This window comes from Paracoccus sediminicola (assembly GCF_027912835.1).
Lineage (GTDB): Bacteria > Pseudomonadota > Alphaproteobacteria > Rhodobacterales > Rhodobacteraceae > Paracoccus > Paracoccus sediminicola.
This window is the reverse complement of the sequence record NZ_CP115770.1, coordinates 1-56740: the sequence shown is the minus strand read 5'-3', so window position 1 is coordinate 56740 and position 56740 is coordinate 1. Positions and strand designations below refer to the sequence as shown.

54 protein-coding genes and 1 pseudogene (1 of these 55 cut by a window edge) are annotated in these 56740 nt (G+C 60.3%); 19 read left to right on the top strand and 36 right to left on the bottom strand.

Going from position 1 to position 56740, the window contains the following annotated elements:
* From PAF18_RS16675 to mcrC, 5 genes are all read left to right on the top strand, one after another.
* A protein-coding gene (locus PAF18_RS16675) for a TrbL/VirB6 family protein (RefSeq protein ID WP_056037075.1) crosses the window boundary here: on the top strand, window positions 1–668 show its 3' portion. The gene continues 409 nt to the left of window position 1, outside the view; only the last 668 of its 1077 coding nucleotides appear in the window; its start codon lies off the left edge, out of view; the stop codon is at window positions 666–668.
* A 206-nt stretch (window positions 669–874) separates the two neighbouring features.
* On the top strand, window positions 875–1222 hold the full coding sequence (locus tag PAF18_RS16670) for an MliC family protein (RefSeq protein WP_271118307.1): 348 nt from the start codon (window positions 875–877) through the stop codon (window positions 1220–1222).
* Between the two features lie 324 nt (window positions 1223–1546).
* The gene (locus tag PAF18_RS16665; protein ID WP_119747105.1) at window positions 1547–2179 is read left to right on the top strand and encodes a tyrosine-type recombinase/integrase; all 633 of its coding nucleotides are present in this window, start codon (window positions 1547–1549) and stop codon (window positions 2177–2179) included.
* Between the two features lie 224 nt (window positions 2180–2403).
* Entirely contained in the window at window positions 2404–4206 is a 1803-nt protein-coding gene (locus PAF18_RS16655; RefSeq protein WP_350135618.1) for an AAA family ATPase, read from the top strand.
* Window positions 4206–5285, top strand: coding sequence for a 5-methylcytosine-specific restriction endonuclease system specificity protein McrC (gene mcrC / locus PAF18_RS16650; protein WP_271109847.1), 1080 nt, complete (start codon window positions 4206–4208; stop codon window positions 5283–5285). The genes PAF18_RS16655 and mcrC overlap by 1 nt, the downstream gene beginning before the upstream one ends.
* A 194-nt stretch (window positions 5286–5479) precedes the next feature.
* Here the strand turns inward: mcrC and PAF18_RS16645 are convergent, their stop codons facing one another.
* Window positions 5480–5830, bottom strand: coding sequence for an ArsR/SmtB family transcription factor (locus PAF18_RS16645; RefSeq protein ID WP_014132722.1), 351 nt, complete (start codon window positions 5828–5830; stop codon window positions 5480–5482).
* 63 nt (window positions 5831–5893) lie between these two features.
* Between PAF18_RS16645 and PAF18_RS16640 the strand changes: the two genes are divergently transcribed.
* A complete protein-coding gene (locus PAF18_RS16640) occupies window positions 5894–6745 on the top strand; it encodes a cation diffusion facilitator family transporter (protein ID WP_038068544.1) in 852 nt (283 codons plus the stop codon).
* 201 nt (window positions 6746–6946) lie between these two features.
* Here the strand turns inward: PAF18_RS16640 and PAF18_RS16635 are convergent, their stop codons facing one another.
* Genes PAF18_RS16635 through PAF18_RS16620 form a run of 4 tightly spaced genes read right to left on the bottom strand, consistent with a single transcriptional unit; the run spans window position 6947 to window position 8936 of the window.
* Window positions 6947–7405 (bottom strand): DUF305 domain-containing protein, encoded by a 459-nt coding sequence (locus PAF18_RS16635; protein ID WP_271118306.1) that lies wholly within the window; start codon window positions 7403–7405, stop codon window positions 6947–6949.
* 52 nt (window positions 7406–7457) lie between these two features.
* Window positions 7458–8249 (bottom strand): glutaredoxin, encoded by a 792-nt coding sequence (locus tag PAF18_RS16630; RefSeq protein ID WP_209059940.1) that lies wholly within the window; start codon window positions 8247–8249, stop codon window positions 7458–7460.
* 24 nt (window positions 8250–8273) lie between these two features.
* On the bottom strand, window positions 8274–8399 hold the full coding sequence (locus tag PAF18_RS16625) for a hypothetical protein (RefSeq protein WP_271118305.1): 126 nt from the start codon (window positions 8397–8399) through the stop codon (window positions 8274–8276).
* A gap of 3 nt (window positions 8400–8402) precedes the next feature.
* Entirely contained in the window at window positions 8403–8936 is a 534-nt protein-coding gene (locus PAF18_RS16620) for a DUF305 domain-containing protein (protein ID WP_247740555.1), read from the bottom strand.
* 106 nt (window positions 8937–9042) lie between these two features.
* Here PAF18_RS16620 and PAF18_RS16615 point away from each other — a divergent pair, with 106 nt between their 5' ends.
* The 10 genes and pseudogenes from PAF18_RS16615 to PAF18_RS16570 all read left to right on the top strand — a co-directional run bounded on the left by PAF18_RS16615 (window position 9043) and on the right by PAF18_RS16570 (window position 23415).
* The gene (locus PAF18_RS16615) at window positions 9043–9315 is read left to right on the top strand and encodes a metal-sensitive transcriptional regulator (RefSeq protein ID WP_209059942.1); all 273 of its coding nucleotides are present in this window, start codon (window positions 9043–9045) and stop codon (window positions 9313–9315) included.
* A gap of 304 nt (window positions 9316–9619) precedes the next feature.
* Window positions 9620–11059, top strand: a pseudogene (locus PAF18_RS16610) (IS1182 family transposase).
* A gap of 624 nt (window positions 11060–11683) precedes the next feature.
* Complete coding sequence (locus PAF18_RS16605; protein WP_271118304.1) at window positions 11684–12196, top strand: TetR/AcrR family transcriptional regulator; 513 nt, start codon at window positions 11684–11686, stop codon at window positions 12194–12196.
* Between the two features lie 219 nt (window positions 12197–12415).
* A complete protein-coding gene (locus tag PAF18_RS16600; protein WP_271118303.1) occupies window positions 12416–12976 on the top strand; it encodes a type 1 glutamine amidotransferase domain-containing protein in 561 nt (186 codons plus the stop codon).
* Between the two features lie 108 nt (window positions 12977–13084).
* Window positions 13085–13906, top strand: a complete 822-nt coding sequence (locus PAF18_RS16595; RefSeq protein WP_271118302.1) for an alpha/beta fold hydrolase — start codon at window positions 13085–13087, stop codon at window positions 13904–13906.
* A gap of 4 nt (window positions 13907–13910) precedes the next feature.
* Window positions 13911–14417, top strand: coding sequence for a 2Fe-2S iron-sulfur cluster-binding protein (locus PAF18_RS16590; RefSeq protein ID WP_271118301.1), 507 nt, complete (start codon window positions 13911–13913; stop codon window positions 14415–14417).
* Window positions 14414–15382 (top strand): FAD binding domain-containing protein, encoded by a 969-nt coding sequence (locus tag PAF18_RS16585; protein WP_271118300.1) that lies wholly within the window; start codon window positions 14414–14416, stop codon window positions 15380–15382. The genes PAF18_RS16590 and PAF18_RS16585 overlap by 4 nt, the downstream gene beginning before the upstream one ends.
* Complete coding sequence (locus tag PAF18_RS16580) at window positions 15379–17562, top strand: xanthine dehydrogenase family protein molybdopterin-binding subunit (RefSeq protein WP_271118299.1); 2184 nt, start codon at window positions 15379–15381, stop codon at window positions 17560–17562. Before PAF18_RS16585 ends, PAF18_RS16580 begins: the two co-directional genes overlap by 4 nt.
* A 622-nt stretch (window positions 17563–18184) precedes the next feature.
* Window positions 18185–22189, top strand: a complete 4005-nt coding sequence (eruA, locus tag PAF18_RS16575; protein WP_271118298.1) for an NACHT domain-containing antiphage protein EruA — start codon at window positions 18185–18187, stop codon at window positions 22187–22189.
* A gap of 104 nt (window positions 22190–22293) precedes the next feature.
* Window positions 22294–23415, top strand: coding sequence for an ATP-binding protein (locus PAF18_RS16570; protein WP_271118297.1), 1122 nt, complete (start codon window positions 22294–22296; stop codon window positions 23413–23415).
* A 121-nt stretch (window positions 23416–23536) separates the two neighbouring features.
* On the opposite strand, the gene PAF18_RS16565 is transcribed toward PAF18_RS16570, so the two are convergent.
* From PAF18_RS16565 to PAF18_RS16525, 9 genes are all read right to left on the bottom strand, one after another.
* A complete protein-coding gene (locus tag PAF18_RS16565; protein WP_271118313.1) occupies window positions 23537–25531 on the bottom strand; it encodes a type IV secretory system conjugative DNA transfer family protein in 1995 nt (664 codons plus the stop codon).
* Window positions 25532–25539: 8 nt separating this feature from the next.
* Window positions 25540–27876: a relaxase/mobilization nuclease domain-containing protein gene (locus PAF18_RS16560; protein WP_271118296.1), complete on the bottom strand. Its 2337-nt coding sequence runs from the start codon at window positions 27874–27876 to the stop codon at window positions 25540–25542.
* Entirely contained in the window at window positions 27863–28456 is a 594-nt protein-coding gene (locus PAF18_RS16555; protein ID WP_054540830.1) for a helix-turn-helix domain-containing protein, read from the bottom strand. The genes PAF18_RS16560 and PAF18_RS16555 overlap by 14 nt, the downstream gene beginning before the upstream one ends.
* A 518-nt stretch (window positions 28457–28974) precedes the next feature.
* Entirely contained in the window at window positions 28975–29181 is a 207-nt protein-coding gene (locus PAF18_RS16550) for a hypothetical protein (RefSeq protein ID WP_271118295.1), read from the bottom strand.
* A 538-nt stretch (window positions 29182–29719) separates the two neighbouring features.
* Entirely contained in the window at window positions 29720–30649 is a 930-nt protein-coding gene (locus PAF18_RS16545) for a DUF2493 domain-containing protein (RefSeq protein ID WP_271118294.1), read from the bottom strand.
* 858 nt (window positions 30650–31507) lie between these two features.
* Window positions 31508–32005 (bottom strand): type II CBASS E2 protein, encoded by a 498-nt coding sequence (locus tag PAF18_RS16540; protein ID WP_271118293.1) that lies wholly within the window; start codon window positions 32003–32005, stop codon window positions 31508–31510.
* The gene (locus PAF18_RS16535; protein ID WP_271118292.1) at window positions 32002–33204 is read right to left on the bottom strand and encodes a nucleotidyltransferase domain-containing protein; all 1203 of its coding nucleotides are present in this window, start codon (window positions 33202–33204) and stop codon (window positions 32002–32004) included. The genes PAF18_RS16540 and PAF18_RS16535 overlap by 4 nt, the downstream gene beginning before the upstream one ends.
* A complete protein-coding gene (locus tag PAF18_RS16530; RefSeq protein ID WP_271118312.1) occupies window positions 33201–34238 on the bottom strand; it encodes a CBASS cGAMP-activated phospholipase in 1038 nt (345 codons plus the stop codon). The genes PAF18_RS16535 and PAF18_RS16530 overlap by 4 nt, the downstream gene beginning before the upstream one ends.
* A 14-nt stretch (window positions 34239–34252) precedes the next feature.
* Window positions 34253–34477: a DUF2188 domain-containing protein gene (locus tag PAF18_RS16525; protein ID WP_271118291.1), complete on the bottom strand. Its 225-nt coding sequence runs from the start codon at window positions 34475–34477 to the stop codon at window positions 34253–34255.
* Window positions 34478–34632: 155 nt separating this feature from the next.
* On the opposite strand from PAF18_RS16525, the gene PAF18_RS16520 reads away from it, so the two are divergent.
* Window positions 34633–35664: a helix-turn-helix domain-containing protein gene (locus tag PAF18_RS16520; RefSeq protein WP_271118290.1), complete on the top strand. Its 1032-nt coding sequence runs from the start codon at window positions 34633–34635 to the stop codon at window positions 35662–35664.
* On the top strand, window positions 35661–36170 hold the full coding sequence (locus PAF18_RS16515) for a PIN domain-containing protein (protein WP_271118289.1): 510 nt from the start codon (window positions 35661–35663) through the stop codon (window positions 36168–36170). The genes PAF18_RS16520 and PAF18_RS16515 overlap by 4 nt, the downstream gene beginning before the upstream one ends.
* Window positions 36171–36389: 219 nt before the next feature.
* Here the strand turns inward: PAF18_RS16515 and PAF18_RS16510 are convergent, their stop codons facing one another.
* The 19 genes from PAF18_RS16510 to PAF18_RS16420 form a co-directional block, all read right to left on the bottom strand.
* Window positions 36390–36989 (bottom strand): rhomboid family intramembrane serine protease, encoded by a 600-nt coding sequence (locus tag PAF18_RS16510; RefSeq protein ID WP_271118311.1) that lies wholly within the window; start codon window positions 36987–36989, stop codon window positions 36390–36392.
* A gap of 130 nt (window positions 36990–37119) precedes the next feature.
* The gene (locus tag PAF18_RS16505; RefSeq protein WP_271118288.1) at window positions 37120–37770 is read right to left on the bottom strand and encodes a hypothetical protein; all 651 of its coding nucleotides are present in this window, start codon (window positions 37768–37770) and stop codon (window positions 37120–37122) included.
* 42 nt (window positions 37771–37812) lie between these two features.
* On the bottom strand, window positions 37813–38541 hold the full coding sequence (locus tag PAF18_RS16500) for a DUF736 family protein (protein WP_271118287.1): 729 nt from the start codon (window positions 38539–38541) through the stop codon (window positions 37813–37815).
* A gap of 124 nt (window positions 38542–38665) precedes the next feature.
* Window positions 38666–38968 carry a hypothetical protein gene (locus PAF18_RS16495; protein ID WP_271118286.1) on the bottom strand — a complete coding sequence of 101 codons (303 nt, stop codon included), beginning with the start codon at window positions 38966–38968 and terminating at the stop codon, window positions 38666–38668.
* Between the two features lie 100 nt (window positions 38969–39068).
* Window positions 39069–39530, bottom strand: coding sequence for a DUF6915 family protein (locus tag PAF18_RS16490; RefSeq protein WP_271118285.1), 462 nt, complete (start codon window positions 39528–39530; stop codon window positions 39069–39071).
* Window position 39531: 1 nt separating this feature from the next.
* Window positions 39532–39918 (bottom strand): DUF6878 family protein, encoded by a 387-nt coding sequence (locus PAF18_RS16485; RefSeq protein WP_271118284.1) that lies wholly within the window; start codon window positions 39916–39918, stop codon window positions 39532–39534.
* Window positions 39919–40039: 121 nt separating this feature from the next.
* Window positions 40040–44302: a strawberry notch-like NTP hydrolase domain-containing protein gene (locus PAF18_RS16480; RefSeq protein WP_271118283.1), complete on the bottom strand. Its 4263-nt coding sequence runs from the start codon at window positions 44300–44302 to the stop codon at window positions 40040–40042.
* Window positions 44303–44405: 103 nt separating this feature from the next.
* Complete coding sequence (locus tag PAF18_RS16475; protein WP_113912995.1) at window positions 44406–44558, bottom strand: antitoxin PaaA2 family protein; 153 nt, start codon at window positions 44556–44558, stop codon at window positions 44406–44408.
* The gene (locus PAF18_RS16470) at window positions 44548–44802 is read right to left on the bottom strand and encodes a hypothetical protein (protein WP_271118282.1); all 255 of its coding nucleotides are present in this window, start codon (window positions 44800–44802) and stop codon (window positions 44548–44550) included. The genes PAF18_RS16475 and PAF18_RS16470 overlap by 11 nt, the downstream gene beginning before the upstream one ends.
* Before the next feature lie 10 nt (window positions 44803–44812).
* Window positions 44813–45331 (bottom strand): type II toxin-antitoxin system YhaV family toxin, encoded by a 519-nt coding sequence (locus PAF18_RS16465; protein ID WP_271118281.1) that lies wholly within the window; start codon window positions 45329–45331, stop codon window positions 44813–44815.
* Window positions 45328–45654, bottom strand: a complete 327-nt coding sequence (locus tag PAF18_RS16460) for a type II toxin-antitoxin system PrlF family antitoxin (RefSeq protein WP_271118280.1) — start codon at window positions 45652–45654, stop codon at window positions 45328–45330. Before PAF18_RS16460 ends, PAF18_RS16465 begins: the two co-directional genes overlap by 4 nt.
* Before the next feature lie 124 nt (window positions 45655–45778).
* Window positions 45779–46432, bottom strand: a complete 654-nt coding sequence (locus tag PAF18_RS16455; protein WP_271118279.1) for a DUF6927 domain-containing protein — start codon at window positions 46430–46432, stop codon at window positions 45779–45781.
* Entirely contained in the window at window positions 46432–47025 is a 594-nt protein-coding gene (locus PAF18_RS16450) for a regulator (protein ID WP_271118278.1), read from the bottom strand. Before PAF18_RS16450 ends, PAF18_RS16455 begins: the two co-directional genes overlap by 1 nt.
* A 71-nt stretch (window positions 47026–47096) precedes the next feature.
* A complete protein-coding gene (locus PAF18_RS16445; protein ID WP_271118277.1) occupies window positions 47097–49079 on the bottom strand; it encodes a ParB/RepB/Spo0J family partition protein in 1983 nt (660 codons plus the stop codon).
* Between the two features lie 158 nt (window positions 49080–49237).
* Window positions 49238–49627 carry a DUF3768 domain-containing protein gene (locus PAF18_RS16440; RefSeq protein WP_271118276.1) on the bottom strand — a complete coding sequence of 130 codons (390 nt, stop codon included), beginning with the start codon at window positions 49625–49627 and terminating at the stop codon, window positions 49238–49240.
* A gap of 87 nt (window positions 49628–49714) precedes the next feature.
* Window positions 49715–49924 (bottom strand): DUF6330 family protein, encoded by a 210-nt coding sequence (locus tag PAF18_RS16435; protein ID WP_271118275.1) that lies wholly within the window; start codon window positions 49922–49924, stop codon window positions 49715–49717.
* Between the two features lie 23 nt (window positions 49925–49947).
* Window positions 49948–50889, bottom strand: coding sequence for an ArdC family protein (locus tag PAF18_RS16430; RefSeq protein WP_271118274.1), 942 nt, complete (start codon window positions 50887–50889; stop codon window positions 49948–49950).
* A gap of 40 nt (window positions 50890–50929) precedes the next feature.
* Window positions 50930–51415 carry a hypothetical protein gene (locus tag PAF18_RS16425; RefSeq protein ID WP_271118273.1) on the bottom strand — a complete coding sequence of 162 codons (486 nt, stop codon included), beginning with the start codon at window positions 51413–51415 and terminating at the stop codon, window positions 50930–50932.
* Window positions 51416–51477: 62 nt separating this feature from the next.
* Window positions 51478–51603 (bottom strand): hypothetical protein, encoded by a 126-nt coding sequence (locus tag PAF18_RS16420; RefSeq protein WP_268793849.1) that lies wholly within the window; start codon window positions 51601–51603, stop codon window positions 51478–51480.
* An 89-nt stretch (window positions 51604–51692) separates the two neighbouring features.
* Here PAF18_RS16420 and PAF18_RS16415 point away from each other — a divergent pair, with 89 nt between their 5' ends.
* Entirely contained in the window at window positions 51693–52895 is a 1203-nt protein-coding gene (locus PAF18_RS16415) for a Fic family protein (protein ID WP_271118310.1), read from the top strand.
* Window positions 52896–53107: 212 nt separating this feature from the next.
* On the opposite strand, the gene repC is transcribed toward PAF18_RS16415, so the two are convergent.
* The 3 genes from repC to repA form a co-directional block, all read right to left on the bottom strand.
* Window positions 53108–54163: a plasmid replication protein RepC gene (repC, locus tag PAF18_RS16410; RefSeq protein WP_271118272.1), complete on the bottom strand. Its 1056-nt coding sequence runs from the start codon at window positions 54161–54163 to the stop codon at window positions 53108–53110.
* A gap of 238 nt (window positions 54164–54401) precedes the next feature.
* A complete protein-coding gene (gene repB, locus PAF18_RS16405) occupies window positions 54402–55370 on the bottom strand; it encodes a plasmid partitioning protein RepB (RefSeq protein ID WP_271118271.1) in 969 nt (322 codons plus the stop codon).
* Complete coding sequence (repA, locus tag PAF18_RS16400) at window positions 55370–56569, bottom strand: plasmid partitioning protein RepA (protein WP_009807965.1); 1200 nt, start codon at window positions 56567–56569, stop codon at window positions 55370–55372. The genes repB and repA overlap by 1 nt, the downstream gene beginning before the upstream one ends.
* Window positions 56570–56740: the final 171 nt, after the last annotated feature.

Genomic DNA, 56740 nt, shown 5'->3' with positions numbered 1-56740 from the left:
ACTGGATGGCTGGCGCCATGCTCGACATCGTCGGCGTCCTCCTGCTTTCAATCCTCGGCGGACTGGCCGCCTTCATCCTCGTGGCCTCCCGACTGATGATCGCGCTTCTGATCGGGATCGCCCCGGTGATGATATTCCTGACCCTCTTCGAGGTGACCAAGGATTATTTCGCGCGCTGGCTGTCCGCGCTGATCTCCTTTGCGCTATACCCCATCGTCGTCGCAGGCGTGTTCGCAACGATCACAGGCGTTTCCTCCGCGCTCATCGGTGAACTAGGCGATCCCGAAGGGGCCTCAAACATCGGCGCGCTCATCCCCTTCTTCATGATGGTGCTCATGGCCAAGGGCTTCATTATCGCCACGCCCTTCATCGTCCGCGCGATCTCCGGCAACATCATGATGCCCGCCCTCTCCGGTGGCCTCGGCGGCGGCTACAGCTTTGCCCGCGCCGCCATGGGAAGCCAGCAGGCCTACAATCGCTACCTCATCGGCGGGGCCAGTGGCGCAGAATACGCAGCCCTCAGGGCGCGGCAGTTCTTTGGCGTGCAGCAAATGCCAGTGCGGCAAGGCATGGGACAGACGGGTTCCGGAGGCGGCACAGGATCCGCAGACTCGGGATCAAAAATGCTGGCGCAGCTGGCGAGACTGGGACGGCTTGGGCGACGGTGACGGCCCAAAGCGGCCTTCCATCCAGCACGCCGATGCCGCGCCGCAGCTTCACCAGACCGGCCATTCGTCCATGATGCAGCATTTTCCGAGGACGAAGGTCCGCTGAGCGGGACTTTTCTGCCGTTCGTAGGAGCCATACAGTCGGAGTAGGATCGTGGACAACGGCTGTTACTAGGGCCGTCTCTGACAAACAGGAAGGATATTTTATGCGCTTTGTGTCAATTATTGCGATAACTGTCGCATTAGCTTCGGCCGCGTCGGCGGACGTCTCGTTTTCGCTCGGCTTTGATACCGAAGACATGGCGATACGCACGATAGAATACGAATGCGACGAAGGGCAACCGTTCGTCGTGCACTATTTCACTTCAGAATCCGACGTGCTGGCACTGGTGCCAGTGGATGAAGATCATCGTGTATTCGTCAACGTGGTCTCCGCCTCAGGCGCCCGTTACGTGTCTGGGCGGTACGAATGGTGGACAAAGGGTGAGAATGTCACGCTGACCGATACGATCAAGGAAGAGTCCCTGCTGCAATGCACACCAAACAATGAGTGAAACTAGGAGACAAAGAGGCGCGGCGGGCATCAATAACTGGCTTGGTCCCGGCGTACTCATCAACGCCAGGACGGTCATTACGTACAATGTCCGGGTTTCAATTAGCATCAGTTGGCGCCCTTCCGTTCCCCCTCACTCTTACGCTCAACGAAACTTTTCACAATTTGAACCGCCCCGGCTTGCCCGGAGGGGCGTTTCGTTCAGCGCGGAAAGCTGAAATTGGGCTCGGAGCAGACCTTCGCGGTGGGCTGGCTTGATGTGGTATACTGTGTCACCAACATGTGGTTGGTGTCGAGGCTGGGCGAGGAGGTTGGAGGACAGAACATGCCTACTGCCAACTTACCTGCCATCCGCGCTTGCCGCCCTGCCTGGAACAAGGGGCGCCTGATAGGTCAGAAACGCCCACTTTTGCCGAAACATGTCTGGGCCATCCGCGTTCGCCTAGAGATCGCCGGGAACCATCGCGACCTTGCCCTCTTCAACTTGGCCGTCGACAGCAAGCTCCGTGGCTGCGACTTGGTGAAACTAAAGGTCGTCGACGTCTACGCTTCCGGCCAGGTCAAGGAACGTGCATCGATCATTCAAAGCAAGACCCAACGGCCGGTCAGGTTTGAGATCACGGAAGGAACGCGGAAATCGCTGTCGCGCTGGATGGAAGAGCCGTTGATGGTCGGCTCGGAATTTCTCTGGCCGGGCCGTTTCCATGAGCGCCTGCACATCTCGACACGGCAGTACGCTCGTCTCGTTCGGGATTGGGTGTCATCCATCGGCCTGGACCCCACATCCTACGGAACTCACTCCATGCGCCGGACGAAAGTCGCGGAGATCTATCGGAAGACGGGGAACCTGCGCGCCGTTCAGCTTCTTCTGGGACACACCAAGATGGACAGCACGGTCCGGTATCTGGGCGTGGACCTAGAAGACGCGCTTGCCATCTCCGAAAGTGTTGAAATCTAATGGACCGGGCCGCCGTCACTGGCGGCCCACAGCCGACATTCGCCAGGACGGTCATCGCTGCAACGCAGTTCCCCGAACCGGCCTTTCGTGACATCGCGCAGAAAAATTGGATACGCGAAGGTCAGCAGTAGGTAATCGAGGAAACCCGAAGTCCCGACCCAATTGCAAAGATCTCAGCCATCGGGTGTACTGGTCGGAATTTCCTGAAAAACCCGGGGACAGGTGTGAAACTTTTCGAGCAGAAAATTGAAGGCGTTCCGCAGTTCGTCAGCTACTTCGCGCCGGTCCTTGAGGTCTTGCGCGATCTTGGGGGGCGGGCGCGCCCGAAACAGGTCTTCCAAGAAATCGCGCAGCGACATGAAGTACCGGACGACTTCCTGAACCAGACCAACAAAAACGGGCAGCCGAAGTTCAACAATCGGGTTGCCTGGGCACGGTTCTACCTTGTTAAGGCCGGCTACCTCTATTCCCCGAAGCGCGGCATTTGGGCCCTGACCGATGCGGGTGGTTCCATCGAAATGACGGATGACCTCGCCGTCGAGATCTTCAGACAAGAGCATGCAGCACTCAAGGCTGATGAAGACGAAGACCAGGCACCGGAGGGCGATATCGTCCCGGAAGGCATCAACTACTGGTTCGTCGGTGCAGCATGGGACGAAGGCGACCAGACCCCACGCTTCCTTGGTGAAGGCATCTGGCAGAATGGCTATGACGACAAGTTCTCACATCTCGTGAAACAGATGAAGCAGGGCGACCGGATCGCGATCAAGGCGACTTACACGCGCAAGAACGATGTGCCGTTCGAGAACCGAGGGCGACCGGTCAGCGCCATGCGCATCAAGGCGATTGGCACGATTACTGGCAATCCGGGGGACGGGAAGACTGTCGATGTCGCCTGGGAAGAAGTCGACCCGCCACGCGAGTGGTTCTTTTATACCTACCGCACGACTGTCGCCAGGGCGCGCTTTGAGGACGACGACATGGCGAGGCAACTGGTGGCATTCGCCTTCGACGGAGAAAACCAGGACCTGGCACGGTTCCTGGCGCATCCCTACTGGGCCGAAAAGTACGCCGAGGACCTCGAACCCCTCACCCTGATCGAGGAGGAGGAGCAGGCGGACGGCGAGACAGATGCGCCTCCGATCGAGCCCTATGGCATCGACGACATCATTGCCGAGGGCGGGTTCTTGTCGCGTGGCGCGCTCGCGAAACTGATTGCACGCTTGGAGGATAAGAAGAACCTGATCCTTCAGGGTGCGCCAGGCACCGGCAAAACTTGGCTCGCGAAGCGCCTGGCAAAGGCGCTGATCGGGCGACGCACGCCGAAGCCCGAGCAACTGCGCTCGGTCCAGTTCCATCCGTCGCTCTCTTACGAGGATTTCGTGCGAGGCTATCGGCCCAGCTCAGCGGGTCTTGTGATCACCGACGGTGTGTTCCTGCAGGTGGTGGAGGCCGCCCGCGCCCAGCCCGACATCGCGCATTTACTCATCATCGAGGAGATCAATCGCGGCAACCCGGCTCAGGTCTTCGGCGAGATGCTGACACTACTCGAGAACACCAAGCGCAGCCGCGCTGACGCGATCGAGCTCGCCTACCGAAAACAGCCAGGCGAGCGCGTGCATGTCCCGGACAATCTCTACATCATCGGTACGATGAACGTGGCCGACCGCTCGCTGGCACTCGTAGATCTGGCGCTTCGGCGGCGCTTCGCCTTCATCTCGCTCGAGCCCATGCTGAACGATTCCTGGGCCGCATGGTGCGCGGATCGCGGGCTCGACAGCGACATGGTGGATCTGATCCGGGCGCGCATGACGGCGCTGAACGACGAGATATCCGGCGACAGGACTCTAGGTCAGCAGTTCCGCGTCGGCCACTCCTACATCACGCCAACCGAGCCGCTGGCCGATCCGAAGGGCTGGTTCAACGACGTGATAGAAACGGAGATCGGACCGCTGCTCGACGAATACTGGTTTGATGCGCCCGAGAGGGCTGCCGAAGCAAAGGCGCGGCTGCGCGACGGGCTCTGATGGCCTCCGAGATTCCGCTTCGCAACATCTGGATCTTGTTTCTCTATGCCGCGGATCTCGTTCAACTCCAGGGTCGATTCGAGCGCGATGTCGAGCAGGCCCAGGACTTGCCGGATCTCATCGGCCGCCTGATGGCCCACGTGGTCGAAGATCGACTTCACCGCAACCTGAGCCGTGGCTACCAGGCGCGGACAGCAGTTCTGCCGCGTGTACGCGGTCGCATCGACATGCTGGCGACAGAGGCGGGCCAGCTCATGGAGCGCGGTCAGATCGCCTGCCGGTTCGAAGAGCATGTCATGGACACGCCGCGAAACAGGCTGGTTCGCGCTGCGCTTGAACGTCTCTCTGCCCGAGTCTCCGCCCGGGAGACCGGACATCGTTGTCGCAGCCTCGCGGCGGATTTCGCGCGCGCGGGCGTCTCGGCGCGCAGGCCCTCTCGCGCCGAACTGGCGACCGACCAGATAGGCAGGAACGAGAATGCGGACAGAATGATGGTGGCACTTGCCCGGATGGTCTTCGATGGGACGATACCGACCGAAACCAAAGGGGCCTCGCTACAGCCCGGTGATGAGACGACCGAGCACCTGATCCGCCGTCTCTTCGAACGCGCCATCGGCAATGCGCTCCGTATAGCCCTGAAGCCAGAGGGGTGGTCCATTGCCCAGGGGCGACGCCTCGCTTGGCCTGTGTCCGGCACAACCCCAGGCCTGTCCGCGATCCTTCCTGGCATGCAGACCGACATCGAACTGACCCATCCCGAAACCGAACGTCACGTGGTCATCGACACCAAGTTCACCCGAATTCTGACCAGATCGAACCACAGGGACGAAATCTTGCGAAGCGGGTATCTATACCAGATGTATGCATATTTGCGTACACAGGAACACATGGAGCAGCCTCCCAGTCTGACCTCGGAAGGAATTCTGCTCCATCCGCAAGTTGGCGGCAGCGTTGACGAAACCCTGGTTATTCAAGGACACCCTATTTCGTTTAGAACGATAGACCTGACCGCGCCCACAACAGAGTTTGCTTCGCAACTGCACAAGACTGCTACTGCGCAAGCGCGGATCGGAATTTGACGGCCCAATCCTGCCCTTCGCGATTTCGGGATGCCGCAATGTTACTTTCACCGAACCGGCCGTTCGACCGCTGGTGCAGCATTTTCGTGAGGCGGGCGGCAGCAATGCGGGACAAAGCGCCATTTTGCTGCGGCTGCGCAAATGGCTGCTTTAGGCCTGGCGCACCAATAGAACATTGCAGCAGGACACGTCGGTTAATCCGTATAGCTTCGGCAGGCATCGACCCCTACGGCTGTCGAGGCAAGTAGTTGATCTGCGTCGCGGATGAGATCAGCGATCCGCCTGTCCGCAAGGCGATACCGGACGAACCGACCTTCGTTCCTGCGACTGACCAGACCGCAATCCAAAAGGCAGCGCAGATGGTTCGAGACATTGGGCTGACCAAGCCCTGTTTGGGTAACGATTTCCTGCACGCTGCGTTCGTCCGACAGTAGCGCATCGAGGATCGCAAGACGGCTGGGGTCGCCGAGACCCCGGAAGAGCTTTGCCCGCGGCTCAAGGGTGTCAGCTGCCGAAAGATCGTCTTGAATGTTTTGCAATGTCATATCATTATCCACTGATACGTTAGCGGCGACTTCTTTCGCACGCTACCTTCAAGAGGATCGCATATGAGCCGAGCAGATAACACCACATTGCCTACAACGTCTTTGCCGATCCGGATGCGGGTGCATGGCATGGACTGCGCCAAGGATGCCGCCGAGATCGAACGGGCCGCTCGGTCTGCGGGCGTGGCTGAAGGCGATGTGAAGGTGTCTGCCGCAACCCATGTCATGACATTGCGGATCGCCGAAGACGACTTGCCGAAAGTGCGTCCAGCACTGGACGCAACCGGCTATGGCTTTGAGCTGATCAAGAGCGGGGATACATCGTCCGATCCGGCTTACAAAGACCCGAGCTATCGCCGCGCGCTCTGGATCGTGGTCCTGCTCAATCTCGGCTACGGGGTGATCGAGATGTTCGGCGGGTTCCTGTCCGGATCGCAAGCTTTGAAAGCAGATGCCCTGGATTTTTTGGGCGACGGCGCAATCACCTTTCTGGGCCTGCTCGCTATCGGTTGGAGTCTGACATGGCGGGCGCGGTCGGCGATGATCCAGGGCGTGTTCTTGGGATTTCTGGGGCTTGGCGTTGTCGGCAGCACAATCTGGCGTGTCCTGAATCAGACGACACCAGAGGCCGGGTTAATGGGAGCCTTCGCCGTGGGCGCGCTGATCGTAAACATTCTTGCGGTGCTGCCGCTGCTAAAACACCGCAAGGGCGACGCCAACATGCGGGCCGTATGGCTGTTCTCCCGGAACGACGCCATCGGCAACCTCGCCGTGGTGATCGCTGCCGGACTGGTCGCCTGGCTCGGCAGTGCCTGGCCTGACCTTATCGTTGCTTTCGCCATCGCAGGGCTGTTCCTGCATTCGTCATGGATGATCATCCGGGATGCGCGGAGTGATCTGTCAGAAACCGAGTGATCTGGCGGAAAAGCTGACGTGCGAACCGGAAACCGACATTCGCCACTGCGCAGCGAGTCCGGAACTTTGGCCTTGTTCCGGACCTTCTCCACAGCGCAGTATGGGCCCAAACCCGTACCTTTTTGTCACCAGCATCGGTGGTTTTTGGGAGGTGCCTTAAAGAAGTAGCCGCAAAATCCGGAACGTGCGGCCAGCGTCATACTATTCGGCATTCTCGGCCAGCCAAGCTGTCATTCGGTCAATTTCACCGACCTGCGCGGCGATTATTTCTCCGGCAAGTTCGATCATATGCGGGTCGTCACCATGTTCAAGCAGCACCTGCGCCATGTCGATTGCGCCCTGATGGTGGGCAATCATTGCGCAGGCGAATGCCACGTCGGCATCTTCACGCATCATACCTTCCTCCATCGCGGGCATGGTAATTGCCATTCTGCGCATATTCTCCTGCACGTGCTCTGGCATGGCATCATGATCGTCACTCTCCGACCGCGCGTTGTAAGCGGGATCGTCGTGACCCATCGCCGAATGATCCATTTCCTCCATAGCAGAAACTTCGGTGCACTGTTCGGGGGGCTCGAACCCGGCATCCTGTGCCCAAGCTGGTGCGGAAAATGCCAACGCCGCAATGGTAGTTGCGAGGGCGGTCTTGATGATGTTCATTTTCGAGTTCTCCTGTTTATGTCGATTTCCGAGAGGAACGGTGGAGGACGTTTCAGGCTGCGAACCACATCCCCAACATCCAGAGGCCCATGCCCATCATCATCAGGTTTTCCGTCAGGCTTACGAAACCCAGAGGCACGTTCGAGTTGCCGCCCAGACAGGCACATTTCAACTCTCGTTTGTCGATGTATACGGCTTTGAACACGCTGATCGCGCCCACCGTTGCAATGAAGAGCGCCGCAGGAGCAGCAAGCGGGGTCAACAACATACCCGTCATCAGAATACCCGCCCCCGTCTCAACCCACGGATAGACATAGGCGTATGGCACCCACTTTCGCGCCAACAGATCGTAGTTGAGGAACATCGTCGTGAAGCTTTCGATGTCGCGGAGCTTCTGCATCCCCAAAAGGATCATCGAGACCGAGATGAACCAGCCGAGCGTTTGCCATGTGATCGTGCCGAGGAAGCCAATGGACAGCGCGAGCGCCGTCGCGGCGGCCACGGCGAAGAGGTAGATCACCGGTTTGTAGGTCGTGGCCTTCGGATCGTAGTCGGTGAGCTGCTGGCGTAGGGCATCATAGCCACCGACGCGCTCGCCGTCGATCCAGACCTGCGGTGTGGTGGGAACGTCGTATTCTTCCTTGAACGCATCGACTTCTGACCGTTCGCGGAATAGCCGGTCATCGACCTTGAACCCATTGCGGTCCAGAAGCCAGCGTGCCTTTTGCCCTGCCGGGCACAGATGGTTCGGCAGAGCCATGCGGTAGAGAACAGCTGTTTTCCCGATCGCGGCGGTGGCGGGATCGGTTGTTACGTCGGCAAAGTCGCGGGTGTCCTTTGGCATTTCATAATCTCCTTGCGATCAGCGTCAGCGAGAGTTGCGGACAAAATAAACGATACCGGTGATCAGAAAGGCGATGAACAGCAGGGCGATCAGTCCCATGCCGCCCATCATTATCCAGCCTGTACCTTCGTGCATTTCACCATTCATCATTGCTCAGTTCCCTTCTTCGATGCGGGGAGTGCCGGGGGCAGCGTCCTCGTTGGCCTCGATATCCGCGATGTATCGCTTCATTTCCGCGATCTCGCCGCGCTGCGCCTCGATGATCGCATCGGCCAGCTCGCGGACGCGCGGGTCGGAAATGTTGGCCCGTTCGCTGGTCAGGATCGCGATCGAGTGGTGCGGGATCATCGCCTTCATCCAGGCGACATCGCCAACGGTGTCCTGAGACCGGACAAGATAAACCCCGGCGACGAAGGCGATGGCTGCGCCCGCGAAAATCGCGATGTTGGCTTTCCGGTTGGAATACATGCCCAGCATGAAAGCGAGCATGATGATCGCCATCATCCCGCCCATGTAGAGCGCCATCCACATCCGGGTCTGCGAGAAGAAGACGTGATCGAGGGCGTAGGTGTTGAGATACATCAGGCCAAACATCACAACCGTCGAGGTGCCGATCATAGCGAAGAACCGGCCATAGCCGCTGCCTTTGCCGCTTTTGCTATGGTGATGCGTGCCGTGTGAATCCATTGTAGTGTCCTCCTGGTATGCCATTTCCTGCCTTGTTTATATACCCATATGGGGTATATAACAAGATAGTCCGCGGCAGGTTCCAAAAGGCAGGGAGACGCGACACGTGAAGGCAAACAAGGACAAGACACTGGATCGGCTTTCCCGTCTGGAAGGCCAAGTGCGGGGCGTGGCTGGCATGGTCGAGGCTGACCGCTACTGCATGGATATTCTTGCGCAGACAGCCGCAATCCGGTCTGCGCTCCTTGGTGTCGAAAAGCTCATCCTGGAGAACCATGCAGAGCATTGCGTCGAGACCGCCATCCAGAGTGGCGATCCAGAAGAGCAGCGTGCAAAGTTCGGTGAGCTCATCGGGCTTCTGCAAAAGGCGTCGCGGTAAGCTTTTCAAATCTACATAGCACTCGGTCCGCTAAAATACATTTTTCGCACAAACGCCAATCGCCTTGATCGCCGTTACAATAAGCTCGTTGCTCAAACTCAAAACGGTCTTGAAGTTTGATGCCAGTGCGGCGAGAGCAGCCATTCGCTACATAGCAGAAATTGAGCAAAACGGGCTCAGAGCCGACATGCGGCGGCGCGGCAGCTCCATCACGAGGGAGCCACCACTGTATCGACGTCTTCGGCCGAGGGTGTGTGGAAACTCTGTCGCGTGGTAAACTTCCGCGAGGTTGCAGGAGACGGGTATGGCAGGTTTTATCGAGGGTATTCAGCGCGATCAGACAGCACTGTTTCCAGAGCGAATTGAGGACTGGATCGGTGAGGATCACCTTGTCCGCGTTGTCGATTTGTTTGTCGAGGAACTCGATCTTCCGACCCTTGGGTTTGTCCGCGCGGCGCCAGCGCGGACCGGTCGCCCCGGCTATCATCCTGGGGTTTTGCTGAAGCTTTTCATCTATGGCTATCTGAACCGGATCCCGTCGAGCCGCCGGCTGGAGCGGGAAGCAGGACGCAATGTCGAGGTGATGTGGCTGACCGGCAAACTGGTGCCCGACCACAAGACCATCGCCGATTTCCGGCGTGATAACGGGCCGGCAATTCGCAAGACCTGTGCGCAGTTCGTGGATCTCTGCCGGCGGATCGGGGTTCTGAAGGGCGATTGCATCGCCATCGACGGCAGCAAATTCAAGGCGGTCAACAACCGTGATCGCAACTTTACCAAGGGAAAGATCGCCAGCCGCCTCGCCCATCTGGAAGCCGATGTCGAACACTATATCGACGAGATGGTGCGCATCGACCGGCAGGAAGAGGGCGAGGTGCGGACCGAAAGGGTCAGCCATCTGGCCCACCGCTATGGCCGCATCCGGCAGGAAATCGCCCGGCTGAAGGCGATGGACAAGGCCCTCGCCGATGCGCCGGATGGCCAGATATCGCTGACCGATCCCGACGCCCGGGCCATGGCGACCAGTGCCCGGCTCAGCGGGCTGGTTGGCTACAACGCCCAGAGCGCGGTGGATACCGACACCCATATCATCGTTGCCCACGAGGTCACCAATCAGGGTTACGATCGCGACCAGTTGCACCCGATGTCAATGGCTGCCAAAGGCGCCCTCGGACGGGATGATCTGCACGTCATTGCGGACAAGGGCTATTTCAGCGGTGCGCAGATCCTCGCCTGCGACAGAGATGGGATCACTGTGACCGTGCCCCGGCCGGAAACCTCGGGGAACCGCATCAAGGGCATGTATGTGAAGGCCGACTTCGCCTATGAGCCTGCCCGCGATGTCTATGTCTGCCCGGCAGGCGAAGATCTGGTCTATCGCTACACGCGCGAGGAAGGCGGCCTGCAGGTCCGGCGTTACTGGATCAACGAATGTCAGCACTGCCCGCTGCAAACCCGATGCACCAGCGCTAAGGAACGCCGGATCACCCGATGGGAACATGAGCGTCTGGTCGACGCCATGCGCGAGCGCCTGCGCAGCGATCCTGATCCGATGACACTGCGGCGTTCAACGGTCTAACATCCATTCGGCACCATCAAGGCCTGGATGGGGACGACCCATTTCCTGACGCGGAGGCTGAAAAATGTCAGAACCGAGATGGCGCTGAACGTGCTGGCCTATAACATCAAGCGGGTCATCGCTCAGATCGGTATCCGGCGGCTGATCGAAGCTATCCCCACCTGATAGCCATCCGCTTGCCCGCATCCCCAGCAAGGCTCATGACCGTCGCGGCGCATTAACTTCCGGCCGCGAAGTCCAATCGGACAGAGTTTCCATACACCCTCGGCCCAGAGCCGCCGTTGGGACTGGGTGATCACGCCGCGGCGCAGCTTCACCGAAACGGTCGTTCGCGCGTCGTGCAACATTTTCAGACGGACAAGGTCTGCTGTGCGGGACGGAGCGGACTTCTTTGGCGATCAAATCGAAAGCGATGTTTTTCAAGTACCGCAAACGCATGTGGTCCTCCGCTTTGGTCAGCGTCGTTTTCTCAAGCTCCTCAATCAACACACCAATCGTCTCCAGTATCTGCCCAGGCTTTGTGAAGCGGCCGATGTTCTGATGCTCATCGCTCGGAGGCGAAGCTCGACCCGGTGATGGAGGTTTTCTGCGCGCTCGGACCGATTTCGAAAGGTCTCAGATATATGTCGATATGGAATCCGCGCTGGGTTATCCTGACAGAACGAGGTCAACAGCCCTGGCAGGGTAGATGAAATGAGTGCGCGGGAGCCAGGCGAAGCAACGGCGGGATCGGTCGCGCGGCCAGGTCGACCGAAGGGCTTCGATACCGCAACAGCGCTGGTTGCCGCGATGGAAGTTTTTTGGAAAAAGGGCTTCGAAGGCACATCGGTCGGCGACCTGCTTGACGCAACAGGTCTCAGCCGGTCCAGTTTCTACGACGAGTTCGGATCGAAGCATGACCTGCTCTTGTCCGCAATCCGGCATTACTGCGACATCAACAGGGACAGGTTGGCCGGGATTGCCGGGGAGGCCGTGACAGCGCGGGAGGCCATTCATGCCATGCTTGTGTCGATTGCAAATGTCGGCGGCACAAACGGTTGTCTTCTCGTCAATTGCATCACCGAACTGGCCCCCCATGACGAACACGTGCGCGCCATCGCTCAGGAACAGGGCGACCGGATTGAAAATCTGCTGGCAACGCTCATCATTCGGCATCAGGGCGGCGGAGCGGATTCCGAAGCCGACGCCAGAGCGCGTGCGCTGATCTCGCTCGCCTACGGCGCGACGCTGATGCGCAAGACGGGAATGGGCGAGGCGGAGATCAGCAAACTGCTGACGACCGGCGAGGCGATACTCGACTAAATTCTTCCGCCAGGGGAACTTTCGGGAGCATCGGACCGTTGGGGCAATGCGGAACGATCGTTCCAGTATTGTGGTGAGGGTGCCCTTAGGTTCCGGCTGATTGCCGGAATCGCGTTGGTCCCCGGCCTCCCGCTCCTTTGCGACAGTGCCCGGAAAGGGTCCGATAGGCGCGGGATCGATGCTGACACGATGCATCTGAACTGAACGGAGGAAACCGTCATGACCGACATGAAAGACGCAAAGATCGCAATTCTGTCCACCAACGGTTTCGAGCAGTCCGAACTGTTCGAACCGAAGCGCCAGCTGGAAGAGGCGGGCGCAACCGTCATCGTGATCTCGCCCGAGAGCGGCTCCATCAAGGGATGGGACAAGGACGACTGGGGCGAAAGCATCGATGTCGATCTTTCCCTCGATGATGCCCGGGTCGAGGATTTCGACGCCCTCGTTCTGCCCGGCGGGCAGATCAATCCCGACATACTGCGGACAAACGAGAAGGCCGTCAGGTTCGTGCACGACTTCTTCAATTCGGGCAAGACGCTGGCAGCGGTCTGCCACGCGCCCTGGCTGCTGGTCGAGGCGGGTGTGGTCGAGGGGCGCAACGTAACCTCTTATCATTCGATCCAGACAGACGTGAAGAACGCGGGCGGCAAGTGGGAAGACAGCGAGGTTGTCGTCGACCAGGCGCTCATCACCTCACGCAACCCCGGCGATCTCGACGCCTTCTGCGCCAAGATCATCGAGGAAGTGAAAGAGGGCCGCCATCAGCGCAGCGCCGTCTGACGCCCGGCGCGGCATTCCGGCCGGACCCCGGATCGGAGTGTCGCGCTTGTCAGGGCCGCGCGACCTGACATCGCGCGCGACAAAGCTCTCAAACAGGGAAAACAACCGATGCCCCACACCACCGCGAATGACGGAACGAAATTCCATATCCATGTCGAAGGCGACGGCCCCGACGTCGTTCTGATCCACGGCTGGCCGCTGGGCCACGAAATGTGGAAATGGCAGATCACCGCGCTGACCGAGGCGGGCTTTCGGGTGATCGCCCATTGCCGCCGGGGCTTCGGCCATTCTGAGCATGCAGGCGGCGGCTACGACTACGACACCATGACCGACGACCTGGCGGCGGTGATGAAGGAAACGGACGCGCGCGACGCTGCCCTTGTCGGGTTCTCGATGGGCGGCGGCGAAGTGGCCAGATACATGTCGCGCCACGGTGGCCGCAATGTCTCGAAAGCCGCGCTGGTCTCTGCCGTGACGCCCTTCATGCTCAAGACCGACGATAATCCCGATGGCGTTCCCGCGGAAACTTTCGAGGAGATGAAGCAGGGGTTGCGCGACGACCGCTCGGCTTTCCTCAAGGATTTCGCCAAGGATTTCTACGGCCAGGGCAGCTCGGGCGGCGGCGTGTCGGACGAGGTGCTGCAATGGACCCACGATCTGGCGATGCAGGCCAGCGAGAAGGCGACCATCGACTGTGTCGACGCGTTCGGCAGGACCGATTTCCGGCCTGACGTGGCGGCGTTCAGTGTGCCCACCCTCGTGATCCACGGCACCGCGGACCAGACCGTGCCGATCGACACGGCGGGACGCGCGGCGGCAGAGCAGATCGACGGAGCCGAGCTAAAGGAATACGACGGCGCGCCGCACGGCTTCTTCGCCACCCACACCGACCAGCTGAATGCTGACCTGATCGCGTTTCTGCGTGGGTGAGAAAATGAAAACCGACCTGACGATCAACGGCGAAGCTCGCACGCTCGACGCCGATCCGCGCACGACCCTGCTCGATGCGTTGCGGACGCATCTTCGGCTGACCGGTACCAAGAAAGGCTGCGATCATGGACAATGCGGGGCCTGCACCGTGCTGGTGAACGGCCGGCGGATCAATTCGTGCCTGACGCTTGCCTGCATGCATGACGGCGACGAGATCACGACGATCGAAGGGCTTGGCGAGCCGGGTGACCTTTCGCCCCTGCAGCGCGCCTTTGTTACGCATGACGGCTATCAGTGCGGCTATTGCACGCCCGGGCAGATCTGCTCGGCCACCGCGATGCTGGAAGAGGCGAAAGCGGGCTGGCCAAGCCATGTTACCGACGACGTGACCTCTGCGCCGGAACTGACCGACGCCGAGATTTCGGAACGGATGAGCGGCAATCTCTGCCGCTGCTCCGCCTATCCCAACATCGTCGACGCCATCCGCGAGGTCTGGAAGGACAAGCAATGAAACCGTTCGATTACAAGCGCGCCGCCTCGGCGGAAGATGCCATCGGTGCGGCGGCCAGTGGAGCCACGATCATCGCGGGCGGCACCAACCTGCTGGACCTGATGAAGCTGGAGGTGATGGCCCCCGAGACGCTGGTGGACATCAACCGGCTTGATCTCGGGCAGATCACTGTCTCGGGCGACGGATTGCGCATCGGCGCACTCGTGACGAACAGCGACCTGGCCGCAGATAAGACGGTGCGGCGGGACTACCCCGTGCTGGCCAAGGCGCTGCTGGCCGGGGCGAGCGGACAGCTTCGCAACAAGGCGACAACGGGCGGCAATCTGCTGCAGCGCACCCGCTGTTATTACTTCTACGACACCGCGATGCCCTGCAACAAACGCGACCCCGGCAGCGGCTGTGCGGCGATGGAGGGCTTCAACCGCATCCACGCGATCCTGGGCGCGAGCGAACATTGCATCGCCACCCATCCCAGCGACATGGCGGTGGCCATGCTGGCGCTGAAGGCGGTGGTCGAAGTCGAAGGGGAGGACGGCGCGCGCAGCATCCAGCTGGACGATTTCTACCGGCTGCCCGGAGACACCCCGCAGCATGAGACCGTGCTGAAACCCGATGAGCTTATCACCGCCGTGACCCTGCCCGCGCCCGTCGCATCGACGCAGATCTACCGCAAGGTGCGCGACCGGGCGTCCTATGCCTTCGCGCTGGTCTCGGTCGCCGCCGTGATCGGGATGGAGGACGGCAAGATCGCCCATGCGGCACTTGCCTTCGGCGGTCTCGCCCCGCGCCCGTGGCGCAACGATGCACTGGACCGCGCGCTGGTCGGCGCCGAGCCTTCCGCCGCCCTGTTGGAAGAGGCCGCCGACATCCTGCTGGAAGACGCCACTGGTCATGGCGGCAACGATTTCAAGATACCGCTCGCGCGCCGCACGCTGATTGCCGTGCTGGAGGAGGCCACCAAATGACCACGCATCTGAAGATGGACGAACCCGACAACCGCAATCGCCTCGATGACATGGCGCAAGGTGTGATCGGCCAGCCGCTCGACCGCCCCGATGGTCCGCTCAAGGTTTCGGGGCGCGCCACCTACGCCAACGAATACGCCGTCGACAACCTCGCCCATGGCGTGCTCGTTCGCGCAACGGCTGCAAAGGGCCGCGTCTCGCGCGTGGATGCGGAGGCTGTCGAGGCGATGGACGGCGTGCTCGCTGTCATCACCGACGAACGTATGCTGCGCAATCCCGCGCAGGGCACCGCCAACGAGGCCCCGGTGCAAAACCCGTCCGAGGTGGCTTACTTCGGCCAGCCCATCGCCTTGGTCGTGGCCGATACGTTCGAGCAGGCCCGGCACGGCGCGCAGTCCCTGGTGATCGAGATCGAGGGCGAGACGGCGGCGGTCGATCCCGAAGCGGACGGTACCGAAGTCGAAAGCCCCGACGGCACCAGCCAAGGCGATCTGGAGAAAGCGATGGAGGACGCCGCGTACAGCGTCGATGTCACCTACCGCACCCCCGGCCATAACAGCGCCGCTATGGAGCCGCATGCCTCTATCGCAGAATGGGAGGGCGATAGCCTGACCTTGCGCGGCAGCTATCAGATGCTGAAGTACAACCGTAACGAACTGGCCGACAGCCTCGGGATCGACCCGGAAAACATCCGCATCCTGTCTCCCTATGTCGGCGGCGGCTTCGGCTCGAAGCTCGGCATCGCGCCCGAGGCGGTGGCGGCGGCGATCGCGGCCAGGCAGTTGAAGCGTCCCGTCTCGGTCGCGCTGACCCGCCCTCAGGTGTTCGAGGCCGTCATGCGCCGGTCGGAATCGCGCCAGCGTATCCGTCTGGCGGCGGACGCGGACGGTCGGCTGACGGGGATCGGCCAAGAATCGCTGGTCTCCAACCTGCCGGGCGAGAGCTTTTCAGAGCCGGTGGGACAGGCGACACATTTCCTCTATCGCGGTGAGAACCGCGAGATCGGCGAGAAACTCGCCCGCGTCAACCGCACCTGTGCCGGTTCCGTCCGCGCACCGGGCGAGGCCATCGGCATTGTCGTCCTCGAGAACGCGATGGACGAGCTGGCCCATAAGGCGGGGATCGACCCGGTGGAGCTGCGCAAGCGGAATATTCCCGAAGATCATCCCGAGAACGGCAAGCCGTTCTCGTCTCGCCGCTTCGCCGATTGTCTGGATCGTGGAGCGGAGAAGTTCGGGTGGGCCGATCGCAAGGCCGGCGGTATCCGCGAGGGGGAGTGGCTCATCGGCACGGGCATGGCGTCGGCGGTGCGGGTCAACATGCTGATGGATTCCAGAGCGCGGGTGACGCTGGACGCGGAGGGCAGGGCGACGGTCGAGACGGACATGACCGATTTGGGCACCGGGACATACGCAATCCTGACCCAGATCACCGCCGAGATGCTGGGCCTGCCGGTAGAACGGGTGACGGTGACGCTTGGCGATACCAGGTTGCCAGCCGCCTCCGGCTCCGGCGGGTCCTGGGGCGCGGCGTCGAGCGGTTCTTCTGTGTTTCTTGCCTGCGAAGACATTCGCGGGCAGATATGCAGCCGGCTTGGGTGCGAAGACGACCAGCTGACGCTGAAGGACGGTGCGGCGATCTTCGACAACACCACCACACCGCTGGAAGATATTCTCGACGGCGGAAGTTTGACCGCCGAGGGCCAAATCGAACCGGGCGAGGCGGGCGAGAAGAGCCGCCAAGCGACCTACGGCGCCTATTTCGCCGAGGTTGCGGTCAGCGCCGTAACCGGCGAGACGCGGGTTCGGCGGATGCACGGCACGTTCTCGGCGGGCCGGATCCTCAACGCCAAGACCGCGCGGTCGCAATGCCTCGGCGGCATGGTCTGGGGTATCGGCATGGCGCTGACCGAAGAATTGGCCTTCGACCCGCGCGATGGACATATCGTCAATCACGATCTCGCCGAATACCATATTGCGGTCAACGCGGATGTACCGCAGATCACGGTGGACCTGCTGGAGGAGCGTGACCCATGGGCCAATCCGCTTCAGGCCAAGGGGATTGGCGAGCTGGGCATCTGCGGTGCGGCGGCCTCGATCACCAATGCGATCCATGACGCCACCGGCGTGCGCGTGCGGGACTATCCGGCGACGCTCGACAAGGTGATCGCCGGGATGTGAAGACCGGATCGATATGTCCCGGAGCCGAAGAAATCGGCATCTCTCGAGAACTGCGGCGCAGGCGACATAACGAAGACAGTTCGATTATCGCAACTGCAAGGACATCACGCGGGAGCCCAATCCATACGGCGAACAGGCATCGGTGCGGTCAACTTGCACAGAGCTTAGCAACCATTCGGCCTGAACTCGCAAGCCCAAGGAAAAATGTGACCAAAACCTTCGACAAGCATAAATCCAATCACGAAATTTCCTTGCCAGGTTAGGGAGCGGCCATTCATGCTGCGCGCGGCAATCTGAAATTTGGGCTCAGAGCCGACATGCGGTGGCACGGCAGATTACGCACCCAAGTTAGCCAGCTCCGCGCGACGCACTCGGCCCAGAGCCGCCGTTGACTGTGCAGCTCCCATACTGCAACCGCAGCCCGCATTCCCGACGTTCGCTGCTCCTGCAGAAAACCCCACTTAGCGAAGCAGAACTCGCATGGAGTTTTTTGCTGTAAAGCACAGATAACTCGAATCTTTCTGCGTGGCGAACATTCCAGCCGTTGTAGACCAATGCGGGGCCTTCTACTATTAAACAACAGCGTCACGTTCAGTGCGGCAAGCGCTTGTGAGAGAAGATCATGACTGACACCATCATTGCGAGGCGACTGAGCGGCGTTGACGCCGATGGCAAAATATTTGAGCTGCCCCAAGCTGACCTTCTAGGCCGGAAGAAACCCATCGTCGTTTTGGGCGATGCTGGAATGGGAAAGACGACACTACTAGAAGAAATCGGACAAGAGGCTGGCTACAAATTTGTTCACGCAAGACGCCTGATCCGATCGACCAATCCCTTAAGTCTCTTGGGTGACGCGACTACCTTCGTCATTGACGCATTAGATGAATTAGCGGTTCAAGCTGAAGGAGATGCTGTCGATGCTGTCCTAGCTTCTCTAGAAGAATCAGGGTTTCCCAACTTCATTCTTTCATGCCGAGTGGCTGATTGGAGAAGCGCCACGAGCGTACAAGCTATGGGGGACGCCTATGGCAATGATCCACTGGAGCTATTTCTGGAACCAATCTCTAGAGACGATGCCCGTAGTCTGTTGTCGAAGGATATGGAAGGTGACCGCGCCGAGGCTGTTCTCGCCCACTTTGAGGAAAACGGTCTTGAAGGGCTGTTTGGCAACCCTCAAACGCTGAAGTTGATTAGAGCGGTCGCAAACAGTGAAGAACTGCCCACCTCGAAAGCGGCGCTGTTCCGACTTGCAGTGGCGAATTTGTGGGCCGAGCACAGTCAACAAAAGCCGAATGCCTCGCTATCCAGGTTAAGTGAAAACGAAGCTCTTGATGCTGCTGGGGCTGCATTTTCTTCTCTCATTCTAACTGGCAAGAGAGCAGTTTCCAGATCACCTGTTCCGGCGATGGACCAAGATGATCTTTCTTTGACGGAAGTGGGTATGCTGGCATCACGGCAAGCTCTTGATGCGGTCCTAGGCAGTCGGTTGCTCACAAGCAACGTTGAGGGCGACCCAGATAGGTTCAGCTACACGCACAGGAGCGTTGGCGAGTTCCTCGCGGCTCGTTGGCTTGCGCAAAAGGCGGAAACTGACAGAAAACGACGACGCCTGCTTAAGCTGTTTCATGGATATGGGCTTGTTCCCGCTAGTCTGAGAGGTGTGCACGCATGGCTTGCCCAAGACGCTCGCCTGGCCACGCATGTTATTGCTGCCGATCCAATGGGAGTGGTGGAGTATAGCGACACTGATGACTTTTCGGATTCTCAGTCGCGTGCTCTTTTGGAAGCCCTCTTCGACCTAGGTGACCGGGACCCCAGGTACTATGACTTTGACAAGACACACTCATTGAAAGGTATTGCGAAGACATCTCTTCACAAAGAAATCAGAGACTTAGTTGTATCTAGGTCAACGCCATTCTTTCTAAGAGCAATGCTCTTGCATTCGGTTTTTGGGTCCCCCGTTGCGCCTTTGCTCTCTAGAACCCTCAAAGACATGGTGCTTGATCCAAATGTGACGTTCCACGAACGACGAATAGCTGGTGATGCACTGTCCGATTTGTCACAAGATGAGATTGACTGGGCTCAGATGCTCGCAGATCTTCACAGTCTAGCGGATGAAAATTCGCTACGACTCGCGGTGGAGTTACTTCCTGGTATCAGCTTCGCAGGTCCAACGGACACCCAAATCGTTGAGTTAATCGTAGCGTTTAGCGGGCTCAGCCTGTGTGCACTTCCTCACAAACCGCGACATAGGATCGGTGGGGTGCTGTGGGGTTTAGAGAAACGGCTTCCGGATGAACGGATCGAACCCGTTCTCGACATTTTGGCCGACTACCTCAGTGCCCTGCTCGGCAAAAACTTCGATCGTTTCGAGAACTCAGATGCCATCAACGTGGTCTATGCGCTAACCGAAAGACGCTTGGCTTTGGGTAATGTCGACCCGATTAAACTATGGAAGTGGCTATCGTCTATTGGAGAATATCGTGGCTTTCGAGACGATTCTCAGAAAGCAATCTCAAACTGGCTGAAAAATAACATTTATGCGAGACGAAAAATTCAGCGTTTTGCATTGTTGGAAGAGGATGGCTCCAAGACGGTCTGGATGCGGGGTTGGAGGCTCAGAGACAGACTCAACGGGCTGTACCCAGATGAAGGCGATATCATTGCCCTTCTAGAGTGTCTTGACCCTTTGGCCGAGGCCGAAGGAGACCGCTGGAAGGACCTCGTAAGCTTATGCCCGCACGATGAGGAACGCGGAGAGAGCGTGCGCAAAGCAGCCATTCCTTTCGCGATCGATAGAGATGGCCAGGCTTTCCTCCAACAACTAGCCAACCCACAGGTTCCAGATTGGCAGATAGAACAGGAAGATCGAGACCGAAAACGAAACGAGAAACAGCAGAAATCTTGGGCGGAGCACCGAGCCAACTTTCTCCAACACATCGACGATCTTCGCGGCGGGCGATATGGCGAAGTCGTTAATCCTGCTAAGGCGTACTTGAACCTTTTCTCGGACATGGGCGACGACGTGCCCGCCCATGAACGGATTGAGCAATGGTTGGGCCAGGAACTTCAAGCTGCTGCGTTCGAAGGCTTCGAAGCTTTTCTTTCGAATGAAAGATCAACGCCATCCGCGCAAGAAATTGCTACTTCCTACGCCGAAAGCAAGCGCTGGGACGCCGCATATATTTTCGTCGCTGCAGCTGCTGAGAGGGTTCGCAACAATAGGCCTTTTGATGATCTGTCTGACGAGAGGCTACTCGCTGTTCTTCTTGAAATTCGATTCACCCATATTTTGGATCATGCCAAAATCGACAAAGTTTCTGAAGTTGTGGAGAGAGAAATCAAGAGCAGACCAGGGCTTTGGGAGAAGTTTTGGCGCTTGCGAGTGGAACCACAGTTGGAAGCCCAAAAGGGACACGTTGATGGGCTCTATGAGATTGCCCGTGGCACGACTGGCGATGACATGGCGACCAACCTGGCATGTGAATGGCTCGAACGGTTTCCGAACATGTCGCATCGAGCAGAAACAGAGCTTATCGACTGTGTCATAGCAGCTGGCGATTTCAGGTTTTTGAAACAATATGTCGGCAAACGTAGAGCGAGCAATATCGACGATAATGAACGGCGCTCTGACTGGGACGCGGTTGCATTATTTGTCGACTATGAAGCTGTTCAAGAAGAGATTTTAGGCGCGCGGCGTGATGACCGCGACTTCCTTTGGCACTTGCGATCTCGTTTCGGTCGACGCCGAGATGAAGGTCAGCCGGTACCACTTTCTGCCGCGCAGCTTTCTTGGATCATACGATGCTTTCGAAAGCTTTGGTCGAACGTGCCTCATCCCAGTGGCGGGACAACGGGCGACGCAAATCCTTGGGACGCTGCAGACTATCTGGGTACACTGATTAATCGCCTTGGGGGCTTAACTTCGGACGAAGCAGTTGAAGAACTGCGCGCGCTTTGTGACGCACCTGAGGATGGCTATACAAACTACCTGAAGAGGACCCTTGCAGAACAGGCGCAAAAGGTTGTCGAAGAAAATTATGTGCCTCCCAGACTTGCCGATCTCGAGTCAGTGCTCAACGATGGGCAACCGCAAACAATGGATCAACTTCAAGCAGTTGTTCTGGAAGAGTTACTTGAAGCACAACGCAAAGTTCGGTCCCACCCAGTTGATTGGTACAAAGACTTTTTTATGGACGACGTTCCCAAGGACGAAGAAGACTGCCGAGACACTCTCTTGAAGATGCTTGGGGACTATCCGTACGGAATTCTCTGTGAGCCAGAAGGCCATCTCGCCGATGACAAGCGCGCAGACATACGGTGCACAATTAAACGGCTGATGTTACCCATTGAAGTCAAGGGGCAATGGCACAAGGACCTCTGGCACGCCGCGGACACACAACTCGACAGGTTATACAGCAACGATTGGCGTGCTGAGCGCAAAGGTATTTACCTTGTGTTTTGGTTTGGCCCCGAAGTCCCGCAAAACAAGAAGCCAAAATCACCGACCGGTGGCGCGAAACCCCCAGCTTCTGCAGAAGAGCTTAGACTTGCTCTCATCGAAAACAGCGTCGTGGCCAAGAAAGGCGACGTTGAAGTCTTCGTAATGGACGTGACGAGGCCCTAGGCGTGGTGATTGCTCGAGCCTCTCAGAACACGCTACGGTCAAAACTGCTTCATAGCGGGGTCGTTCTTCTTCGAGCTCTTCCGAGGGCTGGACGAACCTCTCTGTTGTCAGCTCTGGCCGCCGAAATGGACGATGGTTCAGCAGTGATGTCGGGGGAGCAGCTTGTTTGCATGACGCATCAAGAAATCCACACTGCATTCAGCGGGAAAGTCCTGTGTGTCGACGCAATAGATGGGGCGCAAGTACCAAAAGTAGAATCGATTATCCGCTCATGCACCGAACACCAGCGTTCCGCGCCCAGGTTCATTCTAGTGGGCCGAAATGCAAAGACAGATCAAATGCTTAATAGTTTACTGATTGGGATAATGACAGACTTGGAGCTTACGCCGATCCAAGTCATAGAACATTTAAACGATAGCAAACCGCTGATGACTACTCAGGGTCCGTCGAGCACCACGGCCCCTCAAGCCCAATCCATCAATGCGCCCGTGTGGAGCAAAGAAGCCCTTTGGCTACGCGGTGGACTTCCCGAGAGTCTATATGCAGATAGCGACGAGCAAAGCTTCAACTGGAGATTGAATTACCTTGCTTCTCTGCTCAATCAAGATCTGGACTGTTGGGGCATCGATGCAAGTGATCGTCTCCCTGATGTCTTTCAGTATGTCGCCAACACCAACGGCGAGCAATTTGACGATGCGAATTGTGCAAAGAACCTTTCTGTGAAGAGAGAGAGTATCAGAAAATCACTAAACCTACTTGAAAGGACAGGCCTCATACGTCGCTTGCCGAACTGGCCAGCCGGAAGCAATCAGAGTCTCAACTCCATGCCGGTTTTCTACGTCAGAGACTGTGGTTTGCTGCACGCTGCTCTTGGCATTCGGTCAACGGAACAGCTTTCGAGGCACCACGCACTTGGACACAGTTGGGAGAGCTTCGCAGTCGAGGCGATCGTCAATGCTTCAAATGGTAATGCGACGCCTGCGTTCTATCGAGACAACGAGAAAAACGAGATCGACCTCGTCCTGAGGTGTTCGAGCGACGCGATCTACGCAATCGAGATTAAGGTGAATTCAGATGCGAAGGCGAAAAAAGGTTTTGCGATTGGATGCAATGCAGTTGGAGCAACACAAAGGTTGGTAGTCCACTCCGGCGAAACGGATATCACTTCAGATGAGGGTGTGCCTCGGCTCACGCTTGTTTCCGCGTTAAAGCAATTGCCACTGTAGCGACTCGCGCCAGGGTCCACTCAATCCAAAGTCTGCTTGTGTAGCGCAGAACCATCAGTGATGCACCCGCAGCGAACTTCCGCTTCCCGCCCTCTATGACCGTCAGACCATGCCCACCGCCCTACCGGTGAATTGGCTTTTTGCCACCCTCCTCCTGCAGCATCGCTTCCATGTCGTTCAAGCCATCGACTGCAGAGCGCATCTGCGCCTCATCATCCACTGTGTCGGAATCCGCAACCTGGCCCTCAAAATCCATCTCCATCTGCCGCTGTTCCTCTGCGACGACAGCTTGAACGACGGGTGCTGTCTTCTTTGTGGCGACATCGGTTTGCACTGAAGATTGGCCATCAGCAGCCTGGCGTGCGGCCTCAACGTCGGCCTCAGATCCGCCTGACCCGTCCGGTGGCGGCCTCATCGGCATGGCGCGCACACTTAGCGGCAGAGTGCCCTGCGGCCCCCCTCCCCCCGGCTCCGGAAACGGCAACTCGCCCGACTGTGCCGCGTGGATCGCTTTGAAGAGTCGGTCGTCGAAGTACTGGATCCGTTTTGCCCGGACAGGCATTTGCGCATCGATGACCATGACGATCTCGTCGAGCGGCAGGCGGCGGGCCTCGTCTTCGGGGAGCAACGAACTTTCTTCGGTCCGGGTCGACTGGCTGCGCCCTTCGAAGGGGTTCTTGCCGATGGACTGAGACCGCGTGACCACGGTCTTCGTGGTCTTGCCGACAGCCTTGCTCAACTCTTCGACGGTCTTTTCATCGGAGGGCGTCAGGTAGAGCTTCACGCCCGCATTCCCCTGCAAGGCGCGGCGGGTGTTCTCGCCATAGATTTCATCGAGGGCGGGGATGGTTTGGGTGACCACTGCCAGATGACCACGATAGGTCCGCAGGGTCTCGATGCTCTCGACCACGATGGGCATTTTGCCCAAGCGATTGAACTCATCGAGCATGATCATCACCGGCCAGGGCTCGTCGGGGCCGGGGTCTTTTTCCTGCATGGCGGAAAGAAGATCGGAGAAGAAGAGGCGGATCAGCGGCGCGAGCGGTTTCACCATCAGCGGCTGGACCACGAGATAGACTGAAAAGGGCTTCTTGCGGATCGTCCGGAAATCAAAGTCCGAGACTGCCGTCGCTTCATCGATGGCCGGGTTCTGCCATTGATCGAGCCCCGAGGTCATCAGGAGCGAGACGTAAGAGGTCAGCGTGTCGTTGTTGGTCGAGGCGAGCCGCGTGAAGATCAGCTTGGCGGCCCTGTTATCGACCTCATGCCCCCGCGCGAAATACTCCTTCTGCTTGTTCCCTCCGGAGGCCGCGATGCGGTAGATCTCGCCCAAGGTGGGGCGCTTGCGCTGGAAGGCCAGCAGTCCTGCCGCCACAAAGAGATCGATCCCGCCTTTGAGGAGGCCCTGCACCCGGTCATTGTCGCTTTGCAGGAAGAGCGTCGCCAGGAGCTGCAGTTCCATCTGCTGGCGCGCGGGATCTTTCAGCTCAAAGATACGCAGGAGCGGGTTGTAGCGATGCGTGCGCTTTCCCTCCCAATCGGTGGGGGCAAAGCGATAGACCTTGTCGCCTTGGGCCGCACGGTGGCGGGCCGTGGCCTCGAAACACTCCCCCTTCACATCGAGCGTCACGGCGGAGCCTTGCCAGGTCAGCAGGTTCGGAATGACGAACCCGGAGGTCTTGCCCCGGCCCGTCGGCGCCACGATCAGCGCATGCGGGAAGACCTTGGAGCAGATGTACTTGGCGCGGGACTTCGGGGAACCGAGCTTGCCGAGGATGAAGCCGGTGCCGGGCGCGCCGAAAAACCCGTTGGCCTTCATCTCGCGCGCACTCTGCCAATGGGTCTGGCCAAAGCGTGTCAGGGCGGACCCCGAGAGGGCGAGGCTCAGCATGAGGCCGGCGGCAGCGAAGCTGCCGATGATCAGGTGAATAAGTTGCGCGTCCTCCGGGCGGCGGTCCAGGATCGCCAGATAGTTCTGCGCGATATAGGCAAAGTCGATCTCGGCCCCGAAGCCGAGATCCTGGTAGGTCAGCACCGCCGAGGCGATGGTATAGCCCATGGCCCCGGTCACCAGCGTGACGAGAAGCACACCGGTCGCGATCCGCGCTTTTCCCATGGAGGCGCTCAATGGACCTGTCCCCGCTCGCTCTCGCCATCCACGTCTGTAGTGCGGTGTTTTTCATACTCGGCGTCGGCAAGTTCATCGACCACCTGGCGCAAGGCCTCGGTGTTGGCCGTCGCCGCATTGGATTGCAGGTAGACCTTGGCGACATAGAGCCGGTCGAGACGGTCCTCGAGAACCTTGTCCAGCGCATCGGCATCGCCGGATGTGAGCCGGCCCAGTTGGCGGTCATCCAACACCCGCGCGATCTCGCCGCGGAAAGCGTCCCGCTCCGCCTCGGTCTCGAAGGGCGCGGACAGCTCCCCGGCCCGCTCATGGTCCAGGACACGCACAATCTCCTCTGCAAGACGGTCGGCACGTTCATCAGACCGCATCGCCGTTTCATCGCGGGCTGCGAAAGCTTCGTCGCGTGTGCCAACCCCAATCCCGTCGCGTAACTCGGTTTCGCGGCGGACCTGATTAATGGCGTCCGTGTCCCGTATCTCGACGACAGCGGCATAGGTCGCGCCGAGCCCACGGGCGAGGTGGGACGGCATGTCCGGATAGCGCGCGCGCAAGTCATCCGCGACAGCATCCGCAACAGGCGTGCGGAGGTCGCGTCCCTCCATGATCCGGTCGACCTCGCGGGTGATCTCGCTGGCGCGGGCCGCATCGGTGATGATCTCCCTGTAGGGTTCAGACCGGTCGATCACATCGCCTGGGCGTGCGAGCAGGTCTGGGTGTGCTTCGAGATACGCGCGTTGCTCCGTCTCGATCCGGCGCTCCGCCCGTGAGACAACCTCCCAGTCCCGATCCTCGATCTGCTGCGCGGTGAGGCCGTCTGCGCGCATTTCCTGACGGATTGTCCCTTCCATCGCCCGGACTGCGCCCTCATGATAATGGAACTGCTCGCTGACCGGTTCCGCTTCCATGACACCATCCCGGCGCAGCACGTTTTCCCGTTCCAGAAGCGTGCCAAGCGCGACATGCACATCGTTGAGAATGTCGCGCGCCTGTTCCAGATCGGCGCGGCGCTCGAGGTTCAGGTTCCGCGCCTCGGCCACTTTGGAGAGATCATTGGCGATCCATTGATGCTCGAGCGCTGCATTTGACGCGCCCGTCTCGATCCGGGCCACCACTTCCGATGTGCTGATCCCGGTGCCCCGTAGTGCCGCGTCAATGCGCGATCTCAGGTCGGGCTCCCCCAGTCGCTCGCGCTGGCTGGCGTCGATATTGGCTTCGGAATAGATCCCGCCCTCCGAGGGGGTCTCTGACAGCGTGGATGATCGCAGCCCCAAGGGCTGCATGTGCTGGACCTGCGTCTGGATCTCGATGAGGCGCTTTTCCAGCACGGGACGTTCCGCGTCAGATTTTTCGGCGATCATGCCCTGGACCCGCGCGAGCTTCTCCGCATAGAGGCTTCTCAGGTCCTCGAAACTTTGATCCTCGGCCATATACACATCTCCTGTTCGGTCCACCTGCCCGCCATGCGCCAGCACCTCGCCCGCGCGAAATAGCGCCGCGGCAATATCCTCGCGGGCCTCGCGGGAGGCCTCCGTGGCAAGCGAATGGTAGACGGTTCTGGTGTTGGCGATCTCCGCCAGCGTCCGGGCTAGGTCGGTCCCAACGCGTTCCCGCTCGCGGGGCGCGCGGCCCTCGTCTTTCGCGGCGTAGACCTCGCGGGTAGGGGCTGGGTAATGTACAGCCCCGCGATCCACCCGCCGCGTGGCTTCCAGGCGCACACCATACTTTTCCGCCTCCTCGACCATGGCGAGGCGAAAATCATCATAGTTGAAGCGATGGTTGCGCCCCAGAAAGAAGAACTCGCCTTCCTGCGAACGGCGGTTCAGCACTAAATGCGCATGCGGGTGATCGCGGTCCTCATGCACCGCGATAATGTAGTCGAAATGCCCCGCGTCGGTCTGGAAGAACCGCTCGGCCACGTCCGTCGCAATGTCGCGCACATCCTCGCCGCGCGTGCCGATGGGGAACGACATGAGCATATGGGTGGTCTGTCCGAGCTTGGGCTTGAAGCCCGCATCCCACCGTTTGGCAAAGCGCTCGGTCAGGTCCTTGATGTCACCGGCCTCGAGCTTCGCCTTGCCGTCCAGAAACCCACTGCTGTCCACGATATGGGTGGACTTGGTGGTGAGGTAATCGAGCTGGTTTGCGAGCTGTGATTTGGTATGCGTACCCCCGCCCCGGATCGCCTTGAAGACCGCTGGCCGATGCCCCGCTGCCGCGCGCGTAAGCTGGGTCTGCTTGGCGACATGCAGCCCCTGCATCGAGCCCCGGACGCGGCTCCAGCCATCCCGAAAGACCTCGCCCGTGACGGCATGGACGGCATCATTCAGCCGCATGGGCAAACTCCCTCAGCGCGGCCGTGGCCCGCAGCTGCATCGCGTCTCGACGGCGGCGCAGGAGCAGATCGATCTCGTCTGCAGAATCCAGAATGAACCTCGCCAGCCCGCGCATCTGCGCAAGGCGCAATTCGGTAAACTCGGCACTCGCGCCCCCCACGGCCCCCTGCTCCCGCCGGTTGGCCCGCGTCATCTGCTTGGCAATTTGCGCGACCCCATTGCCGACCTCATGCAGCGAGGCGCGGTAGCGCGCCATCTCGGCCGCCATCTGCGCGTCCGGAACGAACACCCCGCCTGCCGCCTGAATGAGCCGCCGCAGCCCCTCGGCACGGCTCTCGATCCCGGCCTCGGCCAGCACCTCGTCGAGTGCCGCGAGCTCCGCAGCCGTGACCTTTACACTGACCGCTGAGACCGGAATTGCGGCATCCGTCTGGCGCTCGGCATCTGCCTTCAAGGTGTATTGGATCGCCCGCGGCGACACGCCGAACCGCTCCGCCAGGGCCGATGTGGTCACACCTTCCGCAGCTTCGCGAACGATCTCCATGCGTTCCGCATCTGAGAGACGTTTTGAGCGCGACATGCGAAGAAAGACCCCCTATTTCCTGCCACCTTCCACCAAGGCTGCCCCTACCTTACGATAATATAACAAGATGTCAATTATATACTTACGTCGCTTTCAGTCTCAGGCAGCCTTGGTGTCCGCTTCACGCCGCAGCCCGCAGGGGCGCGGCTCTGCCGCCCTCACCACCGGGCGACCCACCTGCCCTAAGGGTCCCGTCCGCCAGCCCCGCCCGAGGCTCTGGCCGAACACGCATGTGTTCGGACGGAACCGCGGGCGGGCGCAAACCCCACCGACAGGGCGGACAGGCAGGGTCAAGGAGGGCCAGATTTGGCTTGCCAAATCTCTGCCGCAAAAACCGGGAGGCCCTGGCCGATAGGTTTTTGTGGATGGCCCCCTTGAGGCTGACTGGCCGGTCTGTCGCGGCCTGATCATTCCGGGCGGAGTGCGTCCGTTGAACGCGCAGGGACCGGCATCCCTGGAACAGGGATCGGGCCGCCCCAAGATCGTGCTGGGGCGGCCCATCCTCGTCAGAGGATTTAGTCCTGGGGATCTTTCGCGCTCGGTGGGAACATCACCAGCTCCGAGACCGCGACCGGGAAGTCGAGCTTGAGGCTGAAGAACTCCGCGCCGTCCCCGTTGCGGGTGTTGCGGAACATCGCACCCACGCGCTGAAAACGGGTGCGCTCCTGGCCATCGGTGTCGGTGAACTTGACGGGGACGGTGGCGACGTAGTGGTTGGTCATTTGGGTTACTCCTTGTTGCGATGGGGATCATCCAGCACGGGGGCAAGAGGCCCGGTCGCAAGCGCAAATGCGGAGGGTCCGCGGCCAGCCGTGGAAGCCGTATTTGTGCTTGCCGAAGCGGGAGCGGAGGGCACGGACGGGCCGACCCCGTGCGATCCACATCTATGAGCAAAAAGGAGTGATCCGGATGACCCTTGCCATCACGCAGCCGCCACCTTCCGCGTCCGCGTCCCGCCGAGCCTGGCCGGGGTGCTGACGGAGCCCGCCCGCGTGGATGCGATGTTCCGAAACACGCCCCGAGGGACGTGCAGGTCTTCAGCCTCATGTGCGACGTCTCGACCCCTCGCGTCTTGCGCTGCTGACGATGTGCGTCATGGGCTCACCATCCCCATCCCGTACCGATGCGGATGGGCCGCACTCTGACGGACTGGGTAGAGGGATGGCAGTGCCGGCCGCTGCAGACTGCCGATCACGCATGACCGATCGCACGCGCCATGAGACATGACGAAAGGGCCGCGCCAAGCGCGGCCCCCTCTCTTCAATCCTGCGACGCCTTCTTCGCCGGGTCAGCAACCCGCATGACCGTCAGGCCTTTCGCTTCCGCCTTCTGCCCGAGGTTCAGCGCGACCCCGTTGCCACCGAAGAGAACAACCCCCGTCGCCGCGAACTTGTCGTCCAGCATTTCGTCGTTGCACTTGAACGGTGCCGCCCGCCCATGCGCGGACCAGCGAGGATCAAAGCGCGCCTGCGCGACCCCGCGTGCCCGGGCCCACCGAGCCGCAATCATCTCCGCCCCGTGCTTGCCACCCTTGTGGCAGAGGAAGATCTCCTGATTGCGGTTCTGCTTGATGCGTTCGCGAACCTTGTCGAGCGTGTTGAAGATCACATCGACATCGGTCCAGTCGGTGGCGCCTGAGACGATCAGGGGAACCCCCTCAACTTTCGATTTCTCGGCAGTCTCGCGGTCGTGCTGCTCCAGGAGCTGCCGTGCCTCGAAGACCGCCCCGGTCTCTTGCGCCCGGACGCTTGCGCGGGAGCCTGCCGCCGGGATGAAGGCGTGGCCCGTTTCAATCTCGTAGCATTCCGCCGCCGCCTCGCTCATCACCTCGATGGCGCTGACGATCTCGCGCAGCTGCACGAAGCGGGCCTGCGCCTCTTCGAGCGCGGTCTCGGCGATCTCCGATCCGTCGTGGGATTTTGCCAGCGCGCCGATCTTGTCGGCGGTGCGGTCGACCTCCTTGCCAAGCGCCACATTGCGCCGCTGCAGGATCGTCGCGAGCCCATGGGCCAGCGGTTCGATTTCGGCTTCAAGCCCGGTCCCGCGCAGCTGACCGAGCAAAGCCTCGAAGCTCTCGCGGATGATGTGGTCGGTCAGGACGTGATCCTCCGGGATCGGGAGCTGCGCGTCCCTCTCGGTCAGCCCGAAAAGTTCGATGGTCTCGTAGGTGTTTGCGGTGTCGTAAGCCATGTCTGGTCTCCAGTGTTCGGTTATAGAGCCACCACGTGAGTGTGGGGGCATGGCCGAATGTCTGGTTTCCGAATCTGCCCGGGTCAGGGACGGCGCAGCCGCCGGCTTGCCGGGCGCAAAAGTTTTCCGCGCGCAGCACCCGACACATGCGCGCGCTCGCGCACGGGACCGCCCCCGCCACAGGCCCCGCCCTCGCCGAAAAGTTTTGCGATCCTTGACGCGGGCTGATTTGGGGGCCATCCGGAGGATATGCTTCCGCGCTCATGTGTGTGTGTTTTGACGGCAGGTTTGCCCGACCCGAGCAGGCAAACGGCCCGACCGGACGCGGAAGACGGATGAAGCGGCGGGATCGTTTTGGTCTCAGGCCAAAACAGACCAGAGCGCAATCCGGCGGAGCGGCCGGGGAGGGACGTGCTCGCGAGGCGGGCAAACCGGGATGCCGGGTGCGACGCCGCGGTGAGGCCGCATGGCCGAATGCGCGACGGACCGAAGGGCCGTTCTCCCCTGCGACACGCGAAGCCGAGCAGGGGAGGCCGTAAGGCTCTGGCCACGGTTGATGTGCAGGGACTACGCTGCCGACTATAGGGATTGCTTGTCCAGGCATTCGACGTGATCGGCGGACTCCAGACCTTCGCCATAGCTGCGAACCGTTCATGCGTCGGGGTCAAAAGCTGACATTCAACCCATGACGAACGTGGGGATCAAGCGGCGCTGCCGCAGGTCGGCTGTGAGCCCTCCTTTGCCGTTCGGCGGAGCGCAGCGAACGGCTGCTCCCGCGATCAGCCACAAACGTGCCGAAACGAGTTGGGTTTGCCCGGGGGTTCTGACTGTGCTAGCGTGATGCATGCGCTGAAGTGCTCAACGAGGGACAGAAATCACCCTTGAGGGTCGGGCCACCGCCCTGCGCAGCGCCCGGTTTCCAGCAGGTACTGGTTCGTCACCGGGGTGTCGTCCTTCACCTTTCCAGTCGTCAGACCAAAGCCAGTCCTCGAAATAGTAGAGCCAGAGGTAGGTCCACGGAATGACTGTCTGGTCGATCCGCTTTCGTGCCTCCCACTCACGTGTTCCCGGAAGATAGAGGCAAAGACGAAGCGGATCCCTGTAAACATGAGGCAAAGGTCGCCCGTCTGCGAGCAGTTCAAGGTCCGGATCGTCTATCTGAACGTCGGGCGTTTGACCCGGTCGATACGTGACGGTGGCAAGATAGGAGCGCGCCAAGGCGGTCGGCTGTATGGGCACTTGCCATGTCAGCTTGTTTGTGCGGACCGTTCCCCCACCTCCGATTGCCGGGTTGGCCTTCAGAAACAGCAGTTGCTGTGACAGGGTCAGGTCCTGATTTCGGCCGGATCTCTTCATTGGTCGCCGAAGAACGTGTTGGCGGGAACGGCCGTTGATGCGGCGACCTGTGATGTCGTCAACCCGATCAGCGGTGCGACGGAAAGCAGGCCTGATTTGCGGCCATCCGACACCGCATTGATGCGTTTTCCGAGAACCCGTCCGGTGACACCGGGGCCGAACGAACGCTCCATGTTCAAAGACAAACGGTCCTGACCAACCGCATCACGAAGAGCCTCGAAGTCAGAAAAGGCTTGTGCGTGCCACGCGTAGAATGCCGAAGCGCACCGCGCATCCTTGTTCCAGTTGTCCGCGAAATTTTCCCCATCGGTTGTCTCGTTCAGGATGGCATAGCTCTGTTGTCCGTCCAGAATGGGGCGCTCGATGAAGTGCGGCATCATCCGGATCGTTTCGACCACCACATCCATCTCGTCCTCGAAGACATGCCGCCGCACGCAATACGCATAAGCCTGCATCGCGAGCGTGGTGATGATGATCGAAATCGGGGCGACGTCTTCCGTGCTGTCTTCATAGAAAACGTCCCGGTGCCGTTTGAGCAATTGGACGATGCGGCGAAGGATGCCCTTCACTGCTTCTCTAACGGGGAACGGCTCTACCGTCGCCTCATCCCGCTGCATGGCGACAAGCTTGCCGGCAAAGGTGGGGCGAAGTGCAGCACGCTCATCGAACAGGGTCTTGTAGGCCCGCGGGTTTGTCGGATGCCACGCCTTCAAAGCTCGGTCGGGCACCAGTTCACCCCGGTTGAAGCAGGCCGGGTTCGCGATGGTCGGGGACAGGTCGAGGTGGAAATCCCCCGCATAGTTGAGACGCCAGCAGCGCTTCTTTTCTTCGAGAAGCCGCACGTAGGTCGCGTGTTCCTTCAACCGGTTGCCAACCGCCGCCTTCAGGACCTCCGGGGAGATGCTGGACGCGATACCTGCACAGAAGCATATCAGATCGACATCGAATTCCCGGCGCCCGATCGGTTTCACGGCCGTTCCGAGCGCGCTGGACCCGTGAAGGTAGACCATGACGCTGACAAGCAGCGGATCGGTCGATCCCGACAACCAGTCCCCAACCGCACCATAGCTCTGGCGGGCACGATCAAACTGGGTTTCAGTGAGATCCAGATCTTCGCCAATCTCGTCCAATATAGTGAATATCTGCGTGCGCCGACGAATATCGTTGTCGGTCAGCGGCTGTCGCAACATCTGGTTCATGCCGCGTCCTCCTTGAGTTGATGGACCGGCACGAAGGCATCGGCGGGTTTTGTAAAGAAGATCGGGGTCAGGTGGGGCTTCGCCTTTCGGGCTTCCGACATGCCGAGGCCCTTGAGGCGGCCGATCTTCGTGGTGTCGTCCAAAGTGAAAAACCCACTCGGGACGGACGGCGAGACGCGGTAGATGCGATCCCCGTCGTAAGGGTGACCCGTCAGGAGCTTTGCCATGCCGAGGGCGCCGTGTGATTGCCCATCCGCGTAGAGGTTGAGGACTTTGAGGCCGAGCCCTGCAAAACCCGGGCTTTCGGGCAGCATGTAGACCTCATCCAAGCAACCCAGGCTCAAAATGCGGAGGTCTGACGGATGCCACCCCAGAAGGGTGATGGCTTCGACGACGGCAATGGCCGTGGGGTTGTTGGCCCAAGTTCCACCATCGGTCAGGCCGATGTCATCGACCGTGCGATGCCGCTTGAAATACGTGGGCGCGGCCGCCGTGGCCAGAGCGGCATCCAGCGCAGTCTTGCGATAATCCGTTTGCAGGCGTGTGTGATGCGCGGTCTTGTAAATATAGGGGCTTCGGAGATCGGCATCCCATGCCGGGATCACCAACCGGGTCTGTGATTGCCCGATCAGATCGTCGTTCACGACGGCCCTCAGCTCCCGGGCAAGAATTGCCGCATCGTGCTTTGGTCCGACAGCGTGTCGGCCTGTAGCGGTGAGGGTGCGCCAAGCCCTCCGCATCCAGCCCGGCACCTCAACATCCGCATTGTCTTGGCCGAAGATGACAGGCCCGCGACGCTCGTAAAGCTCCAGCAGCTCTTTTGCGGTGCGACCGAGGCCCAGGCCCAGTGCGATGATGCCACCGGTCGACGTGCCGGCGATCAGATCAAAATAGCGCCCGATGGGCTCGCCCAAGTCTTCCTCGAGTCCCGCGAGGAAGGCAGCAGGCATTGTGCCCTTGATCCCGCCACCATCGATGGAGAGGATACGCCGTATTTGCCTGTTACTCTCGCGGCTGCTCATCCGAACGTCCATCCCGCTTTTGCCCATCAGCCTTTCGGCGGATAAGGGTCCTTGCCATATGTGTTGCGTTCACGAATGCGGCCGTTCTCGCCATGGATCAGCATTTCGCTGCCTTGCCGGATCGCGACTTCACGTGCCGCGCTGATCGCCTCACGCTGCGTGCCGTGAACTGAGGTGGCGCGCCCGTTACCTTCACCCCTGACAGCCCATCCGCTCGCATGAGGCACAACATGTTGATTTTTCTTGGTCATTTTGGCTTTTGTACCCCTATTTTCATTGACGCTTTGTCAACCTTGTGTTTATATATACACAAAGATATGGCGTTTATCAACCGCCGTGAAGTCGATGGGAGAGAACCATGTTCGGACAAAGGCTCAGGCTTGCCCGCAAGCAGGCAGGATTATCTATGCAGGCACTCGCAGAGAGCGTGACCCCGGGCGTTTCTGCGCAGGCCATCAGCAAATACGAGGCAGACAAGATGATGCCGTCGTCGGGCGTGCTGGTCGGCCTAAGCAAGTCCCTCGGGGTGTCGCTGGACTTCCTGATGGGCGGTCAGGTGGAGGCGCTTCAGTCCCTTGAATGGCGCAAAACCTCCAACGCCTCGGCACAGGATCGCGCCAAGGCTGAAGCGGTCGTGATCGGGAAGTTGGAAGACTACCTCGCCATCGAGGACATTCTTGGCCTTCACCCGTCGGATGATCCCTTTGCGGAAATCCGGATCGACCATGTCGAGAGCGATGTCACCCTCGACAAAAAGGCGATGGAAGTTCGGGCGAAATGGCAGTTAGGGATAGATCCGATCCCCAGCATGACCGTGCTGCTCGAGGACAAGGGGCTGAAGGTCATCGAGACCGATCTGCCGGAACGGATCAACGGCATGGCATGCCATGTCGAGCGGGCAAATCGCCCACGAACCGAAGTGATCGTTGTCGCGCGCCAGACCAATGTCGAGCGCAAGCGATTCAACCTAGCACACGAGCTGGCTCATCGGATCATCGACGGGACCGGCAATCCATCGATGCGCCTGGAGCCGGCGATGAACCGTTTCGCAGGGGCTTTTCTGATACCCGCAGAGCACCTCACCGCCATGACTGGTGAGCACCCGCGTAGTGTCACCTATCACGAGATCATGCGGCTCAAACAGACCTATGGCGTTTCAGCCGCAGCGATGCTTATGCGGCTTCGCCAGGTCGGCGTTCTGTCAGAAGCAGCTGTAGAATATGCCTTCAAGACTTACGCCCGCAAATGGCGAACCGTTGAACCCGAGCCGATCAAAGAGGGAGAGGGGTTTGCGGCGTTCGAGGCCCCTCAACGCTTTCAGCGTCTGGTCTGGCGTGCCCTTGGCGAAGAACTGATTTCCCCGGTCCGTGCGGCGCAGATGCTTGGTCTGCCCCTGAACATCATAGAACGTGAAATCCGGGGGCCGCGCGAACATTGACCTGCATTGTCGTCAACGACGCGTCATGCCTGATCGACCTCCGCAAGGGGCAGTTGCTTCATGTCCTTCTGCAGCTGCCCTACCAGTTCATAGTGCCCTTGCCGATCCGCTTGGAAGAGCTGCTCGACTTCACACCACAGGAATGGCGTATGCTCGAGGATGGAGGTCTGGCGACATATGACCTGCCCGGTGAGGAGGTCGCCGAGGTGTTTGCGATCAAGCGGGAGCACAGCGGTCTTTCGGCGAACGACTGTTTTGCATTGGTGACCGCGACTTGTCACGAGAACGGGATTTTGCTGACAGGCGACGCGAACCTGCGGAAGGTTGCCGTTGCGCGCAGTGTGCGGGTGCATGGCGTGCTCTGGATCATCGACGAATTGCGTGCGGCCGACGTTTGCGAAGCCGACCTGCTGATCTCGGCCCTTGAGCTTTGGCGGGATGACCGCACTGTGTTCCTGCCCCCGGCCGAAATCGAAAAACGCCTGCACTTTCTCCGCAGGTCCTGACATAGTAACGGATCCGATGGTCGTTTGCCCCGCCCCGGTCCTGAGCCACCGTTTCTGTCCTGCTCCTCCGAAGCTGCCGCCTGCCATACAACGGCTATATCTCGCATGGTCGAGACCGCCCTTTCGGTTTCGATGCAGAAAGGATGAACGGTCGCTTTGGTGAACCGCATTGGCAAAGCCAACCGTCCGCAATGGGCAGACCACGTCGGGCGTACTGCTTCATTCCAGATCGACGTCGCCCAAGCGTGGCGCATGGACATGCGTTCGGACCAGTAACGCCGCGGCCACGCCCGCGATGACACCGAAGAGATGCGCTTCCCACGACACACCGGGTTGGCCCGGAAGAACACCCCAGAGAATGGAGCCATAGAGGACACCGACCACCAATGCCGCGCCCAGCGTGGTCAATGAGCGATCCACGAAGCCGCGCGCGACGAGGAAGCCGAACCAGCCGAAGACGAGCCCTGACGCACCGATATGGATGGCGGAGCTTCCGAACAGCCAGACGAGACCACCGCCGAGGCCGATCACCACGGCGTTCACAGGCAGCAAGGCTCGCGTGGTCGTGGCCACCAGCAGCCCACCCATCACCAAGAGCGGCGGCGTATTGGCCATAAGGTGCGCGAAGCTTCCATGCAGGAGGGGCATGGTGATGACACCATCCAATCCGCTGACGTGCCGGGGGCTCAGGCCGAAGGCCGGGTTCAAGCCGTAGCCGGTGATCCAATTGACGACCTGGACCGCCCAGAGCAGTGCGACAAAAGCGGCAAGCGCCGCGGCGCGCCGCAAGAAGGCGCGCATGTGATCCCGGTTCATCATGTTGGCGACAGTAGACGTCACCACAGCACCTTCAACGGCTTTCGCACGCTGCACAGGATGCCACCTCCAGGAAAGGGGGTTCGAGGCGGCCAACTTCGGTACGGCTCAAGCCAAGAGAATGGCTCCGATCTTACACGGTGTTCCCCGGGCGAAAGGGCTGCGGTTCACGCTCGGGGCGCTTCAGGGCTTCGGCATACTTGCGGGAATTGTCATCGATCGTGCTGTGCCACAGCTTCGAGACAAACGCCCGAGCGTCTTGGACCGTCATATCGTTCAGCGATGAGGACAACGCCATGAAAAGCTCATCCCTGCTGATCGCAGCGGCACTGTGCATAGCGTCCGCGTAAAATGAAGGGTCGTTCAGGACCTGTTCGCTCAGCGGCATCAGCGCAAGGTTCTCCTCCGGGATCGCCATGAAGATCGTGTCCTGCAGGTCGGTCAGATACGCACGCCGCGAGGTGGATACCGACTTTCCTGCTGCCTTGGCGTCCAAATACGCCTGCCGGTTCTTGTCGAGCTTCGCCGTTGCATGGGACATGATGACGGCGCGCTGTCGGGCGGGTAGCGCAAATGCGGTGCAGCGCTCGATATGGGCGAGGAGATCTGCAACCTCTGCCTCAACATCAAAGCTCTCGAACCATGGAACCGTCCCTGATCTAGCCGCCACGCGCCCGCCCTCGATATTGCGATAATATATTATTGTATCGCATTTACACCAGATCGCAAGCGGGTGACGTCCTTCACGCAAACGGACATGGAAAAAGGGGAACCGTGGTCCCACGGCTCCCCCTTTCGGTTCAGATCGTCTAATCTCGCGCGTTGATCACGCGACCAGCGACAGCCCCGTGCCCGCGTCCTGCGGCTGCTCACCGCTGTCGATGAACGGGATGATCGAGAAAGTCTGCCCGCCGCGCTGTTCTTCGTTCTGCACGGCGTTGACGCGCAGATCGCCGTCGGGTGTGTTGATCAGCAGCGACAGGTAGTCGTTGCCGGTCCGGCTGCTCTTCGCCATCCAGGCCGAGCCGACCCGGATCGGCTTGCCGCGGGGCGAGCTGACCTCGATCCGGTAATCGGGGTGGGTCTCCTCGGATTTGTAGCTGTTCTCGATCAGCATGAACTCCAGATCGAACATCATGTTGGCGATGTAGCCGGTGAAGGCGTTGTCGGCGTCCATGGCGGTGAGCTCGCCCGAGATCGAGCCGGATTTCATCAGGCCGTTCGAGACCAGCGGGATGATCTCAAATTCGCCGCTTTGGGCCGCGCGCGCCTCTTTCGTCTGCACCGCGTTGACCCGGAACGGACCCAAGCCGACATCGATCTGCATCGAGATGTAGGGGTTGCCGCTGGTATTGCCGGTCTCGTTCCAGGCCGTGCCGATGCGCACCTTGCGGCCTGATTTGTTGACTGCCGTCACGTCAAAATCCGGGCTGCGTTCAGACATCCTGGCCCGCGCCTCCAACTGGATGGCGATGTCAAAGCGCGTCGAGTGGATCATGCCGGTGTACTGAGCGGCTGCGGTCTCGACATTGCGGGTGAGGGTTCCTGCGAACATGGGATGGTTCCTTTTGGATTGGCCGGTGCCTGACGTTTTTGCCAACGCATCCGGGATTGCTTTCTCGACCCCTTGAGGGATCACAAATCAGAAAGCCTGCTTTCCTTTCAGCCCCGCCCACGGGTCAAAGCTGCCGTCCGGGTGGGAATGCCCCCGCGCCTCCGGGTGCTACGCCCCTCCCCTGCCCGTCTGGTCTTGATTGGTTGCCCGGATTTTCTGCGGCGTCCTTCGATTGCGCGACGAAGAACTCCGTTTCTTTTCCGTTCAACTGGTGCCCGCCCCGGTCGGTCAGACCGATGCAGCTACCATTCGGCACATAGGTGATGAGGTACTGACCGAGCCGGTCCTTGTGGACAACGTAGCCGGTATTCGCCCAATGCAAGGTCTGGCCGGCATCAACGGCCGCCTTGATTTCATCGAGTTTCATGCGAACCTCCTCAAGAAGAATGGTGGGGAAACGACGCAAGAAGCCCGGTCGTCCAACCGGGCTTCCATGCAGCATTTGTTTGGCCAACGGCCGAGAGCTGTCAGGCACCTTGCGTGGCTTGCGTCGCGCGCGCCGCCATCCAATCCTTCAGGCCAAGAACCGTTCTTCCGGCGGCGACCTCGGAGGCCCAGGCAACCCTTGGGTCGCCGCAGGGCTCATCGCCGGAATGCCGGTCGATGTGGCCATTGGCCATCCATGGCTCAGGCTGTATCCGTCGCAGCCAGTCCGCCATGCTCGGGATGCGGCCCTGGCAGTCTTCACGGATATGCTGCTCGCCGATCCAGCGCACGGGGATGTCGCGGCCCGCACTATTGGTCAGTGTCAGGCCAAAAACCCGTTCGGCCTCAAACAGGCCTTGCGCATGGTGACGCATGGCGCGGTGCGTGAAGAGCGCGAGGTGCTCTTTCGAGGCATCGAACCAATCGTGCACAGCCTGATAGTCAGACGGCACCCCGCCGAATTTCCGGGCAGAGCTTTCAGCATGATGAAGCGGATGGGCCATCTCAAAGCCCCTCGTCATAGCTGTGCGAGCATTCGACATAGCGGTCCGCGTGATCGAGGATGATGCTGTCTAGTGCTATGTCCCAGGTCAGCGTGCCATAGCCGCCCTCGTTGTTTTCGAACCCCGGGTGATGGTGATAGGCGAGCGACCAGCCGAAGTCGCCAACCTCTGTGGCAAGCGCCTCCGGCAGTTGGACCTCTGCAGGCTGCACCGTCACATCCTCGACATTGCCGGAGTCGCCATACCCTTCGTATTCGGCAGTGACCTCGCTGATGCCAAGCGCACGTAGTTGCGCGAGCAGCTCCGTTCGGGATGCCTTCAATGTGGTTTCGCGCTCTGCACGCCACTGAGCCGCCATTGCGGCATAGTCGATCTGGGGATTGGTCATGGGTCTGTCCTCTTGTCTGAATTTGGGGGGCCGGGCGTGGCATTGGTCTGCCCGCGCCCGGAAAGCGCAGTCCGGGCAAACCCCGATCCGCGACGCCCGACCGAAAGCTCGCTTTGACCTTTCAGGCGGCTTGTTCTGACGTCATGGCGGCTTCCTGCCCCACGATCCGGGCCAGAATGCTCCCCGTGTCGATCCCGTCCCCATGCGGCAGGAACACCCGCAGCTGGAAGGCGATGATCTCAGTGGAACACCCCATTGCCTTGAGGCCATCAATCATGCCCCGATCCGCGCCGCCCAGCTCGAGGCGCATCTCGCCTGCGACACGGCGACGGGTCAGGGTCAGACCCCGGCCCAGATCGACAGGCGCGGTGGTGCCGAGGGCGGCGGTCAACATCTCCTGCGGTGTTTGCGGGTTGGAGACGAGGAAGCGGGCGCGCAGCGCGGCCGCCCCTTCCTCGCTCAGCGTGCGCCCGATCATGGCGGTCGCCCCATCGGGCGTGACCCGGTAGATGCGCTCATTGGTGGTCGGAATGTCCTTCCAGATCGGCAGCAGCAGCCCGGTCAGCAGGTAGAGCTTGGTCGTGGTGGTTTTTGGCAGGGACGCAGCCTCTGCGTCCCAAAGCTGGGAGAACTCGCGCCGCTCAATATCTTCCCAAGCCGAGGACTCGAACCGCGCCTCTTCGAGATAGCTCGACCCGTTTGGCCGCACCACCTTGCGCATCAGCGTGACGATGTCCTCGTCATACATCTGCATGGGCCGCGCCGAGATGAGCGCCGCGCGACCGGAGGTGCGATTGACCATCGGCAGCTTGTCAGGGTTGCGCGACAGGGCGTCATCCGCCGACAGCACGTGGACCGGGTCCGTCACCTCAAGTCCGATGATCCGCGTCACGGCGCCAGATTTCGGGCAGGTCCAGAGATCTTCCGTGGAGACCTGCTCGATCTTTTCGCCACGCAGGGTTTCCACCCCGAGATCGAGCGTGCCCGCCGCGCGCGCCCGTTCGGTCTGATCAGATATTCTCGCCATGAACTCGGCAAAGAGCGCGTTCTGCATGTGGATGGGGAGGGCAAGCACCCGGTTCAGAAACCGCTGGATCGGGGGAAGCTCTTCGAGCAGCACACCGTCCTTGTCGATCAGCCGCAGGGCTGTCCAATCGGTGAAGCTCTCGTAGCTCATCGCCTCGGCGCGCCCGGCGGCGAGATCGGCAAAATATCCCCGCAAAGCCGCCCGCGCAATCGGGCTTTCGAGATTGTCCTCCTCGCGGAACATACCCTGCGAGCCGGTCTCGCGCTGGCCCTTGGTGAGCGCCCCCAGCTGGTCGAGGCGTTTGGCGATCGTCGAGGTGAAGCGCTTCTCGCCATGCACATCGGAGGTGCAGACCCGAAAGAAGGGCGCGCTGACCTGGGCCGAGCGATGCGTGCGGCCCAGTCCCTGGATGGCCGCATCGGCACGCCAGCCGGGCTCCAGCAGATAATGCCGCCGCCGCTTCTGGTTCTTCGCCGTTTGGGCCGCGTGATAGGACCGGCCCGTCCCGCCCGCATCGGAGAAGATCAGGATATCCTTTTCGCCATCCATGAAGGCCTGGGTCTCGGAGGAATTGCTGCTGGGGCTGCGCTTTTCGATAAAGAGATGGCCATCCTCGGCCTTGAGGGGCCGGATGGACCGCCCCGTGACCTCTGCGACGGCCTCGTCGCCAAAAGCCCAGAGGATCTGATCGAGCGCCGAGGGGATCGGCGCCAGCGTCATCAACTCCATCATGGCCGCGTCACGCAGAGCGAGCGCCTCGCGCGAGACGACCAGCGCGCCAGTTTCATCGCGGAGCGGCTCGGCCACCATATTGCCGTCGATCTCGACCAGCTTTTGCGCATGAATCGGGAAGGCCTGTTCGAGGTATCCCAGAACATAATCGCGCGGCGTCAAGGCACCCTCGACGAGTTCATCCTTCGGGTCCATTGTCTCAAGTCGGCGTTTCAGCAGGCTCTCACCCGTCGAGACCACCTGGATGACGCAAGCCTTGCCCGCCGCCAGATCGTCCTTGATTGCGCGGATGATGGTCGGGGCTTTCATGCCCATCAGGAGATGGTTGAAGAAGCGCTGTTTCGTGCTCTCGAAGCGGGACTTGGCCGAGGCGCGTGCGGCCGAGGCATTAGTCTCTCCCGAGGCGTCGTTGACGCCGGTCGCTGTCAGCGCGGCCTCGAGATTGTGGTGGATCGTCCGAAATGCGCCCGCATAGGCGTCGTAGATCTCGATCTGCGCCGGGGTCAGCGCGTGTTCGAGCACGTCATACTCCACCCCATCAAAACTGAGGGCACGCGCCGTGTAGAGCCCGAGCGTCTTGAGATCGCGCGCGACCACCTCCATGGCGGCGACACCGCCCGCCTCCATCGCCGAGACGAAGCTCTCGCGGCTTGGACATGGGTATTCGGGCCCCTGCCCCCAGAGACCGAGACGCGCGGCATAGGCCAGGTTGTGCACGCTCGTGGCGCCGGTAGCCGAGATGTAGAAGACGCGAGCGCGGGGTGCGGCGAGTTGCAGACGCAGGCCCGCAAGGCCCTGCTGGGAGGGTTTGACCCCCCTGCCCTGCTCGGACCCAGCCGCGTTCTGCATGGCATGGGCTTCATCAAAAGCCAGCACGCCATCAAAGTCTCCGCCCATCCAGTCGAGAATCTGGCTGAGCCGCGTGGTGCCGCATTTGCCCGCGGACCGCAGCGTGGCGTAGGTGACGAAGAGGATCCCGTCGCCCATCGGGACGGGCTGGTCCGGTTTCCATTTGGAGAGCGGCTGGATGTCGGCTGGCGAGCCGCCGAGATCGGTCCAGTCGCGGATGGCGTCCTCGATAAGCGTGGCGGATTTGGAAACCCAGATCGCCTTCCTGCGCCCGGAAAGCCAGTTCACGAGAATGAGCCCCGCGCATTCGCGGCCCTTGCCGCAACCGGTGCCGTCGCCGAGGAAATAACCAAGGCGATAGGCCCGTGCGTCTGGATCATCATCGGCGCGCGTCGGCTTGGTCTGGTCGTCATCGATGGTAAACCGACCGGGCAGATCACGCCCATGGGCATTATGCGCCATGATGATGGTCTCGAGCTGCGCCTCGGAGAGATGTCCCTCCTCGATCAACCGTGCGGGCAGGCGCAAGTCATCACTGCCCGTGTTTGAGGGCATGGTCGGGGCAACCGAGGCCATGGCGATGCTTTCGACCAGCGGCGTGGGATGTTCCTGCGCACCCGCGATCTCGATCCGCTGCGGACGGTAGCGCGCATAGATGTCCGAGATCGGCATGTTGTCGCGCGGGATATCAAGGCTCGTGAAAACTAGCGGGACAACGGCATTGGCCCTGGCTGTGGGGGCGGTGATAACACCGGCAGCGGTCTTGCGCAGGACAGATGATCGAACGGTCGGCCGAGCATGAGGGATCGCTTCAACCCGTTGGGCCGGGCTCATCTCGGTCCGTGTTGCGGCCACAGCATCGACATATGCCAAGGCTTCATCCAGATCCCGCACAGGGACGCGGATCATTTCGCCGTCCTCCTGCACCTTGTCGAAGACCATGAGCTGGGTTTCGACAGAGGTGCCGAGCTTGCGGTAAACCTGCCCCGGCATCGTCAGCGCCAATCGTGGCGTCAGGAGACCGCAGGCGCGGGACCAATGCGCGGCATCGCGTTCGGGCGTGAACCCCGGCGGCATGATCGCCACAAGCCGCCCGCCGGGTGCCAGACGCTTTGCAGCCGCGATGAGATGCTTGGCGGCGATGTGTTTGTCCCGGGCGCGATCGACCGAGGAGGCGAAGGGCGGATTCATCACCACGACGTCGGGTAGAACCGGCGTTTGCAGCAGATCATCGATATGCTCGCCGTCATGGCCTGTGACCTCGCCGCCGAAAACCGCGCGCAGGAGGCGCTGGCGAAAGGGGTCGATCTCGTTGAGCAAAAGCGTGGCACCGGCCCGGGCGGCGAAAGCTGCCAGGGCACCGGTGCCCGCCGAGGGCTCCAGCACGGTCTCGCCCTTGCGGATCCCCGCGGCCCGCAAGACCAGCGCCGCGAATGGCAGCGGCGTGGAAAACTGCTGCAGCCGGATCTGCTGCTCTGACCGGCGCGTTTCCGTCAGCAGCCGCGAGGCAAGCAGCCTTGCAGCGGCGATGTCACCTGCCGCGCCGTCCCCACGCAGCAGCACCTGCACAGCCGCCGCCTGCATCAGGTCATAGGCCATGCGCCAGTCCCAGGCACCGCCGGCATCGCTGCCATGAAACGTCTCGCGCATGATGCGCGCGAGCGCTGAACTGCGCAGGGGCTGGTTGTCGACCTCCGCGCCGATCTGCGCGAGGGCAGAGGTGAGGTTAGCGTCGGAGATTGCGAGAGCCGGGTTGGCCGGTCTGGGTTTGGACATGGGGATTTTCCTTTGGATCAGGGTCTGAGTTCCAAAGGACAAAAAGCCCGCTTTCGCTTTTCAAGGTGACGGGGGTCAGACCGCGCTGACCTCCAAGGCTTGGTCAGGACTTGGGTTCGACCTCCCGTTTCGCATCAATCAATGCCTGTGCGGCCTGCATCACCTGAACTTGAGATGTTCCCGTGCATTCCTCCTCCAGCGCGGCCTGCACCTTCGCGCGAAACCACGCGTCATACGAATTCGCTTCAGCGGCCATGGAAATGCTCCTCGAGCCCGATATCCAGCAGCTTGCCGAGGTCATCGGGCATGTCTGCAACGTGCACAGCAATTGGGAAACGGCCCCGCTTCATCTGGGACGCGCATTGCTCATCGAGACCAAGAAGTGGCCCTTCCTTTCCCGTTTCGTCCATTGCGTTTTCTCCAACCGTGTTAAGGCGCGAGGTTACATCACCTTGCGTGATACCGTAAACGGCGGTGCCGTTAGGGTCGCAGAAAATCATCCTAGGCCACTTACCGATCGGGCGCCGCTTCAAGGGAAGTTTCTAACCGCTTGTCCGCCGCCGCGGCTTCTTTCAGGAGCGCGTCAAAATTGTCAGGTGGGTTGCCATCTTCCAGCATCCCTTTGAACGTCGCATAGGCATCCGTCTTGCTGCCATAGGCGCGCAGGGTCTTGTCGTCGTTCACCCAGGCCACCACGATGACCTTCGCATCACTGTTGAACCGGTAGAACAACCGATATTGCTGGAAGAATTTCGCCCGAAACCAGTGCTTGCGGTGATCGCCGAGTGTGCCGCCTTGCCGGAAGGCGGCGGCACCCGGATCTGCCGGTATGGCCTCGGTGACCAGCTTGAAGATGGCGGCCAGCCGTTTCGTGGAATTTTTCTTGCGCCAGGTCTTGGGATCGCGTGCCTTACGCGCCTCGACCTCTTCAATCAGCCCTTCGAGCTGATCCAGAAAGAGCGGATGCGCATAAATCGACCATCCGTTTACGACAAGAGGCGCTTGGGCGGGCACGCTATCGCCGCTCATTCATCCTCGGGCGATAGCGGCGCATCGAGATCGACGTCAACGTCTCCGACCAGTGCTGCAAGACGGTCATGCAAAGCCCCATCGAACGCCCGAATGCGGTCCGGATGCGCCTTGATATCGGCCTCGACAAAATCGAGAAAGGCTCCGAGCACGGGATCTTCCTCGTCGCTGCGCACGGGCTCGATATAGACCCTGCCACTCGGCTCGGTGCAGTAACGAATCTGGTCGCCCTTTCCCAGCTTGAGCTGTTTGCGCACACCCGCCGGCACGGTCGTCTGATACCGATCCGTGAGTTTCGAGACATCTTGTGCGAGGGCTGTCATGGCAGTCTCCTGAAGAAAAGGGGCTTTGCTGCCCGCGATAGGTAATGCATTTGCATTGCCTTGTCAAGACAAGCCGCAGCATCTGCTGTCGCCGGGCAGGTCAATGAACCGTCCGGCGCAGGACCTAATTTCGCCCCGCCAGGAACTCCGCCAGCACCGGGCTAGCCGCACCTTTTGCGGAGCTGAGCAGCTCCGAGCCCGCAAGCGAGGCCTTCGACAGGCGTACGAGCCCACCGGTTTCCTCGATGCGGTAGCAGCGGCGTTTTTGCCGCCCCCGCTTGTAGTACGTCGCGGTGACGATCTGGCATGTACTGCCATCGGTGAGCGTCACGGGCGTGGCGAGCCTGATCTTGTCGCCTTCCTCGTAGTCCGGGATCGCAGCCCAATTCCGGCAGCGCTGACGCCAGTCCTGGGCGTAGCTGTCCGGGTCTTTCAGGTCGGAGAGAAGCTCGATCAGCCCAAGCGGAGCACGAGATTCGTTCGGGCCAGCACTTTCCTCCATGTCCTTGTAGCCCCAGCAGCCGTCATCGTATCGGGTGAGGAAGACAGCCCCGAAAGTGAAGGAGCCATCCGCATCGGTGACATAGGTCGTGTCTTCGACAGGGGTGCCGTCGAGATTGGTGACCTTTGCCGCCGCATACCAGGTTGAGCCGACCTTGCAGGCCTTGACCAGTTCAGTTTTGCGCGTGTCGCCATGAGAGGTGCAGAGCCTGGCGATTTCCGCTTTCTCATCCGCGTAGGTCTGAACGCGGCGATCGGTGTAGAAAAGCCAACCCATCACGCCACCCTCCGATCATCGAGTTCCATCAGCGCATCGAGCGGCACGCGGTAGGGCTGCATGGCGTCGAAATCTTCGCAATTGCCGCAGTTCTGCACGATCGCGAAGGTGTCGCAGGCATCCTTGAGGATGACCCGGAAGGTGCCGCCGAGGCCCGAGGGCACCTCGTAGGTCCCGCCAATGAGATAATCCGAGGCCCGGCGCACGAAGACGCGGATGCTGTGGCCATCGGTGGCGAGCCGGATCGCCCCCTGCCCCCGGTCGATGAGCACCTGCACATCGTCGAGGATGTCGGTGTAGAACTGGCCGGTCAGATCGCGAAACGCCATGCGGCGCTGCGCCATCCAGTCGGTATCCCGAAACGGGTTCATGCCGTCGGCGAAAGCAAAGGACGGATCGGCCTGCTCGGTCGTGACGATGCGAGTGGTCGTGCCATCGATGCCGTTTGAGCGCAGATGCACGCCATTGCCGACGATGAGGATCAGGGCCGGCCTGTCCACGGGACCGTTCCAGTTGGGCAGGAAGGTTTTGCAGGCGCGCGCATGTGCGATTTGCGCCGCAACAGCAGACGCAGAGAACTTGAGAATAGCCATGAGGATGTCTTTCCGTTGGGTGTGGGAGGTCGACCCACGCGGGGAATGCCTCGCGCGGGTCGCGTGAGGACTCAGGCCGCTTGCGCGACCTCGCTGTCAGGCTCCGGGGTGTCCGCAGTGGGCTCCGCCTCATCACAGGCGACACCGGCGGTCTGCATCATGGGCGGGCACCAGGCGGCCACGGCAGCGCGCTGCGCGTCCGTGAGCGTCGCGAAGGGCTCTGCAAAGAGCTTGTCGCAGAAGTCGACGATTTCCTTCTTGCTCGACGAGGCCAGCGTCACCGCCTCCTGGGCCAGACCCAGATCCTCGCCGAGGATCTTCAGGAGCCAGGCCTTTTTGAAGCGATTGAACAGCGCCGCGTTCGGCGTCCAGTGGGCGCGGATGTCGGGCATGATCTCGATCTCGAACGCATGCATCAGGCTATCGCGCCGAGGATCCCGCGCGAAGCAGGACTGCGTGGTGCTGGCCGTGGCATAGGCCACGAGCTTGGCCTTTTCACCTGCCTCCAGCGCGCGAAACGCCGCGAACTGATCGGCGGGCGGGCGGGTGTCATCAAGCCAGGACAGATCAAGCGCATCATGCGCCGCCGCCACCTGCTCGAGCGAGGTCTCGTCGATCTCGTCCATCTTGGCATGGCTGCGGTAATCCTCGCGGGCCTCGATCTTGATCGCCTGCGTGACACTCATACCGCTGGCCAGAACATCACTGACCAGTTTGAAGAGCGTCAGATCGAGCGTGGCCTCCGGATGCAGCGCCATCGCGGCGCCAAGGGCCATGGCTCGCTCGGTCTTGAGGTCCTCGGCCAGTGAAGCTGGATAAGTGATTTCGCCGGCGTCCGGGGCTTCTTCCCCGGTCGGGCCAGCCGAGGAGCCGCGTGCGCCCTCCTCTTTGACGGTGTCTTCCGGTCGGACGAGACCAACATGGAGCGTGATCTGCCCACCCTGCCACGAGGCGATCACCCCAGCGCGGGCCAGATCTTCGTCGCTGTAGGCCTCCTGCAGATCGCGGGCTTCCTCTTCCAGAACGTCCACGCGCTCGTAAAGGGCGTTGTAGGCACCGTCCTCGAGCCCCTCATCTTCCATCTCGAGTTGCAATTTCTCAAGCTCGGCGGTGATCTCATCGATGCGCTTCCGGGCAGCCTCATCGGGCTCGATCGGGCCGGGATAGACGCGGCCATAGTCGGCCATGGTCGCGTAATCATAGCGCACCATCGCATCGGCCCAGGCAAACCCCAGCCTCACACGGACCTCTTCAGCGGCGGCCCCAAGCTTCTCGAGCAAAATGGTCTCGACCAGCGCCGCATCCTCAAGCACGGAATGCTCTTCCAGAAGGTCAGCCGCGACGGCACCGCCACGCGCCTCGTAGTCTTCGCGCACGAAAGCCCCGATATCGTCGCTGACCTGCACGCCGCGGGACTTGAGGGCCTGTCGGACCGTGTAGGCCTGCAGATAGCCGCCGTCTTTCGTGAGCGCCTCGAAAACCTCGCGCTGCGCCTCCTGGCTCGGGTGCTCGGCGAAGGCCTTCATTGTGTCGAGCGTGATCACCTTGCCCCGAGCCGCGGCGCGGATGTCGGGGTGGATGAGGCCATAGCGCAACCGGCCTTTCACGGCCGCCACCGTGGTGCCGAAGGTCTTCGCGATCGTCTCGGGCGTCTGGCCGTCGACCTCCATCATCCGGGCGAAAGCCTCGAACTCGTCGATGGCATTCATCGGTGCCTGGGTGATGTTCTCGGCGAGCGACAGTGCCGTGGTGACGTCGCAGTCCTCGGGCACGAGGCGGCAGTCCACCTTGGTTTTCGCCGTGAACCCCTTGCTGGCCTTGTCGGCGATCAGCTCCTTCAGCGCGGCATGGCGCCGGCCACCGGCGAGGACGGCGTATTTGCCGTCGAGCTTCTGGACCAGGAGCGGCTGCAGGAGACCCAGAACGGCAATGCTGGCTTTCAGATGCGCGATGTTCTCGGGGTCATAGGTTTCCGGCGCGTTGCTGCGCACATTAGCAGGATGCGGGACTAGATCGCCGATCGCGACGGTAAGGGGAGCAAAGCTTGTGGTCATGGGATATCCTTCCAGGAGGGTGAGGTGTGGCCCGCGCCTTCAAGCGCGTGACCAATCCCCGGCTTCAGGGATCACCACGACAAAAGGCCCGCTTTGCCTTTTTGAGGGGCAGCGGGCCTTCATCGCCTGGGGTGTCAGGAAGGGGGGTGTCCCCTGCCCTACCAGTCGCGCGCCAGCATGATGGTCAGCACGCGCATGGTGGTGGCGGGATTGTCCGGGGTCTCAGCCCCGTAGCGGAAGTCCGAGTCTGCTTCATAGAGATCGATCTTCCAGAACACGGTCTCTCCCCGGATCTCTACCGCTCCGAAATCGTGCCATCCCTCGGGATCATTCTCAGGCTCGAATGTGGCAAACTCACCGGTCGCCTTCACCGCCTCGGCCATGAAGCCTTCACCGGCCTCCATGAGCGAGCGGGTGACATGCATCCGGCCCTGGATGGGCTGCGCGGGCGGCACTCCAAGGCACGCGAGCTTGCGAAACGCGTCGTTCTGCTCCGCGATCACACTCGGCTCTGGACGGTCTGGCTGGGGTTGAACGGTCATGGACATGGGGATCTCCTTTGAGAAGTTGAAACACCCTTCCCAAAGCCCGCTTTTCCTTTTCCGCCTGGCGGCAGGACCGAAGGAGAAGGTGCCCTACCCGAACAGACCCTTGGGTCTGTAATTCGGGTTGGGGATGGTCTCGACCCAGCCGCCTTGGTCCGTGATGGCCTCGAGCGCTGCCGAAAGCGGATACGCGCCCTCAGACGCGCTCCACCAATAGGCGCCGTGCTTGAAGGTGATGATCTTGCGGCGGCCATCTTTGAAGCAGGCCACCCGCAGCGTCTTGGGTTCCTTGCGTGACATGCGAGTCTCCGTTCTCCGTGTGGTCAGGCCGCCTTGGCGCTGCGCCCTGCCCTGCCCGCCTCCGATCTGGCGATCAAGTAGTCGCAAGCGCGCTGCGCGTCCGCGGCGTGCTTGAAGATCGCACCCTTGTCCGAGCGCAGGACGCGCAACCAGTTGTGGAGATAGGCGGCATTCATCTCGAGCGTATGCGCCGTGAAGCCGAGCGTCTGACCCAGGAACACCGAGGTCAATTCCGCGACGATCTCCTCGCGCGCATAGGACGTGTTGCCAAACTTCGAGAACCCGAAATCACGGTTCAATCGATGGGGGGCTTTCGTGGCATGGGCGAGCTCATGCGCCCAGACCCCGTAGAAATTGCGCGGGTCCTGGAACCGCGTGATGGACGGCATGTAGACCTTGTCCACGGGCGGCAAATAGTACGCCTCCGTGCCCGTGAAGACGGTCGTGATGTCGATGGCATCGAAAAACGCCTGCATGTGCGGGATGGGCTCGGACGGCGGATGCTCGGGCACGGGCTCCGGATCGGGGAAGAAGCTGTCGGGCAAGCCCTCGATCTGGCAGGAATTGAACACGCGGTAGGATTTCTGAAAGCGAAAGATGTGGGCTTCCTCGGAGTGATCATCCCCGTCGCTGCGGTCATGCTCATCGCCGCCCGCGTCTTTCCGGCTTTGACCGTAATAGACGACGACAGAGGATTTCTCGCCCTTGCGGACCTTTGCATCCAAGGCATTGGCCTGCGGCAACGTCATCCAGAAGGGAGAGCTGTGGCCCGCCATCACGGTCCGCATCGTCAGCAGGAAGTTGTTCACTCCCTGGTAGGGTTCACCGCCCACGCGCAGGGGGCGAGAGCTGCCGCCTGCGGTCCATGGCTTGCGCCACGGCAGGACGCCGCGCTCGATGATGCGGATGATTTCGTTTGTGATGGCCTCGGAGGCATCGAATTTGGGCGTGCGGGATCGGGCCATGGCTGGCCTCCTTTCGAGTCTTGGTGAGAGGAAATGGGGATCAGATTGACTGACGGGGCCGCGGATCGTTGACGATCCTCGCGCCGAGCCGTTCGACCATGTCGATGTAGTCGGTCAGCGAGACGGACCTGCCAGGGCCCGAGGGTGCAGAGTCGTCCGATCCGTCCCGCGCCACCCGCGGCAGGTTCGCGCAGGCGATGACATTGGTGACGGGTCGGATATCGATAAACGGGGTCCCTCGTGCGACCGCAAGAGTGGCCAAGGGGAAGCGCTCGATCGGCGCGAGGGTCGAGACGGTGGTCCAACCGAGATGGATGAACGTGCCGCCCTCTCCGCAGATCACATGGGCATTCGGCAGCGTTGCCGCCTGCCTGAGATAGCCGAGATCACGCAGGACGGTCTCGCGCTCGAGCTGCAGTGCCTGGCCCGTCTGGCCGGTTCGGCGTAGTTCCTTGTGTCGCCACCACGAGGCAGCGGTCGCGCGTAACACGCGCAAGACACCTGTTTGCATCGGAATGCCCTTCATCAGGAAAGACAGACCGGAACCCGGCCCGGACCCATCTGAGGGACCCCAAAGGCCCTCATCCGTCAGTCACAAAACCCGAAGAACACTTTCTCTTTTTCCGGCCCCTTTGGGCACACAACAAAACCGAAAAGCCCGGCCCTTCTGCCGAAGCCATTGATTTCATGCAGCAATTCCAGATCGGCAGGCAAGATCGGCAACGCATATCGGCAAAACCTTGCTTGAAAGTACGAAATGTGTTTATTTTTCAATTACTTTGCAAACATGGAAGATCGGCAAAATGCTGGAGACACCCGCCAGGATCGAACCCTGCTTCTTTGAGGAGCATATTCCTACAGAACTGGCAGACCTTTCGGTCGACATCCAGAGGGAAGCCACCGGGCTGGGACAAGGGTTGCATCCTGACAGCGCAGCCGAACTTGCCGATCTCGTCCGTGTGATGAACTGCTACTACTCCAACCTGATCGAAGGACACAACACGCGCCCCCGCGACATCGAAAGGGCGCTGGCTGGTGCCGAGCTTGAGGAAGAAACCCGTCCCCTCGCCCTTGAGGCCCGGGCGCACGTCATCGTTCAACGGGCCATCGACGAGATGCATCGCAAGGGCACCCTGCCCCGCCCCACATCCGTCGAATTCCTGACTTGGGTCCATAAGAGCTTCTACGACGAGATGCCGGAAGAGTTTCGGGTCATCGAACATCCCGACGGCACACAAGAGCCCATCGTTCCGGGACGCATGCGGCAGGATGATGATCGGGAAGTTGCGGTCGGGCGCCACCTACCTCCTTCATCGTCGCGCGTCGCGGCATTCATGGACCATTTCGACAAACGATTTCAGATTGCGGCGCGGTCTTCGAGCGGACGGATCATCGCGATCGCCTCTGCGCATCACCGGCTCAACTACATCCACCCTTTCCCGGATGGTAACGGCCGTGTCAGCAGACTGATGTCTCATGCCATGGCCCTCACAGCGGGGATTGGTGGCCAAGGGCTCTGGTCCGTATCACGTGGGCTGGCCCGCGGGCTAACCGATCGGGGCGAGTACAAACGGATGATGGATCTGGCCGACAGTCCACGCCGCGGAGACCGCGACGGACGGGGGAACCTGTCAGAAGCGGCACTGAAGACGTTTAGTGAATGGTTCCTAAAGGTGACGCTCGACCAGATCACCTTCTCAGCAAGATTGTTCGATCTCGGCGGACTTGACCAACGGTATCGCCGTCTTGTTGCAGATACCATCGATGACAAGCGAGCGCCGGAACTAATCTCGGCGGTTCTTCGGCATGGGGCACTGGAACGAGGCGATGCGCAGATTGTGCTCAAGACGTCCGAGCGTACTGCTCGCAACACGCTGAGTAAACTGACCGCCGCCGGATACATGACGTCCGCCTCGCCGAAGACGCCGGTTCGGTTGGCGTTTCCGTTGGATTATCGAGAGCGGCTCTTTCCAAACCTCTTTGGAGACGGTGACCTCCCACAATAACTTTAGGCATTTAGGGTGTAATGGCTGGCCGCCGATTTCTTCCATGGGCGGCCAGATTTTCATCAAGGCTTGCTCGTGTGTCACTTGTCCACCGCGGTGGACATCTGCTGGTCTGAGATGAACTGAAGAACCACCACGCGCCGCTACGTGCGTTTGGACAGTTTTGGTTGCCACAAGCGCCGCTTCTCGTTCGAAGTCCACCGCGGTGGACATTAGACAGTTCGCTCATTGTTTTCGGACAGTCGCTTGATCAAAGCTAATGGATCAAATTGGTTTTGCCTTTGACCCAGGGTGATACTGTGAAAATACGCTCCAAAATCCCTGATGCGTTTTCCAAGCTGTAGCATGATGAAGATCGTGCATGACGCTTTCTGAGCTCCTACAGCATTCTTGGCTTTCTCGAAAGTCTCTGGGTGAATGCCCATCATGGGTGCAAGTGTTCGAGCATGGTTTTCAATGTCCAACCAGTTTCTAAGTCTCTCTGTGGAGAACGATGTCGCCTGATCGCAGACTGAGGTCAGCAAGTCTGGTTTCAGGGCCTCAAGGCCGATGTTGCTATCTAAATCTTTTTTTTCTTCTTCAGACTTAGATTGATGCCGGACAGTTTGTCCGTCATTGGCGGGCAATTCCATAGTTTCAGGCGGGTCATCCGGGGTAGACAAACTCTGGCATTCTGCATCTGTACTGGCGAGCAGAGCGTGGTATTCGGGGAGGCTCAGCTTCCTGCGTAGAGCTTTCCGTGCGTGGTTGATGAATGCGTTGCTAGGATCGTGCTCTTCCAAACGGGCGAGCTTTGTAAGGATCTGTTTGCGGACAAATATCCGATCTCGCCGGTTATTCTCCATCTCTTGCGCGATGGCTATAAGCTCGCTCGCACGTTGGAGCAGGGGGGTGAGAGACAATCCATAACTGATGCACTCCCCGCCGGATGAGCGAACGCGGTAGCGCTTTCGGTTCGAGCTGTCATTGCGCTTGATGAATCCGAGTTCAACGAAGCGGTTGATGTGCCTCCGGAGTGTCCGTTCGTCGATTCCGCCAACGCGCTGGCAAAGTGAATTGTTAGACGCAAAAACCGTTTCGCCATGGCCAGGTTTCAGAAAACTGAGCATTGCTTGAAGTGTCTGTATGTGGCCAGGACGTAGACCAAACACGCTGCGTGCATCTCTCAGGGCTCTGAAGATGGTCCAGACGTCGGTTTCAGATGGGGGAAATGAGCCGCGGGTTGCATCAGCACCTGCGGCTTCGATCGAGAGTTTTGTAAATGCCATGGCTTGTTCACGACGACCGTTCGGCCCACAACTTCCCCGTCTCTTTCCTCGAATTTTCGCGGAAAAAGGCAAAAAATATCAGTCCACCGAATCGGTGACTCTTGACCGGTATGCTGGAGGTTGCTACATCAAAGATGCTAATCAGATGATGAGGGCTCTCCAGGGGAAACTTTGGGGGGCTCTTTTCTTTCGGGTCTTCGCTTTTCTCCTCTGCTCGTGTTGCTCTGTGTGGCCTGGGTTAGGACCCAGAGCCTCTCTCATTCCGCCACTGTACGAAGAGTTGCAAAAGCGTAGCTTCCGCGTGCTCTTCGAGCCATTGGCCGAATTCTGGATTGTCCTTCTTGGTGACCTTGAGCGCGATCGCCTTCTCATCGATTGTCAGCGTGCCCAATGAACAGCCGTTCTCATCATTGATGACCGAAGTCAGCCCACGATTGGGCGGCTTCTTGTCGCTACGTGCTTTGCTCGAGCAAGCCGAATAGACCGCTTGGAACTTTTCGGAACTAGGAGTGTCGTCGGGCAGGGCGGCGAGCGCCTCTTTGGCGATGTCCACCAAATCTACCTTCACCGACAAGGCAGCTAGATCACCCCACTGCCGTCGTCCGATCCCATGTGCTGGCCCGATGAGTTGAACAAGACCGTCTGGCAGTTGTTCTATGACGACCCTGTGGTTGGATACGCCTTGCCGGGTCAGACCTAGAGCATCTTGAATGACACCGGGTTTGTACCCGGATTCTTGCATCTCTTTGATAAAAAGAGACTTTTCTATAAAAGACGGATCAAGCCTGAGGTTGTTCTCCTGGCCTTGAGCGATCAGAGATGCGTCATCGTCCAAGGTTCGAACAATTGCCTTGACCGTTCCACCGACCTTACGGATCGCCGCAAGCCTGCGGCGGCCGTAGATGATGCGGTATCTGTCCGGTTGGGCAGATGGACGGACCATGATGGGCACTTGTTGGCCATGCTTGCGAATGCTCTCGGCCAACTCATCGATACTGGAATCTTCCAGCACCAACCGATCGCGCAGCCCATCCATGTCAATCTGATCGGGTTCGATATCGCGAATCGAGTTTGCTGTGATCTCGCGCAAAGAGTCGCGCAATCCTCCAACAGATCCCGGCAGCTTTGCCGCTTTTGGCGGGGTAGGGGAGGGGGCTCCGCTCTCCGTCTCATTCCTTGGAGGCTGGTTGAAGATGTTTCGGGCCATCAGCGACGCCCCCATGCCATTTGGATCGTCTGCTCTAGCTCATCGCCAACGCCATTCACGCTGGTCAGGGCGCGATCAATTGTCTTTCTGATGAATTGGCTTGGATCGACTTCGTAGACGGTCTGCTGGGTCATCCCCGCGTCGGAGATCGCCGTAGACTTCAGCATTGGCTCTGTCATGACCTGACCTGCCAGAATTGATCTCAGGTAGCCTGCCATTTGGGTCTGCGGACCGTCCGAAGGTTCATATCTGGTAATCAGGAACTTGACAAAATCCCATGTGACACGCCGACCGATGGCTTCCTCCACGGCCTTGACCGTTTCTGAAGCAAGCTTCAGGAATTGGCTCATAGATGCGATGTCAAGCATGCCAGGTACCACGGTAACCAAAAGCCCCGTCGAGGCTGCCAGCGCAGTCAGGGTTAGAAACCCAAGCTGAGGCGGGCAGTCGATCAGGACGATGTCGTAGTTTGCCTCAACCTCTTCAAGCGCCAAGGCGAGGCGCTCTGCAAAGATGGGCTGTACGCGACGGGCGAGAGCGTTTGCGGTCTCGGTTTCGTACTCCGAGAGCATCAAACCGGCGGGCACCATGTCGAGCTTATGGAAGTAGGTCTTTTGGATGACGTTCGAGAGAGGAACTTGGTCCTCATATCTCAAAGCATCATAGATTGTGCCGCCATCGGCGAACTCAAGCTCGGGCCGAAAGCCGAAAAACGTGGTCAAACTTGCTTGCGGATCGAGGTCTAGGACCAGCACGCGGTAACCGCGCAAGGCATACCTTTGCGCAAGATGAATCGTTGCAGTAGTCTTTGATGAGCCGCCTTTGAAGTTGACGACGGATATCACCTGGAGACGATCGCCATCACGTCGACCTGGGCGGTAGCTTTCTGCGTTCTTCCCAGTGCGTCCAAGAACATCGCGCAACTCATCAATCTCTTGGGCTGTGTAGAACCGGTGTCCGCGGTTGTCTGTATGCACTTCCGGGAAGCTGCCGTCCTTGTGCCGGTTGCGCAGGTTAGATGTGCTTACGCGCAGGAGGCCGGCGACTTCGGTGGAACTGAAGCGACGTAGGGACTTTCGTTCTTCGGGTTCGAAAGCGATCTTCATCTGGCGATCCAAAGACTCAGCCAGATTGTCGGCAAATGCTCCGATATCGGAAGAGCCTATGCCTTGCGTGTATCCAATGTTACGATCATCCATGTCCTGCCGCCCACTCTCGGCCTCTGTTGAGGCTCTTAGTCATTCTGACGGTGTACAGCGTGTCTGACGCGTTTTGCCGTCAGAATGGGAATGCCACGATCCAGTGAGTCCGGCAAGAAGAATCTAAATGTAGTGTGAAAGTTATCCACAACACCTATAGGTGTTGTCGTG

Bases quoted from the DNA above. Each gene is read 5' to 3' on its own strand.
- PAF18_RS16670 (WP_271118307.1), top strand. From the start codon at position 875: ATGCGCTTTGTGTCAATTATTGCGATAACTGTCGCATTAGCTTCGGCC.
- PAF18_RS16665 (WP_119747105.1), top strand. From the start codon at position 1,547: ATGCCTACTGCCAACTTACCTGCCATCCGCGCTTGCCGCCCTGCCTGG.
- mcrC (WP_271109847.1), top strand. From the start codon at position 4,206: ATGGCCTCCGAGATTCCGCTTCGCAACATCTGGATCTTGTTTCTCTAT.
- PAF18_RS16645 (WP_014132722.1), bottom strand. From the start codon at position 5,830: ATGACATTGCAAAACATTCAAGACGATCTTTCGGCAGCTGACACCCTT.
- PAF18_RS16640 (WP_038068544.1), top strand. From the start codon at position 5,894: ATGAGCCGAGCAGATAACACCACATTGCCTACAACGTCTTTGCCGATC.
- PAF18_RS16635 (WP_271118306.1), bottom strand. From the start codon at position 7,405: ATGAACATCATCAAGACCGCCCTCGCAACTACCATTGCGGCGTTGGCA.
- PAF18_RS16630 (WP_209059940.1), bottom strand. From the start codon at position 8,249: ATGCCAAAGGACACCCGCGACTTTGCCGACGTAACAACCGATCCCGCC.
- PAF18_RS16625 (WP_271118305.1), bottom strand. From the start codon at position 8,399: ATGATGAATGGTGAAATGCACGAAGGTACAGGCTGGATAATGATGGGC.
- PAF18_RS16620 (WP_247740555.1), bottom strand. From the start codon at position 8,936: ATGGATTCACACGGCACGCATCACCATAGCAAAAGCGGCAAAGGCAGC.
- PAF18_RS16605 (WP_271118304.1), top strand. From the start codon at position 11,684: ATGGAAGTTTTTTGGAAAAAGGGCTTCGAAGGCACATCGGTCGGCGAC.
- PAF18_RS16600 (WP_271118303.1), top strand. From the start codon at position 12,416: ATGACCGACATGAAAGACGCAAAGATCGCAATTCTGTCCACCAACGGT.
- PAF18_RS16595 (WP_271118302.1), top strand. From the start codon at position 13,085: ATGCCCCACACCACCGCGAATGACGGAACGAAATTCCATATCCATGTC.
- PAF18_RS16590 (WP_271118301.1), top strand. From the start codon at position 13,911: ATGAAAACCGACCTGACGATCAACGGCGAAGCTCGCACGCTCGACGCC.
- PAF18_RS16585 (WP_271118300.1), top strand. From the start codon at position 14,414: ATGAAACCGTTCGATTACAAGCGCGCCGCCTCGGCGGAAGATGCCATC.
- PAF18_RS16580 (WP_271118299.1), top strand. From the start codon at position 15,379: ATGACCACGCATCTGAAGATGGACGAACCCGACAACCGCAATCGCCTC.
- eruA (WP_271118298.1), top strand. From the start codon at position 18,185: ATGACTGACACCATCATTGCGAGGCGACTGAGCGGCGTTGACGCCGAT.
- PAF18_RS16565 (WP_271118313.1), bottom strand. From the start codon at position 25,531: ATGGGAAAAGCGCGGATCGCGACCGGTGTGCTTCTCGTCACGCTGGTG.
- PAF18_RS16560 (WP_271118296.1), bottom strand. From the start codon at position 27,876: ATGCGGCTGAATGATGCCGTCCATGCCGTCACGGGCGAGGTCTTTCGG.
- PAF18_RS16555 (WP_054540830.1), bottom strand. From the start codon at position 28,456: ATGTCGCGCTCAAAACGTCTCTCAGATGCGGAACGCATGGAGATCGTT.
- PAF18_RS16550 (WP_271118295.1), bottom strand. From the start codon at position 29,181: ATGACCAACCACTACGTCGCCACCGTCCCCGTCAAGTTCACCGACACC.
- PAF18_RS16545 (WP_271118294.1), bottom strand. From the start codon at position 30,649: ATGGCTTACGACACCGCAAACACCTACGAGACCATCGAACTTTTCGGG.
- PAF18_RS16540 (WP_271118293.1), bottom strand. From the start codon at position 32,005: ATGAAGAGATCCGGCCGAAATCAGGACCTGACCCTGTCACAGCAACTG.
- PAF18_RS16535 (WP_271118292.1), bottom strand. From the start codon at position 33,204: ATGAACCAGATGTTGCGACAGCCGCTGACCGACAACGATATTCGTCGG.
- PAF18_RS16530 (WP_271118312.1), bottom strand. From the start codon at position 34,238: ATGGACGTTCGGATGAGCAGCCGCGAGAGTAACAGGCAAATACGGCGT.
- PAF18_RS16525 (WP_271118291.1), bottom strand. From the start codon at position 34,477: ATGACCAAGAAAAATCAACATGTTGTGCCTCATGCGAGCGGATGGGCT.
- PAF18_RS16520 (WP_271118290.1), top strand. From the start codon at position 34,633: ATGCAGGCACTCGCAGAGAGCGTGACCCCGGGCGTTTCTGCGCAGGCC.
- PAF18_RS16510 (WP_271118311.1), bottom strand. From the start codon at position 36,989: ATGATGAACCGGGATCACATGCGCGCCTTCTTGCGGCGCGCCGCGGCG.
- PAF18_RS16500 (WP_271118287.1), bottom strand. From the start codon at position 38,541: ATGTTCGCAGGAACCCTCACCCGCAATGTCGAGACCGCAGCCGCTCAG.
- PAF18_RS16495 (WP_271118286.1), bottom strand. From the start codon at position 38,968: ATGAAACTCGATGAAATCAAGGCGGCCGTTGATGCCGGCCAGACCTTG.
- PAF18_RS16490 (WP_271118285.1), bottom strand. From the start codon at position 39,530: ATGGCCCATCCGCTTCATCATGCTGAAAGCTCTGCCCGGAAATTCGGC.
- PAF18_RS16485 (WP_271118284.1), bottom strand. From the start codon at position 39,918: ATGACCAATCCCCAGATCGACTATGCCGCAATGGCGGCTCAGTGGCGT.
- PAF18_RS16480 (WP_271118283.1), bottom strand. From the start codon at position 44,302: ATGTCCAAACCCAGACCGGCCAACCCGGCTCTCGCAATCTCCGACGCT.
- PAF18_RS16475 (WP_113912995.1), bottom strand. From the start codon at position 44,558: ATGGCCGCTGAAGCGAATTCGTATGACGCGTGGTTTCGCGCGAAGGTG.
- PAF18_RS16470 (WP_271118282.1), bottom strand. From the start codon at position 44,802: ATGATTTTCTGCGACCCTAACGGCACCGCCGTTTACGGTATCACGCAA.
- PAF18_RS16465 (WP_271118281.1), bottom strand. From the start codon at position 45,331: ATGAGCGGCGATAGCGTGCCCGCCCAAGCGCCTCTTGTCGTAAACGGA.
- PAF18_RS16460 (WP_271118280.1), bottom strand. From the start codon at position 45,654: ATGACAGCCCTCGCACAAGATGTCTCGAAACTCACGGATCGGTATCAG.
- PAF18_RS16455 (WP_271118279.1), bottom strand. From the start codon at position 46,432: ATGGGTTGGCTTTTCTACACCGATCGCCGCGTTCAGACCTACGCGGAT.
- PAF18_RS16450 (WP_271118278.1), bottom strand. From the start codon at position 47,025: ATGGCTATTCTCAAGTTCTCTGCGTCTGCTGTTGCGGCGCAAATCGCA.
- PAF18_RS16445 (WP_271118277.1), bottom strand. From the start codon at position 49,079: ATGACCACAAGCTTTGCTCCCCTTACCGTCGCGATCGGCGATCTAGTC.
- PAF18_RS16440 (WP_271118276.1), bottom strand. From the start codon at position 49,627: ATGTCCATGACCGTTCAACCCCAGCCAGACCGTCCAGAGCCGAGTGTG.
- PAF18_RS16435 (WP_271118275.1), bottom strand. From the start codon at position 49,924: ATGTCACGCAAGGAACCCAAGACGCTGCGGGTGGCCTGCTTCAAAGAT.
- PAF18_RS16430 (WP_271118274.1), bottom strand. From the start codon at position 50,889: ATGGCCCGATCCCGCACGCCCAAATTCGATGCCTCCGAGGCCATCACA.
- PAF18_RS16425 (WP_271118273.1), bottom strand. From the start codon at position 51,415: ATGAAGGGCATTCCGATGCAAACAGGTGTCTTGCGCGTGTTACGCGCG.
- PAF18_RS16415 (WP_271118310.1), top strand. From the start codon at position 51,693: ATGCTGGAGACACCCGCCAGGATCGAACCCTGCTTCTTTGAGGAGCAT.
- repC (WP_271118272.1), bottom strand. From the start codon at position 54,163: ATGGCATTTACAAAACTCTCGATCGAAGCCGCAGGTGCTGATGCAACC.
- repB (WP_271118271.1), bottom strand. From the start codon at position 55,370: ATGGCCCGAAACATCTTCAACCAGCCTCCAAGGAATGAGACGGAGAGC.
- repA (WP_009807965.1), bottom strand. From the start codon at position 56,569: ATGGATGATCGTAACATTGGATACACGCAAGGCATAGGCTCTTCCGAT.